56 protein-coding genes (2 of these 56 only partly in view) are annotated in these 54601 nt (G+C 59.3%); 37 read left to right on the top strand and 19 right to left on the bottom strand.

The features are described 5' to 3' along the window. On the bottom strand, positions 1 to 383 hold the 5' end (the start) of the coding sequence (gene purD / locus N6L24_RS07895; RefSeq protein ID WP_271844132.1) for a phosphoribosylamine--glycine ligase. Its footprint begins 880 nt before the window's first position; the window shows 383 of its 1263 coding nt (coding positions 1-383); its start codon is at positions 381 to 383; its stop codon lies beyond the left edge, outside the window. 72 nt (positions 384 to 455) lie between these two features. On the opposite strand from purD, the gene xseA reads away from it, so the two are divergent. Further along, positions 456 to 1967, top strand: a complete 1512-nt coding sequence (gene xseA / locus N6L24_RS07890) for an exodeoxyribonuclease VII large subunit (RefSeq protein WP_271844131.1) — start codon at positions 456 to 458, stop codon at positions 1965 to 1967. Between the two features lie 6 nt (positions 1968 to 1973). Here the strand turns inward: xseA and N6L24_RS07885 are convergent, their stop codons facing one another. Both N6L24_RS07885 and N6L24_RS07880 read right to left on the bottom strand, forming a co-directional pair. Then, on the bottom strand, positions 1974 to 2306 hold the full coding sequence (locus N6L24_RS07885; protein ID WP_271844130.1) for a hypothetical protein: 333 nt from the start codon (positions 2304 to 2306) through the stop codon (positions 1974 to 1976). A gap of 133 nt (positions 2307 to 2439) precedes the next feature. Then, positions 2440 to 3471, bottom strand: coding sequence for an alkane 1-monooxygenase (locus N6L24_RS07880; RefSeq protein ID WP_271844129.1), 1032 nt, complete (start codon positions 3469 to 3471; stop codon positions 2440 to 2442). 129 nt (positions 3472 to 3600) lie between these two features. On the opposite strand from N6L24_RS07880, the gene N6L24_RS07875 reads away from it, so the two are divergent. The 8 genes from N6L24_RS07875 to N6L24_RS07840 all read left to right on the top strand — a co-directional run bounded on the left by N6L24_RS07875 (position 3601) and on the right by N6L24_RS07840 (position 12307). Continuing rightward, positions 3601 to 5286 (top strand): NAD(P)H-dependent oxidoreductase subunit E, encoded by a 1686-nt coding sequence (locus N6L24_RS07875; RefSeq protein WP_271844128.1) that lies wholly within the window; start codon positions 3601 to 3603, stop codon positions 5284 to 5286. A gap of 87 nt (positions 5287 to 5373) precedes the next feature. Further along, positions 5374 to 5877, top strand: a complete 504-nt coding sequence (locus tag N6L24_RS07870) for a hypothetical protein (protein WP_271844127.1) — start codon at positions 5374 to 5376, stop codon at positions 5875 to 5877. 42 nt (positions 5878 to 5919) lie between these two features. Then, entirely contained in the window at positions 5920 to 7101 is a 1182-nt protein-coding gene (ftsY, locus tag N6L24_RS07865; RefSeq protein WP_271844126.1) for a signal recognition particle-docking protein FtsY, read from the top strand. A gap of 78 nt (positions 7102 to 7179) precedes the next feature. Beyond that, positions 7180 to 7788 carry an inner membrane-spanning protein YciB gene (locus N6L24_RS07860; protein WP_271844125.1) on the top strand — a complete coding sequence of 203 codons (609 nt, stop codon included), beginning with the start codon at positions 7180 to 7182 and terminating at the stop codon, positions 7786 to 7788. Between the two features lie 185 nt (positions 7789 to 7973). Next, on the top strand, positions 7974 to 9161 hold the full coding sequence (gene metZ, locus N6L24_RS07855) for an O-succinylhomoserine sulfhydrylase (protein WP_271844124.1): 1188 nt from the start codon (positions 7974 to 7976) through the stop codon (positions 9159 to 9161). Positions 9162 to 9304: 143 nt separating this feature from the next. Then, a complete protein-coding gene (folE2, locus tag N6L24_RS07850) occupies positions 9305 to 10405 on the top strand; it encodes a GTP cyclohydrolase FolE2 (RefSeq protein ID WP_271844123.1) in 1101 nt (366 codons plus the stop codon). 13 nt (positions 10406 to 10418) lie between these two features. Continuing rightward, complete coding sequence (locus N6L24_RS07845) at positions 10419 to 10808, top strand: lysozyme inhibitor LprI family protein (protein WP_271844122.1); 390 nt, start codon at positions 10419 to 10421, stop codon at positions 10806 to 10808. 47 nt (positions 10809 to 10855) lie between these two features. After that, complete coding sequence (locus N6L24_RS07840) at positions 10856 to 12307, top strand: TrkH family potassium uptake protein (RefSeq protein WP_271844121.1); 1452 nt, start codon at positions 10856 to 10858, stop codon at positions 12305 to 12307. A 1-nt stretch (position 12308) separates the two neighbouring features. Here the strand turns inward: N6L24_RS07840 and N6L24_RS07835 are convergent, their stop codons facing one another. The 5 genes from N6L24_RS07835 to N6L24_RS07815 all read right to left on the bottom strand — a co-directional run bounded on the left by N6L24_RS07835 (position 12309) and on the right by N6L24_RS07815 (position 16220). Next, positions 12309 to 13331 (bottom strand): threonine aldolase family protein, encoded by a 1023-nt coding sequence (locus N6L24_RS07835; RefSeq protein WP_271844120.1) that lies wholly within the window; start codon positions 13329 to 13331, stop codon positions 12309 to 12311. Further along, positions 13331 to 13804: a YcgN family cysteine cluster protein gene (locus tag N6L24_RS07830; protein WP_271844119.1), complete on the bottom strand. Its 474-nt coding sequence runs from the start codon at positions 13802 to 13804 to the stop codon at positions 13331 to 13333. The genes N6L24_RS07835 and N6L24_RS07830 overlap by 1 nt, the downstream gene beginning before the upstream one ends. Further along, complete coding sequence (locus tag N6L24_RS07825) at positions 13801 to 14733, bottom strand: bifunctional riboflavin kinase/FAD synthetase (protein ID WP_271844118.1); 933 nt, start codon at positions 14731 to 14733, stop codon at positions 13801 to 13803. The genes N6L24_RS07830 and N6L24_RS07825 overlap by 4 nt, the downstream gene beginning before the upstream one ends. A 67-nt stretch (positions 14734 to 14800) precedes the next feature. Then, a complete protein-coding gene (locus N6L24_RS07820) occupies positions 14801 to 15244 on the bottom strand; it encodes a MaoC family dehydratase (RefSeq protein WP_271844117.1) in 444 nt (147 codons plus the stop codon). 100 nt (positions 15245 to 15344) lie between these two features. Next, complete coding sequence (locus N6L24_RS07815; RefSeq protein ID WP_271844116.1) at positions 15345 to 16220, bottom strand: TIGR01459 family HAD-type hydrolase; 876 nt, start codon at positions 16218 to 16220, stop codon at positions 15345 to 15347. A gap of 98 nt (positions 16221 to 16318) precedes the next feature. Between N6L24_RS07815 and N6L24_RS07810 the strand changes: the two genes are divergently transcribed. Genes N6L24_RS07810 through N6L24_RS07800 form a run of 3 tightly spaced genes read left to right on the top strand, consistent with a single transcriptional unit; the run spans position 16319 to position 17481 of the window. Then, a complete protein-coding gene (locus N6L24_RS07810; RefSeq protein WP_271844115.1) occupies positions 16319 to 16714 on the top strand; it encodes a VOC family protein in 396 nt (131 codons plus the stop codon). A 41-nt stretch (positions 16715 to 16755) separates the two neighbouring features. After that, positions 16756 to 17070, top strand: coding sequence for a muconolactone Delta-isomerase family protein (locus tag N6L24_RS07805; protein ID WP_271844114.1), 315 nt, complete (start codon positions 16756 to 16758; stop codon positions 17068 to 17070). A 15-nt stretch (positions 17071 to 17085) separates the two neighbouring features. Then, complete coding sequence (locus N6L24_RS07800; RefSeq protein WP_271844113.1) at positions 17086 to 17481, top strand: ribbon-helix-helix domain-containing protein; 396 nt, start codon at positions 17086 to 17088, stop codon at positions 17479 to 17481. Positions 17482 to 17516: 35 nt separating this feature from the next. Here the strand turns inward: N6L24_RS07800 and N6L24_RS07795 are convergent, their stop codons facing one another. Beyond that, positions 17517 to 18437 (bottom strand): manganese-dependent inorganic pyrophosphatase, encoded by a 921-nt coding sequence (locus tag N6L24_RS07795; RefSeq protein ID WP_271844112.1) that lies wholly within the window; start codon positions 18435 to 18437, stop codon positions 17517 to 17519. Positions 18438 to 18612: 175 nt separating this feature from the next. Between N6L24_RS07795 and N6L24_RS07790 the strand changes: the two genes are divergently transcribed. Beyond that, positions 18613 to 19263: a DUF2161 domain-containing phosphodiesterase gene (locus tag N6L24_RS07790; protein WP_271844111.1), complete on the top strand. Its 651-nt coding sequence runs from the start codon at positions 18613 to 18615 to the stop codon at positions 19261 to 19263. Here N6L24_RS07790 and N6L24_RS07785 read toward each other — a convergent pair. Beyond that, positions 19260 to 20078 carry an SMP-30/gluconolactonase/LRE family protein gene (locus tag N6L24_RS07785; protein ID WP_271844110.1) on the bottom strand — a complete coding sequence of 273 codons (819 nt, stop codon included), beginning with the start codon at positions 20076 to 20078 and terminating at the stop codon, positions 19260 to 19262. The two genes, N6L24_RS07790 and N6L24_RS07785, sit on opposite strands and share 4 nt — an antisense overlap. Positions 20079 to 20178: 100 nt before the next feature. Here N6L24_RS07785 and N6L24_RS07780 point away from each other — a divergent pair, with 100 nt between their 5' ends. The 5 genes from N6L24_RS07780 to N6L24_RS07760 all read left to right on the top strand — a co-directional run bounded on the left by N6L24_RS07780 (position 20179) and on the right by N6L24_RS07760 (position 24748). Further along, the gene (locus N6L24_RS07780; RefSeq protein WP_271844109.1) at positions 20179 to 20952 is read left to right on the top strand and encodes a helix-turn-helix domain-containing protein; all 774 of its coding nucleotides are present in this window, start codon (positions 20179 to 20181) and stop codon (positions 20950 to 20952) included. A 149-nt stretch (positions 20953 to 21101) separates the two neighbouring features. Further along, positions 21102 to 21389: a co-chaperone GroES gene (locus N6L24_RS07775; protein WP_271844108.1), complete on the top strand. Its 288-nt coding sequence runs from the start codon at positions 21102 to 21104 to the stop codon at positions 21387 to 21389. Positions 21390 to 21440: 51 nt separating this feature from the next. Beyond that, on the top strand, positions 21441 to 23078 hold the full coding sequence (gene groL / locus N6L24_RS07770; RefSeq protein ID WP_271844107.1) for a chaperonin GroEL: 1638 nt from the start codon (positions 21441 to 21443) through the stop codon (positions 23076 to 23078). 73 nt (positions 23079 to 23151) lie between these two features. Further along, positions 23152 to 24072 (top strand): DMT family transporter, encoded by a 921-nt coding sequence (locus N6L24_RS07765; RefSeq protein WP_334312318.1) that lies wholly within the window; start codon positions 23152 to 23154, stop codon positions 24070 to 24072. 43 nt (positions 24073 to 24115) lie between these two features. After that, a complete protein-coding gene (locus N6L24_RS07760; protein WP_271844106.1) occupies positions 24116 to 24748 on the top strand; it encodes a hypothetical protein in 633 nt (210 codons plus the stop codon). 52 nt (positions 24749 to 24800) lie between these two features. Here the strand turns inward: N6L24_RS07760 and carB are convergent, their stop codons facing one another. Then, entirely contained in the window at positions 24801 to 28133 is a 3333-nt protein-coding gene (gene carB, locus N6L24_RS07755) for a carbamoyl-phosphate synthase large subunit (protein WP_271844105.1), read from the bottom strand. 239 nt (positions 28134 to 28372) lie between these two features. On the opposite strand from carB, the gene N6L24_RS07750 reads away from it, so the two are divergent. The 3 genes from N6L24_RS07750 to N6L24_RS07740 are packed head-to-tail and all read left to right on the top strand — an operon-like array spanning position 28373 to position 30771. Continuing rightward, positions 28373 to 29494 carry an aminodeoxychorismate synthase component I gene (locus N6L24_RS07750; protein WP_271844104.1) on the top strand — a complete coding sequence of 374 codons (1122 nt, stop codon included), beginning with the start codon at positions 28373 to 28375 and terminating at the stop codon, positions 29492 to 29494. Continuing rightward, entirely contained in the window at positions 29449 to 30087 is a 639-nt protein-coding gene (locus N6L24_RS07745; RefSeq protein ID WP_271844103.1) for an aminotransferase class IV family protein, read from the top strand. The genes N6L24_RS07750 and N6L24_RS07745 overlap by 46 nt, the downstream gene beginning before the upstream one ends. 27 nt (positions 30088 to 30114) lie before the next feature. After that, positions 30115 to 30771: a CPBP family intramembrane glutamic endopeptidase gene (locus tag N6L24_RS07740; protein WP_271844102.1), complete on the top strand. Its 657-nt coding sequence runs from the start codon at positions 30115 to 30117 to the stop codon at positions 30769 to 30771. Between the two features lies 1 nt (position 30772). On the opposite strand, the gene N6L24_RS07735 is transcribed toward N6L24_RS07740, so the two are convergent. Next, positions 30773 to 31990, bottom strand: coding sequence for an SAM-dependent methyltransferase (locus tag N6L24_RS07735; RefSeq protein ID WP_271844101.1), 1218 nt, complete (start codon positions 31988 to 31990; stop codon positions 30773 to 30775). Positions 31991 to 32233: 243 nt separating this feature from the next. Between N6L24_RS07735 and aspS the strand changes: the two genes are divergently transcribed. The 3 genes from aspS to N6L24_RS07720 all read left to right on the top strand — a co-directional run bounded on the left by aspS (position 32234) and on the right by N6L24_RS07720 (position 37086). Further along, positions 32234 to 34291 (top strand): aspartate--tRNA ligase, encoded by a 2058-nt coding sequence (aspS, locus tag N6L24_RS07730; protein WP_271844100.1) that lies wholly within the window; start codon positions 32234 to 32236, stop codon positions 34289 to 34291. A gap of 162 nt (positions 34292 to 34453) precedes the next feature. Then, positions 34454 to 35845, top strand: coding sequence for a DUF1800 domain-containing protein (locus N6L24_RS07725; protein WP_271844099.1), 1392 nt, complete (start codon positions 34454 to 34456; stop codon positions 35843 to 35845). An 11-nt stretch (positions 35846 to 35856) separates the two neighbouring features. Beyond that, entirely contained in the window at positions 35857 to 37086 is a 1230-nt protein-coding gene (locus N6L24_RS07720) for a DUF1501 domain-containing protein (protein WP_271844098.1), read from the top strand. A gap of 1 nt (position 37087) precedes the next feature. Here N6L24_RS07720 and N6L24_RS07715 read toward each other — a convergent pair whose 3' ends face one another. After that, the gene (locus N6L24_RS07715) at positions 37088 to 37804 is read right to left on the bottom strand and encodes a response regulator (RefSeq protein ID WP_271844097.1); all 717 of its coding nucleotides are present in this window, start codon (positions 37802 to 37804) and stop codon (positions 37088 to 37090) included. Positions 37805 to 37954: 150 nt separating this feature from the next. On the opposite strand from N6L24_RS07715, the gene mce reads away from it, so the two are divergent. Then, entirely contained in the window at positions 37955 to 38359 is a 405-nt protein-coding gene (gene mce, locus N6L24_RS07710) for a methylmalonyl-CoA epimerase (protein WP_271844096.1), read from the top strand. A 75-nt stretch (positions 38360 to 38434) separates the two neighbouring features. Next, positions 38435 to 38722 carry a DUF1467 family protein gene (locus N6L24_RS07705; RefSeq protein WP_271844095.1) on the top strand — a complete coding sequence of 96 codons (288 nt, stop codon included), beginning with the start codon at positions 38435 to 38437 and terminating at the stop codon, positions 38720 to 38722. A 17-nt stretch (positions 38723 to 38739) separates the two neighbouring features. Here N6L24_RS07705 and N6L24_RS07700 read toward each other — a convergent pair whose 3' ends face one another. From N6L24_RS07700 to N6L24_RS07685, 4 genes are all read right to left on the bottom strand, one after another. Further along, complete coding sequence (locus N6L24_RS07700) at positions 38740 to 39447, bottom strand: EI24 domain-containing protein (protein ID WP_271844094.1); 708 nt, start codon at positions 39445 to 39447, stop codon at positions 38740 to 38742. After that, positions 39432 to 40010 carry a nitroreductase family protein gene (locus tag N6L24_RS07695; RefSeq protein WP_271844093.1) on the bottom strand — a complete coding sequence of 193 codons (579 nt, stop codon included), beginning with the start codon at positions 40008 to 40010 and terminating at the stop codon, positions 39432 to 39434. Before N6L24_RS07695 ends, N6L24_RS07700 begins: the two co-directional genes overlap by 16 nt. Positions 40011 to 40067: 57 nt before the next feature. Further along, complete coding sequence (locus N6L24_RS07690; protein WP_271844092.1) at positions 40068 to 41180, bottom strand: class II histone deacetylase; 1113 nt, start codon at positions 41178 to 41180, stop codon at positions 40068 to 40070. A 115-nt stretch (positions 41181 to 41295) separates the two neighbouring features. Continuing rightward, positions 41296 to 41538 (bottom strand): hypothetical protein, encoded by a 243-nt coding sequence (locus tag N6L24_RS07685; RefSeq protein WP_271844091.1) that lies wholly within the window; start codon positions 41536 to 41538, stop codon positions 41296 to 41298. Between the two features lie 155 nt (positions 41539 to 41693). On the opposite strand from N6L24_RS07685, the gene N6L24_RS07680 reads away from it, so the two are divergent. The 7 genes from N6L24_RS07680 (at position 41694) to N6L24_RS07650 (ending at position 47969) form a co-directional block, all read left to right on the top strand. Further along, positions 41694 to 42389, top strand: a complete 696-nt coding sequence (locus N6L24_RS07680; RefSeq protein WP_271844090.1) for a M48 family metallopeptidase — start codon at positions 41694 to 41696, stop codon at positions 42387 to 42389. An 84-nt stretch (positions 42390 to 42473) separates the two neighbouring features. Next, the gene (locus tag N6L24_RS07675; protein WP_334312317.1) at positions 42474 to 43190 is read left to right on the top strand and encodes a M48 family metalloprotease; all 717 of its coding nucleotides are present in this window, start codon (positions 42474 to 42476) and stop codon (positions 43188 to 43190) included. 14 nt (positions 43191 to 43204) lie between these two features. Next, positions 43205 to 43573, top strand: a complete 369-nt coding sequence (locus N6L24_RS07670; protein WP_271844089.1) for a YigZ family protein — start codon at positions 43205 to 43207, stop codon at positions 43571 to 43573. 58 nt (positions 43574 to 43631) lie between these two features. Continuing rightward, positions 43632 to 43877 carry a DUF6455 family protein gene (locus N6L24_RS07665; RefSeq protein WP_271844088.1) on the top strand — a complete coding sequence of 82 codons (246 nt, stop codon included), beginning with the start codon at positions 43632 to 43634 and terminating at the stop codon, positions 43875 to 43877. A 71-nt stretch (positions 43878 to 43948) separates the two neighbouring features. Continuing rightward, positions 43949 to 44320, top strand: a complete 372-nt coding sequence (locus N6L24_RS07660) for a hypothetical protein (protein ID WP_271844087.1) — start codon at positions 43949 to 43951, stop codon at positions 44318 to 44320. 62 nt (positions 44321 to 44382) lie between these two features. Beyond that, a complete protein-coding gene (gene rimO / locus N6L24_RS07655; RefSeq protein WP_271844086.1) occupies positions 44383 to 45783 on the top strand; it encodes a 30S ribosomal protein S12 methylthiotransferase RimO in 1401 nt (466 codons plus the stop codon). 284 nt (positions 45784 to 46067) lie between these two features. Continuing rightward, positions 46068 to 47969 (top strand): AsmA family protein, encoded by a 1902-nt coding sequence (locus N6L24_RS07650; RefSeq protein ID WP_271844085.1) that lies wholly within the window; start codon positions 46068 to 46070, stop codon positions 47967 to 47969. Positions 47970 to 48042: 73 nt separating this feature from the next. On the opposite strand, the gene N6L24_RS07645 is transcribed toward N6L24_RS07650, so the two are convergent. After that, positions 48043 to 48624, bottom strand: coding sequence for a GcrA family cell cycle regulator (locus N6L24_RS07645; protein WP_271844084.1), 582 nt, complete (start codon positions 48622 to 48624; stop codon positions 48043 to 48045). Positions 48625 to 48749: 125 nt separating this feature from the next. Here N6L24_RS07645 and N6L24_RS07640 point away from each other — a divergent pair, with 125 nt between their 5' ends. The 3 genes from N6L24_RS07640 (at position 48750) to argF (ending at position 51923) form a co-directional block, all read left to right on the top strand. After that, positions 48750 to 49550 (top strand): ABC transporter permease, encoded by an 801-nt coding sequence (locus tag N6L24_RS07640; RefSeq protein ID WP_271844083.1) that lies wholly within the window; start codon positions 48750 to 48752, stop codon positions 49548 to 49550. Positions 49551 to 49807: 257 nt separating this feature from the next. After that, positions 49808 to 50986, top strand: coding sequence for an aspartate aminotransferase family protein (locus N6L24_RS07635; protein ID WP_271844082.1), 1179 nt, complete (start codon positions 49808 to 49810; stop codon positions 50984 to 50986). Between the two features lie 10 nt (positions 50987 to 50996). Then, entirely contained in the window at positions 50997 to 51923 is a 927-nt protein-coding gene (argF, locus tag N6L24_RS07630; protein WP_271844081.1) for an ornithine carbamoyltransferase, read from the top strand. 52 nt (positions 51924 to 51975) lie between these two features. On the opposite strand, the gene hrpB is transcribed toward argF, so the two are convergent. After that, entirely contained in the window at positions 51976 to 54411 is a 2436-nt protein-coding gene (gene hrpB / locus N6L24_RS07625; protein WP_271844080.1) for an ATP-dependent helicase HrpB, read from the bottom strand. A 179-nt stretch (positions 54412 to 54590) separates the two neighbouring features. On the opposite strand from hrpB, the gene meaB reads away from it, so the two are divergent. Beyond that, positions 54591 to 54601 carry the start of a methylmalonyl Co-A mutase-associated GTPase MeaB gene (gene meaB / locus N6L24_RS07620; RefSeq protein WP_271844079.1) on the top strand. 976 nt of this gene lie beyond the right edge of the window, so only the first 11 of its 987 coding nucleotides appear in the window; the start codon lies at positions 54591 to 54593; its stop codon lies off the right edge, out of view.

Below are 54601 nucleotides of genomic sequence, written 5' to 3'. Positions count from 1 at the left end.
GCCTCGGCATCGGTGAAATGGCCATAGCCTGCGGTGGGCGCATTGGCGGCAGCGCAGATTTCTTTGGTGAAGGACTTTGACGCTTCCAGCTTTGCGGCCCCTTCGGAGGGGCCAAAAACCAGAATGCCTGCATCGCGCAGCCTGTCGGCCACGCCTTTGGCCAGTGGCGCTTCGGGGCCGATGATGACAAAATCAATTGCGTTCTCTTCGACAAAAGTCACAACGGCCGTGCCGTTTTCGATATCCAGGTCGGCGCAGTCTGCGATCTGGGCAATGCCGGCATTGCCGGGCGCGACGATCAGGCGATCACATTTGGGGTTTTGCATCACCGCCCAGGTCAGCGCATGCTCGCGCCCGCCGCTGCCGAGAATAAGAATGTTCATGATCGCCCTTCCGCTTGGCCTTCTGTTGTGGGCGTTCTAAGCTGCGCGCACGCAGCAATCAAGCGAGGCCGAATGTCAGATCTGCTAGACGACCCAAGAGAGGGCGAAAATGCCCCGGAATTTTCCGTCACCGAGCTGTCTGGAGCCATCAAGAAGGTCATTGAGGGGAATTTCGGCCATGTGCGAATCCGCGCCGAGATTGGCCGCGTGTCTTTCCCGCGCTCCGGCCACGTCTATCTGGACCTCAAGGATGAAAAATCCGTCATCTCTGGTGTGATGTGGAAGGGCGTTGCTTCCAAACTGGCGATGCGCCCCGAAGAGGGGATGGAAGTGGTCGCCATCGGGCGCATCACCACCTTTGGCGGGCAGTCCAAATACCAGATTGTCATCGAAAGCATGAAGCCCGCCGGCGTGGGCGCGTTGATGGCGATGCTGGAAAAACGCAAAGCGCAACTGGCCGCTGAGGGGCTGTTTGACCCGGCGCGCAAGAGATCGATCCCGTTTCTGCCAGAGGTGATTGGCGTTGTCACCTCGCCCTCGGGCGCGGTGATCCGCGATATTCTGCACCGTTTGCGCGATCGATTCCCGCGAAAGGTGCTGATTTGGCCGGTGGCTGTACAGGGTGAAAAATGCGCCCTCGAAGTCGTGCGCGGCATCGCAGGTTTTAACGCGCTGACCCCCGGCGGGGCCTTGCCGCGGCCGGATCTGATCATTGTGGCGCGTGGCGGCGGCAGTCTTGAGGACCTTTGGGGTTTTAACGAAGAAAGCGTGGTGCGCGCGGCTGCCGCATCAGAAATTCCGCTGATTTCGGCGGTCGGGCATGAAACAGATACCACGCTGATTGATTTTGCTGCCGACAAGCGCGCGCCGACGCCGACGGCAGCGGCAGAGCTTGCGGTGCCCGTGCGGCTCGAGCTGCTGAGCTGGGTGGATGATCAGAGCGCGCGGCTGACGCGCGCCCTGACCCATGGGGTCAGCCAGCGCGGTCAGCGGCTGAAGGATCTGGCGCGGGCCTTACCGCGCCCGGAAACATTGCTTGAGGGGCCGACGCAGCGCCTCGACCGCGCGGCAGAGCGGCTGCCAAATGCCCTGCGCCGCAACGTGGATCAACGCCGCCTTGCGCTAAGCGAAACCACCGCAAGCCTGCGGCCTGCCAACCTGCGCCGCGCGGTGGAGGCAAAACGCGAGGCACTTGGAAGGCGTGCCGATCGGCTGTCCTTGCGGCCCATCAGCCGCGAGATCGCCCAGAAACACAAAAATCTTGAGGCGCTGAACGCCCGGTTCGCCGTGGCAGCCAAGGCTCAATTGCGCCAGTGGCAGGATCAGCTGAGTACGCTGGAACGTCTGCGCACGACTCTGGGGTATGAGGCGACGCTTGAACGGGGCTATGCTGTCGTCTGGGACGGGACCAGCGTCGTGACCCGTGCCGCGGCGGCCCAGAAAGCGGCGCAGCTTGAGGTGCAATTTGCAGATGGGCGCGTTGCGATTTCTGGCGCGGAAAACGGCGCATCCCCCGCACCCAAAACCAAGGCGAAACCTGCCTCCAAAGCGCCCGACAAACCCGAACAGGGCAGTTTGTTCTAGCTTTGCCTAGGCCCCGATCTTGGGCCCGAGGCATTCAAGCTTGCTGGTGGTCTGCTCGACTTCATAGAGCAGCGGGCTGCCGCCTTCGCCGGTGAACCGCGCGCTGAGTCCGGTGCTGCCCACGAAAAACTGCCAGCACTGCGGGGTTGGATTGTCTTCATAGACAAAGCAGATGTCCGCATTGTCAGCATACCAGGTGCCCTCTTTGCATTCCCCGTCAATAAAGGACCACAGCACCCGGCGATTGGGCAGATATTGCTCAGCTCCATAGGGGCCACCATTGGTGGCATAGGTCATGGTTTTTCCCTGTGTATAGGCGTCAAATTCCGCAGCGCTCATCGGGGTTTCAGCCCGCGCGGTGGCGCATGTGAACCATAGGGTGATCGTTATCAGACTGGCGCGCAACATGCCCTATGTTGGCAAAGATTGCTGTTGCAATCCAGTCCTTCGGCCAATCCCTGCTTGGGCGCGGTCAGCTGACCGCCGTCACCTCAGCCACGCGCTTGTCCATCATGTAACGCCAGAGCGGCGGGCAAAGCGCCACGATTCCCATCGCCGGCAGAGATTTGGGCAGAATGGGCACGTTCTGATGATCAATCCGCAACTCGGTAAACGGGCGCGTTGGGGTCATGTGGTGATCGGAATGGCGCGGCACATTCAGCATCATGGCGGATGAAAATGTATGCGGCGAATTCCAGGAGTGTTTCGGCCCGACCGGCTCAAGCCGTCCGTTTTGCAGGCGTCGCCGTTCCAGCCCATAGTGCTGGATATAATCGCTCGCCAGATGCTGTAGCGTGGCATAGAGCGACACGGCAATCAGAGATGCGATGCCCATCCAGCCGGCAATCAGGAACGAAATCAACAGCGTTAGCCCCGAGCCAAGCCCATAGGCCCAATAGGGGTGCGTATACCATGGCAGTGGTTTCTGGGCGCGGGTCCGAAACTCATTCTCCGCCTTCAGCCCCTGGATAAAGGAGCCAATCCAGGCGCGGGGCCAAAAGCGATAGACGCTTTCGCCCAGACGGGCGCTATTGGGGTCTTTCCAGCTGGCGGCATAAACGTGGTGCACCTTGGTGTGGGCAGAGGCATGGTGGCCAAACAGCAAGGTGGTGTAGACCGCCACGCCCAGACGACGCATCCAGCGGTTGCCTTTGTGGATCAACTCATGCGCGTTGGCATTTGAGATTTGCCCGAAGAACTGCCCAAAGAGGACAAAGCAGACACCGCGTTCCCACCAGTTGAGGCCGGTCTTTCCCGAGAGGGCTAGCACCGCCACCAACACCAGCAGCAAATGCGCAAAGCCCAAAAACACGATCAGACCTTCGCCTGCCGGAAATTCATTGTCGGTATTTTTGCGTGCGGCGGCACCATGGATCAGCCGGTCCATGGTGAAAACGACGATGGTCATATAGGCCAGCCCGATCACGCTGATCACCCCGCCGAAAAAACCGGACAGGAGCAGCAAGAGCACCGGAACCATGGTTGCCAGATTAAACCAAAGCATTCTATCGCCTCCTTGCCTGCCGTCGCCGCGGTTCCAAGGCTCCTAATACGACCAACTCTGTCGTTTTTGGTGTCATGCCGCAGCGTTTCAGTGAATATACTGCCTGACAGACCGAGTGTAGGGGGAAAAATGACGCGCAGCGATCTCAAAGGTGTTTGGAAGTCCGGCAAGGGCAAGGGGCGGCACACAACTAAGGGGCGTCAGTTGGATGAGGTGGCGCATGCTGAGGTGCAGGCGCTGCTTGGGGCGCGGCCACGCCGGCGCGATCTGTTGATCGAATTCCTGCATCTCATTCAGGATGAATACGGCCACCTTGCCGCACGCCATATCCGCGCGCTGGCCGAAGAGCTGCGGCTGAGCCAAGCCGAAGTGTATGAGGTCGCCAGCTTCTATGCGCATTTTGATGTTGTCCGCGAAGAGGACACGCTCCCCCCGGCGCTGACCATCCGCGTTTGTGACAGCCTGTCCTGCGAATTGGCCGGGGCACAGCAATTGAAGGCGGCGCTGGAAAGCGGCTTGAACCCGCAAGAGGTCCGCGTTTTACGTGCGCCTTGCATGGGCCGTTGCGATACCGCGCCGGTTTTGGAAATCGGCCACAATCATATCGACCACGCCACGATAACAAAGACCAAGGCCGCTATCGCGGCGCAGGATTTTCACGCGCATGTGCCAGAGTATCAAGGCTATGAGGCTTATGTGGCCACGGGCGGCTATGCACGGCTGAAAACGTTGCGCGCGGGCGGTGACTGGGAAGCGGTGCAGCAAGATATGCTGGATGCCGGGCTGCGCGGTTTGGGCGGCGCGGGCTTTCCGTCTGGCAAGAAATGGGGCTTTGTGCGCGCCAATCCGGGCCCGCGGTATCTGGCGGTGAACGGCGATGAGGGCGAACCTGGCACGTTTAAGGACCGCTATTATCTGGAGCGCACGCCGCATCTCTTCTTGGAGGGCATGCTGATCGCCGCCTGGGCGGTCGAGGCCGAGAAAATCTTTATCTACATGCGCGATGAATATCCGGCGGTGCTGGAGATCCTACGCCGGGAAATTGCCGCGCTGGAAAAATCCGGTCTGGTCGCGCCGGGGGTCATTGATCTGCGACGCGGGGCCGGGGCCTATATCTGCGGCGAAGAAAGCGCGATGATCGAATCGATCGAAGGCAAACGCGGGGAGCCGCGCCATCGCCCACCCTTTGTGGCGCAGGTCGGGATTTTTGGCCGCCCGACGCTCGTGCATAACGTCGAAACCCTGCATTGGGTGGCGCGCATTTGCCGTGAAGGCCCGGGCTGCCTGAACGGGACAATCAAAAATGGCCGCAGCGGGCTGCGCAGCTATTCGGTTTCTGGGCGCGTAAAAGAGCCAGGGGTGCATCTGCTTCCTGCCGGCTCCACCATCACTGATATCATTGCGGCGGCAGGGGGCATGCTGGAGGGGCACGCCTTTAAGGCCTATCAGCCGGGCGGGCCATCCTCCGGCCTGTTGCCCGCGCATCTGGATGATGTGCCGCTGGATTTTGACACGCTGCAACCCCATGGCAGCTTTATCGGCTCTGCGGCGGTGGTGATCCTGTCCGATCAGGACAGCGCCAAGGCGGCGGCGCTGAATATGCTGCGCTTCTTTGAGGATGAAAGCTGCGGGCAATGCACACCCTGCCGGGTGGGTTGTGAAAAGGCCGTCAAGCTGATGATGCAGGACCGCTGGGACACTGGGCTGCTCGAAGAATTGTCAGCGGCGATGGTCGATGCCTCGATCTGCGGGCTGGGGCAGGCTGCGCCCAATCCAATTCGTCTGACCATGAAACATTTCCCGGATGAGATCTAACAGCGCGCCGCCCCGCAACCGACGCTTGCCGCGCCCGCGCTTCGCGTTAGGGTAACGCAAGAACGGAGCTATCGAGCAGGGGGCAGAATGACGGTCATGCAGGAAATCGCGCTGCGGCAGTCGCTGATGTATGGCGGGCTGGTGGCTGGGCTTCTTCTGACGCTGCTGTTTGCCGCGCTGCTCAGTTATCGCAATCCAAGCTGGTATAAGACGCTTTTTGCGGCGTTGCCCTATGCGGCCTATCTCGTTGCGGGCGCGGCGAACTTTGGCGTGGCTACCGTCTTGGGCGGGCTCGCGCTGGTGCTGTTGGGCGAAGGGGCGGCGGCCCGTGGCCGGATGCGCGGGGCGCTGATTGCCTATGGGCTAGCCGGGCCATTGTTCCTGGCCCGGTTTCTGGAGTTGGGCGCGGTGCCCCTGCCAGCGATTGTGTTTGGCGCAATATTGGCGATGACGGCGGTGTTGCTGCACGTCCTTGCCCAGCGGCGCGAAACCGGCGTCTGGCTGCAAATCAGCGCAGCACTCTGTCAAGGTGTGGGGCAGGCTGTGCTGCTTTCAACGATGGGCTTTGCCAACCCGCTCTTTTCAATCTGATCAAAGCACATTAGGTGACAAAGAAGCGACCGCGGAGGCAAAATGGCGTTTTTTTCCAAGCTCAAAGATCGTTTGTTCAAATCGTCGTCCCGACTGGAGGAGGGGCTGGACGCCATTGTTGAAGATGGCGGCGAGGATGTGGTGGAAGACACCGTCCCTGCGCAGGCCCCCGAACCCGCCCAAGCTCCAGAACCCACGCAGGCCCCAGAGCCTGCGCAAGCACCTGAACCGACACCAGCGCCACAGCCTATTGCGCCGAAGCCTGCCCCAGCACCCGCTGCGGCACCAGAGCCAGAGCCAGTACCCGCGCCAGAAGCGGCACCCGCGCCTGCCAAGCCAGGACTGCTGGACCGTCTGACTGGGCGCGTGGCACCCAAGACCGTGACCAAACGGGTGCTGGACGATGACATGCTTGAGCAGCTCGAAGAGTTGCTGATCGCATCTGATATGGGCGTGGACACCGCCCTGCGCGTGACGGCAAATATTGCCGAAGGCCGCTTTGGCAAACGGGTCTCGACCGATGAGATCAAGGCAATTTTGGCCGAAGAAATCACCCGTATCATGGAGAATGTGGCCAAGCCGCTGCCGATTTATCCCAAAACCCCGCAGGTGGTGCTTGTGGTGGGGGTCAACGGGTCGGGCAAGACCACAACCATTGGCAAGCTCGCCAGCCAGTTCAAGGCGGCCGGAAAATCGGTTGTGATTGCCGCAGGTGATACCTTCCGTGCGGCGGCAGTTGAGCAGCTGCAGGTCTGGGGCGACCGTGCGGGCGTGCCGGTCTTGACCGCGCCCGAAGGTTCTGACCCCGCCAGCCTTGCCTTTGACGCGATGACCAAAGCGCAAGACATGGGCGCGGATCTCTTGATGATCGACACGGCGGGCCGATTGCAGAACCGCGCGGACCTGATGGAAGAATTGGCGAAGATCGTGCGTGTGATCCGCAAAAAGGATGGCACAGCGCCGCATAACACTCTGTTGGTGCTGGACGCGACAACCGGGCAAAACGCACTCAGCCAGGTCGAAACATTCCAAAAGCTGGCGGATGTCACCGGGCTGGTGATGACCAAGCTGGATGGCACTGCCAAAGGCGGGGTGCTGGTGGCGCTGGCGGACAAGTTTGGTCTGCCGATTCACGCGATTGGCGTGGGGGAAAAGATCGAGGATTTGGATGCCTTTGATCCCGAAGACTTTGCCAATGCGCTAACAGGGATATCAGGGCGCTGATCGCCATTGCTTGACTACTGCGCGTTGACATCAGCGGCATAGCCCCCACATCTTGACCATACCAAAAAGGAGCCAAGAATGGCTGGTAAACCAATCAATCCGATGGTGAAGACCGCTTTAGAGCTGGGCCCGATTGTCCTTTTCTTTATCGGCTATTTGCGCCTGCGCGATCAAAGCTTTGATATCGGCGGCACCAGTTATGATGGGTTCATTTTGGTAACGGCGGCATTCATCCCACTGATTGCCTTGTCGACCTTTGTCCTCTGGCGTCTAACCGGGCATATTTCACGCATGCAGATCGCCACGCTTGTTCTGGTGACGCTGTTTGGCGGCCTTTCGGTCTGGTTCAATGATGACCGCTTTTTCAAGATGAAGCCGACGATGATCTATCTGCTGTTCGGCGGTGCGCTGGGTCTTGGTTTGCTGCGCGGGCAAAGTTACCTGAAATATGTGATGGAAGAGATGCTGCCCCTGAAAGATGAAGGGTGGATGCTGCTGACCAAGCGACTGACGGCGTTTTTCTTGGGGCTTGCGGTGCTGAATGAAATCATCTGGCGCACACAAACGACCGACACTTGGGTTTATTTCAAAACCTTTGGTCTGTCGGCGGCGGTCTTTGTCTTTTTCATGACGCAGGCCGGGGTGTTTTCTCGCTACGCGCTGGACAGCGACAGCTCCGATAGCTGAGCGCTTTGACTTGACCGGCGCATCGCTGCGCAGTACACCGCGTTTTGTGGCGATTTGTTACCGGATTGCGGGCCACGGCGTACGATTCGTACCCAAATACCGCTAAAAGGTCAGGACGAAAGGAGACCCCTTACGCTTGGCCGTATGGGGTTTTTTTATGCGCTGCGCGCGCGAAGGAGATGAAGATGAGCGACTGGAACACCCGCACAAAGCTCGTGCATGGCGGCATTCGCCGTAGCCAGTACAACGAAGTCAGCGAAGCGATTTTTCTGACGCAGGGCTTTGTGTACAACAATGCCGAACAAGCCGAAGCGCGGTTCATCGAAACCGGGCCGGATGAATTTATCTACGCGCGCTATGGCAACCCCACCGTGTCGATGTTTGAGCAGCGTATCGCGATGCTGGAAGGGGCGGAGGATGCCTTTGCCACCGCTTCGGGCATGGCGGCAGTGAATGGTGCGCTGACCTCGCTGGTAAAGGCCGGTGATCACGTGGTGTCGGCCAAGGCGCTTTTCGGTTCCTGTCTGCATATTCTGGAAAACATCCTGTCGCAGTTCGGCGTCGAAGTGACCTTTGTGGATGGCACAAATCTGGACGAATGGCGCGCGGCTGTGCGCCCGGACACCAAAGTGTGCTTCTTTGAATCCATGTCCAACCCAACGCTTGAGGTGATCGACATCGCCGGCGTATCGGAAATTGCACATTCCGTGGGCGCGACCGTGGTCGTGGACAATGTGTTTTCTACCCCGGCCTTTTCCGAAGCCATCGCGCAGGGTGCGGATGTGGTGGTCTATTCGGCCACCAAACATATCGACGGGCAGGGACGCGCGCTTGGCGGTGTGGTCCTTGGCAAAAAGGATTACATTCGCGGTCCGCTGGAAACCTATATGAAGCATACCGGCGGCTCGATGAGCCCCTTTAATGCCTGGGTGATGCTGAAGGGGATGGAAACGCTGGATCTGCGCGTGCGGGCCCAGGCGGACAGCGCCTTGAAAATTGCCGAGGCCGTCGAAGGACACCCAGCATTGCGCCGCGCGATCTATCCCGGGCTGAAGGGGCATGCGCAGAATGATCTGGTGCAGCGTCAGTTGGGCGGCAAGGGCGGCACCGTGCTGTCGCTTGAGGTGAAAGGCGGCAAGGAGGCGGCATTTAAGTTCCTCAATGCCATGACGATTGCGGTGATCTCCAACAACTTGGGGGATGCGAAATCCATCGCGACCCATCCGGCGACCACAACGCACCAACGGCTGAGTGACGCACAGAAGGATGATCTGGGCATTGCGCCGGGTCTCATTCGTTTTTCGGTTGGTCTTGAAGACACGGATGACCTGATTGCAGACATCACAGCCGCGCTAGAGGCCTCACAGGCCTGATTGCGACACCAAAGGCCCGGCGCAACGCGCTGGGTCTTTTTATGTGGCGCGAGTCGTATTCAGGGTTCAATTTGCAAGAAATTAGCGTTTTGCTGGCGGAGCCATTAGGTTAGAAGGCGATACGCCGTGCTGTGGAAACGCCCATGAACATTCAAACATCGAAATCTGATACTCCGCTGACCCGCGAAGAGGCCGAGGCTGCCCTCAGCACATTGCGCAAATGGGCGCGCGGAGCGAGCGCCACAGAGATTGCCGAGCTTGACCCGTCCATCGCGCGGCTTTTGCCCGGTCAGGCCGTGTCCAACTATCCGCCACTCGCGCGCAGTTACCCGGATGATTTCGAAGTTGATGAGGCCTATAAGGCCACGCTTCCAGATCTGCAAAACGGACCTACCAGCCTGATCAAAGGGGCCAAAAAGCAGATCCAGCATGTCGGGATTTCAAATTTCCGCTTGCCGATCAGCTATTTGACCCGCGATGGTGGTGCGCTGTCCTTGGAAACTTCGGTGACGGGCACGGTCAGCCTGGAAGAGGACAAAAAAGGCATCAACATGAGCCGCATCATGCGGTCCTTTTACAAACATGCCGAAAAAACCTTTAGCTTTGAGGTGCTTGAGCACGCGCTCGCGGATTACAAAGCCGATTTGGGCAGCTTTGATGCGCGCATTCAAATGCGCTTTCGCTATCCGATGAAAATCGCCTCGCTGCGCTCTGGGCTTGAGGGGTATCAGTATTATGACATCGCGATGGAAAAGGTTGAGATCGGTGGCAAGCCTCTCAAGATCATGCATCTGGACTATGTCTATTCCTCAACCTGCCCCTGTTCGCTGGAGCTGTCTGAACACGCGCGGCAAGCGCGCGGCCAACTCGCCACGCCCCATTCGCAGCGCTCGGTTGCGCGGATATCGGTTGTGACGCAATCCTTGCAGCGCCTGTGGTTTGAAGACCTCATCGATATGGCCCGCCGCGCCGTGCCCACCGAGACGCAGGTCATGGTCAAACGCGAGGACGAGCAGGCCTTTGCAGAGCTCAACGCCGCCAATCCCATTTTTGTCGAAGATGCGGCGCGGCTCTTTTGCCGCGAATTGCAGAACGATGACCGCATCGGCGATTTTCGTGTGATCGCCAGCCACCAGGAAAGCCTGCATAGCCATGACGCGGTGTCGATCCTGACCGAGGGCGAAACATTTGTATCGGGGTCGATTGATCCCAAACTGTTCACCACTTTGTTCCACGTTGGATAAATAGGATTTTCTAATGGTGCGTTTGACGATTGCTTTGATGTTCGCGGGCGGCGCTGTCGCTGCGCAAGACGTTGATTGTGACAATGCCATTGCCCAGGTTGAAATGAATTACTGCGCGCATTTGGCCTATCAGGCCGCTGATGAAGACCTCAACCATGCCTATAAGCTGGCCATCCAGCAGGCGCGGGCGCAGGATCAGTATTTGGCCGAAGGCGAGATCCCAGCCGAAGAGATGCTGCGCGACGCGCAGCGCGCTTGGATACCGTTTCGCGACAAAGCCTGCGCGTTGGAAAGCACGATGGCCCGCGGTGGCACGATGGCCCCTTTGCTGTTCTCTTCGTGTCTTGAGCGTGAAACCCGCAATCGCACCGAAAGCCTGCGATATTTTGGCGAAGTCAATTGACAACAGTGGCTTGACAGTTTGCTGCTCTGTGACCAACGCTGCACGCGATGATTGATCTTAGACCCGTCGGATATGTGATCGGCCTTTTGGTGGCGATCTTGGGACTGACCATGATCGTTCCAATGCTGGTCGATCTGATTGAGGGCAACGGGCATTGGCCGGTGTTTCTGGAAAGCGCCTTGCTGACGATACTGGCCGGGGGGCTGGTGGCGCTGTCCTGTCAGAGCGGCGGCAATCGGCCGGGTTTGACGTTGCAGGAAACTTTTTTGCTCACGACCAGCGTCTGGGTCGCCCTGCCGCTTTTTGGGGCGCTGCCGTTCATGTTGGGCGCGACAGAAGCGCGGTTTATCGACGCGATCTTTGAGGCCATGTCAGGTCTGACCACAACCGGCTCCACCGTGGTGTCCGGGCTCGATGCCCTACCCAAGGGGCTGTTGTTGTGGCGCGGCATTCTGCAATGGCTTGGCGGGATTGGCATCATTGTGGTCGCCATGGTGTTCCTGCCCGAGCTGCGGGTTGGCGGTATGCAAATCTTCCGCTCCGAAGGTTTTGACACCATGGGCAAGATCCTCCCGCGGGCGACGGCAATTTCGGGGCAGATCTCGGTGATCTATGTCAGCCTGACCTTCATTTGTTTCTTGGCCTATTTGATGATCGGCATGGTGCCTTTTGATGCCGTTGTGCATGCCTTCACCACGGTCGCGACCGGTGGTATGGCCAATTACGATGCTTCTTTTGGGGCCTTCGGACCCGGGGCGGAATATGTCGGCGCGCTTTTCATGGCGCTCGCGGCCTTGCCCTTTGTGCGCTATGTTCAGCTCGTGAACGGCAGCGCGCAGCCTTTGTTCAAAGACCGCCAGATCCTGACGTTTTTCGCAACTCTTGCTGTGGTGATCCTGGTGGTGTCCTTTACCCTGACGATCGGGCAGGGCCGCGATTTTGCGCCCTCCTTCCGGCAGGCGCTGTTCAATGTCACGTCGATTGTCACCGGGACCGGCTATGCCAGCACCGATTACGGTCTCTGGGGCGGCTTTCTGGTGGCGCTGTTTTTCTTTCTTGGTCTGATCGGCGGCTGCGCGGGCTCAACCGCGTGCTCGATCAAGATTTTTCGCTATCAGCTGCTGTTTTCTGCCATCAAAGTGCAGCTGCAAAAGATCCAGTCCCCCAGCGGCATTTTCAATCCGCGCTACAACGGGCGCATCGTGACCGAAGATGTGCTCAATTCGGTCATGGTGTTCTTTGTGTTCTTCATCGTGACGCTGGGCGTGCTGTCGGTGCTTTTGGGCATGACGGGGCTGGATTTCGTGACCTCGCTGTCAGGTGCCGCGACCGCCATTGCCAACGTTGGACCGGGGTTGGGCGAGATCATCGGCCCGTCAGGCAATTTTGCGCCGCTCAACGACACTGCAAAATGGCTGCTGATTGTCGGTATGCTGATCGGGCGGCTTGAGCTCTTGGCGGTCTACGCCATGCTGACCCCGCATTTCTGGCGCGCCTGAGTTAGGCTAACAGATCCAAAAATTGCGCGATTTCACTTTCGGGCTGCGCCCAGTCACAGACCAGTCGCACCAGCGGGAGGTTTGCGTCATCTTTGATCACGCTGACCACGGCACCGCCAGATATCGCCCGCTCAAGCAGCGGGCGCGGCACCCGTGCAAAGATCATGTTGGCCTCGACGGGATAGGCTAGGGTGATCCCGTTGATGCGCGCCAATTGATTGGCAAGATACCTAGCCTTGGCATTTGCCTGTTGGGCCAGCTCCAGCCAAAGCCCCTCGGCCAGATAGGCCTGCATCTGCGCGGCCAAATAGCGGTGCTTGGACAGCAAATGCCCCCCGCGTTTGCGCCGTGCTTCGAATTCGGCTGCGCGGTTTGGGTCAAACAGCACCACCGCTTCGACACCGAGGCAGCCGTTTTTTGTGGCCCCAAAGCTGACCGCATCCACGCCAACGCGCCATGTCATATCGGCGGGGCTGACCCCCAGCGCGGCGCAGGCATGGCCAAAGCGGGCGCCATCCATATGGGTCGGCAGGCCGGCGGTCCGGGCGACATCGGTCAGGGCACGTATTTCATCAAGGCGATAGATCTGCCCAAACTCCGTCACCTGCGACAGCGATAGCGCCCCGGGTTTGACCCCCTGAAATCCGCGCGCCTGACATCGGGCGATCTCCTGTTGCAGCTGGGAGGGATCGATCTTGTCGCCGTCCCCAACAAGCGTCAGCTTTGCGCCAGAATAAAATTCCGGTGCGCCGCATTCATCTTCTTGGATATGAGCCTGCGGGGCACAGAACACAGTGTCAAAAGGCCGGGCCAGACAGGCGAGCGCGAGCGCGTTGGCTGCGGTCCCCGTCGGCACCAAATAAACGGCGGCTTCTGGGGCCTCAAAGAGGGCGCGCAGCTCAGCCGTCACTTGCTGGGTGAGCGCGTCGCGCCCGTAGCCCAGGGCATACCCCACGTTGGCCTGCGTCAGCGCTGTCATCACCTTGGGATGGGCAATTCCGGCGTTGTCGGAGGCAAAGAACATCAGCTGGGTTCCTCGATGATGTAATCTTCCCACTCATCCAGCGGGACTTCGAATTCTGAGACGGTTTTATCCTGTACGGACACGCCGGCATCATGAACGCTTTGGGCAGAGCCAGAGATCAGCGGGTGCCAGTCATACAGCGGTTTTCCCTCCCAGAGCAGCCGATAGGCACAGGTCTGCGGCATCCAATAGGCGTGGGTGTCCAGGTTGTCCGGTGTCAGTACGATGCATTCGGGGATGAATTGGTGGCGAATGTCATACTGGGCGCAGCGGCAGATGCTGTCATCCAAGAGCCGGCAGGCCACACGGGTCAGGGCCACTTCGCCGGTGTCTTCATCTTCCAGCTTGTTCAGGCAGCATTTGCCGCAGCCGTCACAGAGCGCTTCCCATTCCTGCTGGGTCAGTTTGCTGAGCGGTTTCTTCTCCCAAAACCGTTTGCCCAAGCCACTGCGGTCAATTGGATCATCGCTCATAGCGCGGCCAGAATTTTGCGGCAGGTCTCGCAGTCGTCCTGCATCTGCGCGATCAGCGCGTCCAAACCGTCAAATTTCAATTCTGGACGTAAATACTCGACCAGCCCCACGGATAGGTTGGTGCCATAAAGATCGCCGGAAAAGTCGAACAAAAAAGTTTCGATATTGGCGCTGTTGTCGCCGAACATCGGGCGCACGCCGATAGAGCTTGCGCCGTGATAGGTGCCTTTGTGCGGGCCTTCCAGCACATCCACAAGGACGGCATAGACGCCAAACTTTGGCGGGTGCAGCCCGGCAATCGACATATTGGCCGTTGGATAGCCGAGTTCACGCCCGCGCTGCTCGCCGCCAATCACCGGGCCTTCGATCCGGTGCCAATGGCCCAGCATCGCGGCCGCATCGCGCGGGCGGCCTTCGCTCAGCGCGTTGCGGATGTTCGTGGAGGATACCTGCCCATCACCGCCAGAAATCAGGGGGGCGATTGTGACGCCGAACCCAAGTTCCTGGCCAAATTCAACCAGATCATCGGCAGTGCCCACGCGCCCTTTGCCAAAGCAGAAATCGGCCCCAACGACGACATGCGCCAAGCCGAGGCCTTTGACGATCACCTGTTCCGCAAACTGGCGCGGGCTCAGCCCGGCCAGGGCCTTGTTAAATGTCAGCTCGTAAAGCCGTTTGATGCCCAGCTTTTCCAGCCGATGCGCCCGCGCCGCGGCGCTGGTCAGACGAAAGGGTGGGGCATCTGGGGCAAAATACTCACGCGGATGCGGTTCAAATGTCATCACGCCAAGCGGCGCGTCCGGTGCGGCCTGGCGCGCCAATTCGATCACCGACTGATGGCCGATGTGCACACCATCAAAGTTGCCGATGGCAACGCTGGCACCACGATCTTCGGGGCTGACATATTGATAATCTCTGACGATCCGCATGGCGCAGGGTTAGCGCCCCGGCGGAAAGCTTGCAAGCGTCATTGCGGTGCGCTTGGGCGTCTCAGGATCAATCAAACTTGCGCGACGGGGCCAAAACCATCGCTTCGCCGATCAAAACCTTTTTGCCATCGACCTTGCAGCAGCAATCCAGTTTGACGCGGCGCTTGTCGATTTCAATGCCGATCACTTCGACTTGGGCGTGCACCAGATCACCGGGACGCACAGGGGCGAGGAATTTGAGCGATTGGCTCATGTAGATCGTCCCATGGCCGGGCAGCTGTTCGCCAATCACGGCAGAGACCAGTCCCGCGGTCAGCATGCCATGGGCGATGCGTCCTTCAAAGATCGTGTCCTGTGCATAATCGTCATCCAGATGCACCGGATTACAATCGGTCGACACCTCGGAGAATTTCTGGATATCTGAATCGGTGACAACCTTCTGGACATAGCGTGTCATGCCCATTTCGATGTCTTCTATGCAGATCGTTCCGCGTGGCAGATTGTCCAACATGTGATCCTCCGTAAATCGGTCGCGCAACAAAAAAGCTGCCCATCGTCAAGATAAGCAACTTTATTACTTCGCAACTGCAGAAAATCAAGTGTTATATACGTCAGCGTAAGTGACCTATTGTGTAGGTTGGGTTCGATTTTTCGGCACCAAGGTACGATTTGAGCGCTTCGGGCTCTGGCTGGACTGATGTTTTTGTTTCACTGGCTGCAAGGCCGCCCGAAATAAAGAGAGAATCGATATCCTCGCCCATCGCGCCTTTGATATCGGTCAGCACTCCGTCCCCAATCGCCAGAATGCGGCGATCTGGTACATCCGGTCTGATGGCCGACAGGCGGCGGCGCGCCAGATCATAGATCGGTGGATGCGGTTTGCCAAAATAGAGGCTCTGACCGCCCATCTCGGTGTAAAGCTGCGCCAGCGCGCCGGCACACCATTCGCGGACCTCACCCCGGTCGACAACGATGTCGGGGTTGGCGCAGAGCAGCTTCATGCCCTTCTGTTTGGCATAAAGAAAGTCCGGCCGATTTACCGCCGGGTCAGCCATCGGATCATTGGGGCCGCAGCAGACGATCCCCTCCGCCTCGTTCAGGGGCACAATCGTGATGTCGGCCGGGTCCTCAAGCAGAGACAGCGGTTCAAAAAATTCCGCGTCCCGGCCCCATTCCCCCATGAAATAGACCTTTTCCCCGACGGCCCCCAGAAACATGGCCGCACGGGCGCTGTCCCCTGAGGTGGCGATGGTGTCATAAGCATCTTTGGGGACCCCAAACTGTTCCAGCTGCACCGCGACACCTGCGCGCGGTTTCGGGGAATTGGTCACAAGGACAACGGTCCCCCCGCGCGCGCGATAATCCTTCATGGCCTTCACGGCGTCTGGAAAGGCGGTGACACCATTGTGCATGCAACCCCAAAGATCGACAAAAAGCGCGTCATAGCGGTCAGATATTTCAGAGAGATGTTCGATAATTTGGGTCATTTTTCTGGGTCTTCTTGCAGTTTTTGGCGCGTATTAGCCGGCTAATACCACTGTATTTCGGTTTTGTGACACCCTTGCGCCCAACTAAGGAGAAAGCAATGGCAAAACCCATTCATTCGATGGTCCGGGTGCTGAACGAAGAACGCTCACTTGCATTTTACGCCGAGGTTTTTGGCATGTCGGTGGTGGATCGCTTCGATTATCCGGATTTCAGCCTGATCTATCTGGCAACATCGGAATCGACATTTGAACTCGAACTGACGGTCAATCGCAGCCAATCCGAACCTTATGAGGTCGGCAATGGCTATGGCCATCTCGCCTTTGCGGTTGAGGACCTAGAGGCCTCTCATGCTGCGGCAAAAGCTGCAGGCTATGCGCCGCGCGATATTGTGGAGTTCAAACCTGGCGGCGCGTTGCTGGCCAAGTTCTATTTCATCGCCGACCCGGACGGCTATCAGGTGGAGGTGATCCAACAGCACGGCCGGTACAGATAACCCGCCTGCGTTTGCAGGCATCAGCATTAGGGAGGACAAACATGCTGTTTCATTTGGATTTTAACGTCGAATACGACCACACGATGTGCCAGAGCGATCTGCTGACGATCTGGGCAGAGGAGGCCGGTGCCGCGCTGGGGGCCAAGGAGGCCGGCGTTGTCGTCGATCTTTGGAAAGCCGTCGGCTCGCGCCGCGTGATTGCCATCGTCTGTGTGGAAAGCATGGATATGCTGGATCAAATTCTTCTTGATTTGCCAATCATGAAGAAAATGGGGCAGCATGTGCAGGTTCATGTGACCGCCCTGCGCAGCTACGAATCCTTTGCGGCTGATGTAAAGGAGCGTCTGGCGGCCTAAGCTTTGGAGGAGACCATGTGCCAATTGTTTATCGATGCGAACCCCGCATTGTGGGAAAGCCACACGCGATCTTTCCGGATTGAGGGCATGGTCACGTCCGTTCGCCTTGAGGCGCGGTTCTGGTCAACGCTGGAAGATATTGCCGATCGCGACGGGCTGAGCCTGCCGCAACTGTTTCAGCGGCTCTATCGCGAGTCGGTGGATGCAGGGCATGACATCGGCAATTTCGCCAGTTTCCTGCGGGTTTGCTGTCTGCGGTATCTTGCGCTGCAGCTTGACGATCTTGTGCCGCGGGATCGCCGTATCGCGATCCAGGATCTGCCCGCCAGCGACATTTTGCAAGCCGAGCACCAGGCGCATGAGGCACAGCGCAATGCTTGGCAGGACGACAAAGAAAAAGAGGCGCTCTAGAGCGCCTCTTTGCATATTGGCTGTGTGACCCGCGATCAGACCTTCAAGTTCGGAATGATCTGTTTCTTGCGGCTCATGATGCCGGGCAGCACCACAGCGTCGCCCGCAACAGAGGCCCCAAAGGATTTTTCCGCAACGGATTTCACCAGATCGTTTGGCACCAGCAGTGTGGCCTCTTCGTTCAGGATATCCACGACAAACAGCAGAACCTGATCCACGCCATCTTCGGCGGCGACGTTGCTCATGCTGTCCATGATCGAGGCTTTGCGATCCAGCACAACGGCGGGGGCGGTGGTTTCCAGAACGGACACGCGGAATTTGGTGCCGTCGACTTCGTATTCTTTTGAGTCCATGCGCAGCAGTTCAGCATCCGAGAAGGACGAGACATCTGATTTCGCCGCAAACATCTCTGCTGCGTAGTCGACAATGTTGAGCCCCAGATCTGCCGCCAGCTTTTCAGCAACCGCTTTATCGTGCTCGGTGGTGGTCGGCGAACGGAACTCCAGCGTGTCAGACAGGATGCAGGTCAGCGCCGCGCCTTTGGCCCAATCTGGCATTTTGGCAGCGTCATCGCCCATCAGGTCGATCATGATGGTTGCGGTGCAGGCCAGCGGGCGCACGGTGATATCAATTGGGCCTTTGGTTTCCAGACCGCCGACCAGTTTGTGGTGATCGATGATGGCCTGAATGTCGGCATTGTTGATATTGGCAGGCAGCTCTGCCGGGTTGTTGGTGTCAACAATCACAACCGGCGCGTCATCGGCAACATCGTCGATGATCGCGGGCTTTGGCAGGTCCCAATGTTGCAACATAAAGGCGGCTTCGGTGTTCGGCTCGCCCAGCAGAACGGCCTCAGCAGTCTGGCCTTTGATCTCGTTCAGGTACCAGGCCCAAAGAATTGGGGAGCCGGTGGAATCAGTGTCGGGGGATTTATGGCCAAAAACTTGGATGGTCATCTGGATGTCCTCGTGAGTGTGCTTTTGCGCGCGGTATATAAGCGCTTTGTGGGCTTGTCACCCTGCCAATAAGGCGCAGGCGTGCGGATGGGATGGTGATTTAGAGTATTTGTAAAAAGATGAAGCAGGCTGGCGCGCGGCGCGGCGCGCAGCTAAGTTCGCCGCAGGAGGCAAGATGCAGGAAACCGATTTATACGCGCCCGTGAAAACCTGGCTCGAGGGGCAGGGGTTTGAGGTTAAATCAGAGATCGGTGCTGCGGATGTGGTTGCGGTGCGCGGCGCAGATGATCCTGTGGTGGTGGAGCTGAAAACTGGGTTTTCCCTAACGCTGTTGCAGCAGGGCGTGGCGCGGCAGCAGCTGAGCGATTGGGTCTATGTGGCGGTGCCGCGCTGGAAGGGCAAAAGTGGCTGGCGCACGTTTAAAGGCAACGTTGGTCTGTGCAAGCGGTTGGGGTTGGGGGTAATCTCGGTCAATCTGGCTGATCAAAGCGTTCAGGTGCATGCGGATCCGGTGGAATTTCGACCACGCAAATCAAAACCGCGCCGCGGCGCGCTGCTGAAAGAATTTGCCCGTCGTCAGGGCGATCCGAATGCAGGCGGCACCCGCGGCCCGATTGTGACCGGCTATCAGCAAGAGGCAGAGCGTTGCCTCGCCTATCTGATCAAGAATGGCCCCAGCAAAGGTGCAGACGTGGCCAAAGCTGTGGCCGCCCCAACAGCGACCGCAATTATGCGGGCCAACCACTATGGTTGGTTTGAGAATACAGCGCGCGGGATTTATTGTGCCAGCCCCGTAGGGCTGGCGCGGCAACAAGGCCAAGATTAGTCCAAGGCCACCGTCGAAATACGGTTTTCAAACATATGCGGCAGATAAAGCACGCCGTTTCCTGCTGTCAGATCTGCAGTTGACGCAGGCGCGGTAAGCAGCGTCTCCACAGTGCCGCCTGTGACCTTAAAGACCTCGCCGCTGATCCAGTCATTCACAATCCAGCTGTCGCCAGACTTGGTGATACCGTCAAGATTGCCCATTGCTGGCGCGATGACGCTGACGGTCTTATCGGCAAGGGTGATGGACAACAGATCGCCTGGCGCTTTGGTCGAAAAATCGGCCTGCATATCGCTGCCCCAGCTGGCGACAACCAAGTCAGTGCCATCGGTCCAAAGACCATTGGGGTGGGGCAGGGTTGCATCGTGAAAGAAAGGTGTGATGGCAGTGCCATCAAATTCGTAAATAGCGCCGGTGAACATGTCTGAAATCCAGGCGCGGGTGGCAGTGGCGGTCACATCATTTAGAAACTGTGCGCCCGCGACCTCATGGCTGCTGAGAAGCGCGCCGCTGGTGGCATCCACCACGTGGATTTGCGTCAGGTCAGACACAATTAACCGATCGCCCATCAGCGCCATTCCTTTGGGGGCGTTCATTCCGGTGGCCCATTTCAAATCTATCAGCGTGCCGTCTGGCGCGACGCGCGAAATAAAGCCATTGCCATCGGCCTCGGTGGGATTGCCACCGATGTTGGAAACAAAGAGTACGTTCTGTGCGCTGTCCAAAACAATAGATTCAGGGTGCTCAAAACCGTTCAGTTCCCAGGCCTGGGTGGCGCTGGCCGCAAGGCTAAGAATAAATGCGTAGCGGAACATGGGGTATCCTTTCTTGTTGATGATTGGACTTAGCTATATCTTGATCCAAAATTCAATGAATGGCATGCTTGGTATCAAATAACGATACTTTTTGGTGTTTATGGAAAACCGATTACTGGCAGATGCCTTTGCCGTATTAAAACGCACGCTGAAAGCACGCGGCATGACTTATGCGGATGTGGCCGCTGCGCTCGATCTGTCCGAAGTCTCGGTGAAGCGTATGTTTTCACAGCGTGATTGCAAGGTTTCACGGCTATTTGAGCTGTGCGAGCTGCTTGAACTGCCGCCCGAAGATGTGCTGCAAAGCGCCAGACGGGTGCAAACCGCGCCCGCCTTTTTGCCGATTGAGACCGAAGCTGCGCTGGCGGCGGATCCATCGCTGTTTCATTTCTACATTCTTTTGCGCGAAGATTTCTCGGCGCGCGATATTTCTCAAATCTATGGCTTAAATCCGCTGGACGTTCAGGATTATGGCGCGCGGCTTGAAAAATTAGGGCTGGTTGAGGTGCTGCCACAGGGTTTCATGCGCCTGATAGCGCGTGATCCGATGAAGTTCCGCCGCCATGGCCCGCTGCACAGCCTTGTGCGCCAGATCAACCAGACGTTTGTGCTGGATACGATTGACCGGGCGAATGATGATGACCTGGCCTATACCACCCTTGGCCGGCGGATGTTGCCTGCCACCGTGCGCCAGATCATTAAAGAGGCGCAGGAGTATCAAATTCATATCGCCAACCTTGCACGACAAGATCGCATGATGGCGGCTGATAAGGATTTGGTGTCCTTCAAATGGACCGTCGCCATGGGGCAGTTGCACTACCCTGATCTTTTGGAAATCAAATCGATCAAGCGCGCAGCAGTTTTGGTGTCCTAAAGGCGTGTAAAAGGGCGGCAAATTTTTGGACACATGTGTTGACTCCGACCCCAAGCAACCATACCTATTCGCCTGTTAGCACTCGCCGGAAGGGAGTGCTAATCGCTCCGCTCGGAGTGAGGGAGAAACTGAAATAGGGAAACCTAACAATGGCATTTACACCGCTGCATGACCGCGTGCTGGTTCGTCGCACCGAAAGCGAAGAGAAAACCGCAGGCGGCCTTATCATTCCTGATAGCGCAAAAGAAAAACCTGCTGAAGGCGAAGTTGTTTCTGTTGGCGAAGGCGCCCGCAAAGACAGCGGCGAGCTGATCGCACCAGCCGTTTCCGCAGGCGACAAAGTTCTGTTCGGCAAATGGTCCGGCACTGAAGTCACCGTTGATGGTGAAGAGCTGCTGATCATGAAAGAATCCGACATCATGGGCATCCTGTCCTGATATCGCGATCCTGAACACCCAACGAATTTCTAAGATTTAGGAGCTATTACAATGGCTAAGGAAGTCAAATTTGACACCGATGCGCGTAATGCAATGCTGCGCGGCGTCAACGTTCTTGCGGACGCAGTAAAAGTCACTCTGGGCCCAAAAGGCCGTAACGTTGTGCTGGACAAATCCTTTGGCGCACCACGTATCACCAAAGACGGTGTCTCTGTTGCCAAGGAAATCGAACTGGAAGACAAGTTCGAAAACATGGGCGCACAGATGGTGAAAGAAGTAGCCTCTCGCACCAACGACGAAGCAGGCGACGGTACAACAACCGCGACTGTTCTGGCGCAAGCCATCGTCAAAGAAGGTCTGAAGCAGGTTGCTGCTGGCCTGAACCCAATGGATCTGAAGCGCGGCATCGATCTGGCGACAGCAACTGTTGTTCAGGGCATCAAAGACGCAGCGCGCGAAGTGAAAGATTCTGCTGAAGTTGCTCAGGTTGGTACAATCTCCGCAAACGGCGAAGCAGAAATCGGTCAGCAAATCGCAGACGCGATGCAAAAAGTTGGCAACGAAGGCGTGATCACTGTCGAAGAGAACAAAGGTCTGGAAACAGAAACCGATGTTGTTGAAGGCATGCAGTTCGACCGCGGCTTCCTGTCCCCTTACTTTGTCACCAACCCTGACAAAATGGTTGCTGACCTCGAAGACTGCATGATCTTGTTGCACGAGAAGAAACTGTCTTCTTTGCAGCCGATGGTTCCACTGCTGGAGCAAGTGATCCAATCTCAGAAGCCTCTGCTGATCATCGCTGAAGATGTTGAAGGCGAAGCGCTGGCAACTCTGGTTGTGAACAAACTGCGCGGCGGTCTGAAAATCGCAGCAGTGAAAGCACCTGGTTTCGGCGATCGTCGTAAAGCAATGCTGCAAGACATCGCGATCCTGACCGGCGGTCAAGTGATCTCCGAAGATCTGGGCATGAAGCTTGAGTCCGTAACAATGGACATGCTGGGCACTGCGAAGAAAGTGACCATCACCAAAGACGAAACCACTGTTGTGGACGGCGCTGGTAACAAAGCTGAAATCGAAGCGCGCGTCAGCCAGATCCGCACACAGATCGAAGAAACAACTTCCGACTACGACCGTGAAAAACTGCAAGAGCGCGTTGCCAAACTGGCAGGCGGTGTTGCTGTGATCCGCGTTGGCGGCATGACCGAAGTCGAAGTGAAAGAACGCAAAGACCGCGTTGATGATGCTCTGAACGCGACCCGCGCTGCGGTTCAAGAAGGTGTTATCGTTGGTGGTGGTGTTGCGCTGGTTCAGGCTGGCAAAGCGCTGGCATCCCTGAAAGGTGCAAACGCTGACCAAGACGCCGGCATCAAGATCGTTTCCAAAGCCATCGAAGCGCCTCTGCGCCAGATCGCTGAGAACGCGGGTGTTGACGGTGCGGTTGTTGCTGGCAAAGTGCGCGAAAGCGACGACACTGCATTTGGCTTTAACGCGCAGACCGAAGAATATGGCGACATGTTCTCCTTTGGTGTGATCGACCCAGCCAAAGTGACACGGACTGCACTGGAAGATGCGGCATCGATCGCTGGCCTGTTGATCACAACAGAAGCCATGATCGCAGACAAACCATCCAAAGATGGCGGCGGCGCACCCGCAATGCCTGACATGGGCGGCATGGGCGGCATGATGTAATCATCGCCTTCCGTCTGGAAGATTTGGGGTCGCGCCTGGCGCGGCCCCTTTTTTATGCGCAGGTGCCGCTGGCGTGATTGTGAGCGCTGCGCAGGCATCTTGGGCTTGTGCGCCGCAAGGCTCTGGCGCAGGGTCGGGCAAACAAGTGATTGACCCCATGCGCCTTTTCCTGCTCACCTCGCTGACCATGCTCGCTTTTGCGGCCAATTCCGTTCTCAACCGTCTGGCACTGACAGAGGTGGGGATGGATGCGGTGCTGTTTGCGATCATCCGCCTTGTGACCGGCGCGCTGGCACTGGGGGCGCTGCTTTTGTTGCGCGGCAAGCCTGTGGTGTTTGGCGGGCGGCGGCGCTGGGTCGGGAGCCTGGCTCTTCTGCTCTATCTCTTTGGGTTTTCGCTGGCCTATGTGCGGCTTGACGCAGGCGTCGGCGCGCTTTTGCTGTTCGGAACGGTGCAGATCACCATGTTTATTGCGGCTGTTCTGGGCGGCGAGGCACTGCCGCGCGCCCGCTGGGTGGGCGCGAGCGTGGCCTTTGCTGGGCTGCTCTGGCTGCTGTGGCCCACCGAAACCGCGGCGCATTCGCCGGTGCATCTGCTGGCGATGATTGCGGCTGGGGTCGGCTGGGGGCTCTATTCACTGGCGGGCCGGCAGGAGCCGGACGCGACCGGCGGCACGGCGTTGAATTTCCTGTGTGCGGTGCCGCTGGGGCTATTGCTGCTGCCCTTTGCGGCCTTGGGCACGGTGACAGCCTATGGCGCGGCACTGGCGGCGCTTTCGGGTATCGTGACCTCGGGGCTGGGTTATGCGCTGTGGTATGCGGTGCTGCCCGCGCTTGGGGCCAGCCGCGCGGCGGTGATCCAGTTGACCGTGCCGGTGCTGGCGACACTAGGCGGGCTTGTGCTGCTGGCAGAGCCGGTGACTGCGCGATTGATCGTGGCAACGCTCCTTGTCCTGGCCGGGGTGACATATGCGTTGCGTCGCGCCACCCCCTAATGAGTGCTCGCCTGCGGCGCGTTTTCTGCGCTAGGTTTGAGGTATGAAAAGACATTGGATCTGGGCCGTTGCCGGTTATGCCGCTTTGCTGGGCGGCGGATATTTTTTGGGGCAGATCCTTTCGAGTTGGATTGCGGTGCCGGGGCCGGGAGGGGAGATTTACTCGCCCATGGTGCTGAGTGTTGCGGCGCTTTTTGTGTTGACCTCTGCCATGCCTTTTGTGCCGGGGGCGGAGATCGGTTTTGCTTTGATGATGGTCTTTGGCAGCCGCATCGCGTTGCTCGTCTATCTTTGCATGCTGGCCGCCCTGTGGATCGCGTTCTTTGCCGGGTATCTGCTGCCAAGGTCTGCGATCCAGAACCTGTTTCTGGCGCTTGGTCTAAAGCGGGCCGCCGTTCTTGTGCAGCGCACCGAGGATATGGATATCGCGGCGCGCCATGAATTTTTGAGTACGCATGCCAAAGGGCGCATACTGCCGTTGCTTCTGAGAAATCGGTATCTGACGCTGGTGCTGGCTCTGAACGTGCCGGGCAACGCAGTGCTGGGCGGCGGTGGGGGGCTGTCGCTGTTGGCCGGGCTGTCGCGGCTCTATTCGCCGTTGGGCTTTTGCTTGGCCACAGCGGTGGCAGTGGCACCGGTGCCTATCTTGGTGCGGCTGCTCAGCTATGCCCCCTAAACGAAAAAACGCGCCCGAAGGCGCGTTTTTCTAATCTTGGATCTGAGAACGATCAGCCTTGCAGCGCGCGCACTTCCAGCACACCCTCTTTCTGGGCCTTGATCGCCAGCGCGGCAGAATGCGCGCCTGCGGCCGTGGTGAAATAAGGGATCCTGTCATTCAGGGTCACGGCGCGGATGTCGCGGCTGTCTTCGACCGCCTGCGCGCCTTCGGTGGTGTTCATCACCAGCGCGATTTCACCGTTCTTCAGCACATCCACAATGTTTGGACGCCCTTCATAGACCTTGTTGATCTGCTCACAGGTCACACCCTGTTCTTTCAGCCAGCCGGCGGTGCCCGACGTCGCCATGATGGTGAACCCCAGTTCAATCAAAAGATTGGCGGCGTCGAGCATCATTGCGGTCTTGTCCGCATCCTTGATCGACAGGAAAACTTTGCCTTCGTTTGGCAGCTTCATCCCTGCGCCCATCTGCGCCTTGAGGAAGGCGGTGGCAAAATCGCGGTCCCAGCCCATGACTTCGCCGGTTGAGCGCATTTCCGGGCCAAGGATCGTGTCCACACCGGGGAAGCGGTTGAATGGCATCACGGCCTCTTTCACCGAGAACCAAGGCATCATCGGGTCAGCAAGGGTCATCTGGTCCGCAATCGGCTGCGGCGCGCTGATGTCGGCCCCTTCGTCATATGGCGGGCGCTCAGGGAAGTTGCTGAGCGGTTCACCCGCCATCAGGCGAGCGGCGATCGAGGCGATGGCGCTGTCGGTCGCTTTGGCCACGAAAGGCACGGTGCGCGAGGCGCGCGGGTTCACCTCGATCAGGTAAATCTCGCCGTCTTTGACCGCGAACTGAATGTTCATCAGGCCAACCACGTTCAGCGCCAGCGCCAGTGCGTTGGTCTGACTTTTGATTTCGGCAATGATATCCGCAGACAGGCTGTAGGGCGGCAGCGAACAGGCCGAGTCGCCCGAGTGAACGCCCGCTTCTTCGATGTGCTGCATGATACCCGCGATATGCACGTTCTTGCCATCGCAGAGCGCGTCGACATCCAGCTCGGTTGCGCCATCAAGATAATTGTCCAGCAGCACCGGGCTGTCGCCCGACACCACCACAGCTTCTTTGATGTAACGTTCCAGCTGCGCCATATCGCGCACGATTTCCATCGCGCGGCCGCCCAGAACATAGGACGGACGGATCACCAGCGGGAAGCCGATATCTTGCGCAATCTCAAGGGCTTGTGCGTCGGTCGAAGCGATGCCGTTGTGCGGCTGCTTCAGACCCAGCTTGTTGACCAGCGCCTGGAAACGTTCGCGATCTTCGGCCAGGTCAATCGCGTCGGGCGAGGTCCCGAGGATCGGAATGCCCGCCTCTTCCAGCGCGTTGGCCAGTTTCAGCGGTGTCTGGCCGCCAAATTGCACCACAACGCCGTGCAGCGTGCCGGCTTCTTGCTCAACCCGGAGGATTTCCAGCACATGTTCCAGCGTCAGCGGTTCAAAATACAGGCGATCCGAGGTGTCATAATCTGTCGAAACCGTTTCCGGGTTACAGTTGATCATGATGGTTTCATAGCCAGCGTCTGTCAGCGCATAGCAGGCGTGACAGCAGCAATAGTCAAACTCGATCCCCTGACCAATCCGGTTCGGGCCACCGCCAAGAATAACGACCTTCTTGCGGTCTGAGGGGCGCGCCTCGCATTCCACCTCGTCAAAGACGGGCGCTTCGTAGGTGGAATACATGTAGGGCGTTTGCGCCTCAAATTCTGCGGCGCAGGTGTCGATGCGTTTGAAGACGGCTTTCACACCCAAGTTCTGGCGGGCGCGGCGCACATTGGCTTCGTCGCGGCCGGTCAGCTTGGCCAGACGTGCATCGGTAAAGCCCATCATCTTGAGGTGACGCAGGCCTTTTTCTTCCAGCGGCAAGCCGTTCTTGCGAACGTCTTCTTCGGCGTCGATGATTTCGCGGATGCGATCCAGGAACCAAGGGTCAAACATGGTGACGTTATGGATTTCATCGTTGGTCAGCCCAAGGCGCATGGCCTGTGCAATCACACGGATACGGTCCGGGGTCTGTTGCGAGAGGGCTTTGATGATGGCGGTTTTCTCTGGCGCGCCTTCGATCTCAATCTCGTCAAAGCCGGTCAGGCCGCTTTCCATCGAGGCCAACGCTTTTTGCATGGACTCATGGATCGTGCGGCCAATCGCCATCGCTTCGCCGACTGATTTCATCGCCGTGGTCAGATAGGGTTCTGAGCCGGGGAATTTTTCAAAGGCAAATTTCGGGATTTTGGTGACGACATAGTCAATGGTTGGCTCAAAGGACGCGGGGGTCACTTTGGTGATGTCGTTGTCCAGCTCATCCAGCGTGAAGCCCACGGCCAGTTTCGCCGCGATCTTGGCAATCGGGAAGCCGGTCGCTTTGGAGGCCAGCGCAGAAGAACGGCTGACGCGCGGGTTCATCTCGATCACAACCATGCGGCCATCGGCTGGGTTCACCGCCCATTGCACGTTGGAGCCGCCGGTTTCCACGCCGATTTCGCGCAGGACCGCGATCGAGTGGTTGCGCATGATCTGATATTCTTTGTCAGTCAGGGTCAGCGCCGGTGCTACGGTGATCGAATCCCCGGTGTGCACGCCCATCGGGTCCACGTTTTCAATCGAGCAGACGATAATGGCATTGTCCGCTTTGTCGCGCACAACTTCCATTTCGTATTCTTTCCAGCCCAGCAGGCTTTCATCGACCAAGATCTGGTTCACGGGCGATGCATCCATGCCGGTGCGGCAGAAGTGGATGTAATCTTCGCGGTTATAGGCCACGCCGCCGCCGGTGCCGCCCATGGTAAAGGCCGGGCGAATGATGGCGGGCAGGCCGATGTCTTCCAGCTCTTCCAGCGCGAGGCGGATGCCTTCGTCCAGATCCGCGTCGCCATTGTCTTTCTTGGGCGCGGTCACAATCGAGGCGCGCGGGTTTTCGATGCCCAGACGATCCATCGCTTCGCGGAAGAGTTTGCGATCTTCGGCCATTTCAATCGCGTCGCGGGTCGCGCCGATCATTTCAACGCCGAATTGTTCCAGCACGCCCATTTCCTCAAGCGCAAGCGAGGTGTTGAGGCCGGTCTGGCCCCCCATGGTCGGCAGCAGCGCGTCGGGGCGTTCTTTTTCGATGATCTTTGCAACCACCTCTGGGGTGATTGGTTCAATATAGGTGGCGTCCGCGAGGCCCGGGTCGGTCATGATCGTGGCCGGGTTGCTGTTGACCAGAATGACGCGATACCCTTCTTCGCGCAGCGCCTTACAGGCCTGTGCGCCAGAGTAGTCAAATTCACAGGCTTGGCCGATAACGATGGGGCCGGCGCCGATGATCATGATGGATTGGATGTCGGTTCTTTTTGGCATGGCAGACCTCGGATAGGGGCGGAGCAGACTCGCCGCGTGCGCAAATTGTCGTGGGTTATAGACATCAGAAGGCAAGGTGCAAGGGGGCGCGTGGTTTTTCTCGGCCCCCGGAGGGAGCGAGCCGGATTTTGCCTTTGATTTCGGTAAAATTCTCCAAAGCCGGACAATTTAAGATTTCCGGGCTGCGCCGCTGTGCAACCCGGCGTATATCAGAGCCTTGAAGAAACAGGGAATAGAACGTGCAGATTCGCTTTGATCAGGGCCCAATGGGCGCAGGAACGTGGTTTGATAACCCCGATCAGCTGATCATGGCCCGCACGACCGATGAGGTGCCGCAGGCGCTGGCCGCCCTGGACGAAGCGCGCGCGCGCGGTACATGGCTTGCGGGTTATGCAAGTTATGAGCTTGGCTACGCCCTTGAGGACCGGCTTGCGCCGCTGATGCCCCAGGATCGTCGTCTGCCGCTGTTGTGTTTTGGCGTCTATTCTGCACCGCAGTTGCGGGCATTGCAGCATGGCACTGCCAGCCTGTCAGATCCGGTGCCACAATGGAATGAGGCGCGCTATCGCACGGCCTTTGAAGAGGTGAATGCCTATATCGGCGCCGGGGATATCTATCAGGCCAATCTGACCTTTCCGATGCAAGCGGAGTATACTGGCAGCTCTGAGGCGCTTTATGCTGCCCTCAGCACCCGGCAGCCCGTCGGGCAGGGGGCGTTGGTTCTGCAAGACGGTTTGCCCGATCTGCTTAGCCGTTCGCCCGAGTTGTTCTTTCGCACCAGCAGCGCGGGGGTGATTGAAACGCGCCCCATGAAAGGCACCCAGCCACGCAGTGACGATCAGGCAGAGGATGACCGCCGCAAGACCTGGCTGCAAGGTGACGAGAAAAACCGCGCCGAAAACCTGATGATCGTGGATCTGCTGCGCAATGACATCAGCCGCGTCGCCGAGCTCGGCAGCGTGAACGTACCAGAACTCTTTAAGATCGAAAGCTATGCCACGGTGCACCAAATGGTTTCGCTCGTGCAGGCACAGCTGCGCCCGGACAGTGGCATTTCCGATATCTTTCGGGCGCTGTTTCCCTGCGGGTCGATCACCGGCGCGCCCAAGCTGAGGGCGATGCAGATTCTGCGTGCGCTGGAGCCGTGGCCGCGCGACATTTATTGCGGCAGCATCGGGTGGGCCGCCCCGGATGGGCGCAGCAATTTTAACGTGGCGATCCGCACGATCATGGCCGAAGATGGCAAGGCCACGCTGAACGTGGGCGGCGGCGTTGTCTGGGATAGCACGGCCGCGTCCGAATATGAGGAAGCCCTATGGAAAGCGCGCTACGCGGCCAAGTTCCAAGTGACACGCAGCTGATCGAAACCTTTGGCTGGGATCCCACCCGTGGGTTTCGCAATTTGGATCTGCATCTGGCGCGGATGGCGCACTCTGCTAAGGCACTGGACTTTGCCTATGATGAGGCGCGCGCGCTATATGAAATAGATGTGTCCGGCGATGCGCCGCTGCGTTGCCGCCTGACCCTTGGCGATGAAGGCTTTGGCTTTACCAGCGCGCCGCTTACGGCGGTCACCGGCCCATGGCACATCGCGATCGCTGACATGCGGCTGGCGTCTGCGGACCCTTGGCTGGCCCATAAATCCACACAGCGGGCGCTTTACGATGCGGCGCGCAGCGCGCTGCCCAAGGGTGTGGACGAGCTGCTGTTTCTCAATGAACGTGATGAGCTGTGCGAGGGGACAATTACCAATCTCTTCCTCACACGCGCCGACGGGCAAATGGTGACGCCGCCCCTCAGCTCTGGACTGTTGCCGGGCGTGCTGCGCCAGCGGCTGATCCATGAAGGGCGGGTGCAAGAACAGGTGCTGGGCCGAGAGGATTTGCACAGCGCGCGTGAAATCCATGTTGGCAATTCGCTGCGTGGGCTGATTAAATCAACCTTGCACCCCTGACGAGGCCTTCATCAAGCGGACATGTCCATGGTTGATCTGCGCCGGCCCAGCAAACTTCAGCTGCGCTTGGAATTTCTGCTTCTCTATCTTGCAACGCCCGCCTTTATTGCCGTGGTGTTGCCGCCGACCGTGATGTTTCCGGCGTTGTTTTTGCTGACGGCGCTGGGGCTGTTTTTGCTGCACCACAGCCGGGGGTTTCGCTGGAAATGGTTGTTTCGGGGCCTGAGCCGCGTGCGCCCGTATGAGGTGTTGGGGTTTACGGCTTTTGTGCTGACCTCAAGCCTGCTGACCATATACCTTTTTGCGCCACATGCCGCGTTTGAACCCCTGGCCAGCAACCCCGGTTTGATGCTGATGATCGCGCTGCTTTATCCGCCGCTTTCGGCGCTGCCGCAGGAGCTGATTTTTCGGCCGCTGTTCTTTGGCCGCTACAATCCCATTCTGCCGGATGGGCGCGGCATGTTGGTGTTCAATGCCGCCGTCTTTGCGTTTGCCCATCTGATGTATTGGAGCGTGATTGTCACCATCATGACCTTTGTCGGTGGCTTTGTGTTTGCCTGGGCTTATCAGGTGCGGCGCAGCTTTCTGATGGCGGTTATCCTGCATTCCATCGCCGGAATTATCCTGTTTGGCGTGGGGCTGGGCGTGTTCTTTTATTCCGGCAATGTTGTGCGGCCGTTCTGAGCTATTGCGCCGCTTGCTGCTGGGGATCTGCGCTGTCGCGATAAAGATAGTCGCGGGTCAGCGGCACGCCGTCCTGTTGCCGCGCGAGTTGAAACTGAAAGACGCATTGCCGGTGCAGACGAAAAGTCAATTCGCTTGCGACCAGATAAAACCGCCACATCCGGCAAAACCGCGCATCATAAAGCGCCTCGGCCTCGTCAATATGCGCGACGAACCGATCATGCCAATGTTTCAGCGTTTCCGCATAATGCAGCCGCCAGACCTCCACGTCCGTGACCCAAAGTCTTTCTTTTTCGATGGCCTTCAGGCATTCGCTCATTGCGGGCACGTAGCCACCGGGAAAGATATATTTGTTGATCCAGGGGCTGGTGCGTGACGGCGGCGCCGCGCGGCCAATCGTGTGGATCAGCGCGACACCATCGGCGCCCAGCATCGTGCGCACGTGATCGAAATATTCACGGTAGTGCGGCACGCCGACATGTTCGAACATGCCAACCGAAACAATGCGATCAAAGCGGGTGTTCAGCGTGCGATAATCTTTGAGTTCTATGGAAACGCGCCCCTCAAGCCCTGCGTCGCGCACGCGCGCGCTCGCAACCGCATGTTGTTCCTCTGACAATGTGACCCCGGTGACACGCACGCCGAAATCCTGCGCCAGGGTCAACGCCATTCCGCCCCAGCCACAGCCGATGTCCAGCACATGCATGTCAGGCTCAAGGCGGAGTTTTCGGGCGATATGCGCTTTTTTCGCGGCCTGGGCCTCTTCCAGCGTCATGTCCGGGCGGGGGAAATAGGCGCAGGAATATTGCTTGTCGGCATCCAGAAACAGATCGTAAAGCGCCCCGGACAGATCATAGTGATGGGCAACATTGTCCTTCGCGCGGCCCATGGGGTTGAATTGTTGAAACCGCTTGAGCAGGGGCGCAATATACCGTTCTGCGCCATGGCCCTCGCCCAGAGAAAAATTGCGGATGCCCAGCGTCAAGAAACCATAAAGATCGTCATTTTCAATTGTCAGCGTGCCGTCAGTATACCCTTCTCCCACGGCCAATTCCGGGTTCAGAACGATACGCCTTGGCAGGCTCGGATCATGCAAAGTGACCGCCACATGCTGGCGGCCATTGCCAAAAGAATGCACCTGCCCATCAGGCATGGTGAGTGTCAGCGCCCCTCGTTTGATCATGCGCTGCATCATGCGTAGGAACAGACCCGTCCACATACGTCCCCTCCATTGTCGCCATCAGCCTGCGACGGCCCCTCAAGACAAGTCTGCCGGAGAGACCCCCTTTTTGTAAAGTTTTTCGATGCTTGGAGGTTTCTGAGCGTTGCAAAGCGGCCATGGCCCCCGAATCGGACCGCAGACACCGCTTGACTTTGGCGGCGACAAAAGGTGTATCACCCCAGACTGATTTCGCGCGCTTTCGGCGCGCCTTGCGACATGCCCGATGAAAGGCCCTGATACATGGCAGACCAGACGCACGCTTACCGCAGCCACACCTGTGCAGAGCTGAACAAATCCAACGTCGGCGACACGGTGCGCCTTTCCGGTTGGGTACACCGTATTCGTGACCACGGGGGCCTTTTGTTCATCGACCTGCGCGACCACTATGGCGTGACGCAGGTGATGGCCGACCCGGACAGCCCGGTGTTTGCCGAGCTGGAAAAAGTACGCTCTGAGTGGTGTATTCGTATCGACGGCAACGTGCTGGCACGTGATGAAAGCCTGGTGAATGCGAATATCCCAACCGGCGAAGTCGAAGTCTTTATTCGTGACCTTGAAGTCTTGGGCAAAGCCGATGAGCTGCCGCTGATGGTGTTTGGTGATCAGGAATACCCTGAAGAAACCCGCCTCAAGTACCGCTTCCTTGATCTGCGCCGTGAGCAGATGCAGAAAAACATGAAGCTGCGCTCTGACGTTGTGATGTCGATGCGCAAACGCATGTGGGATCTGGACTTCCGCGAATATCAGACGCCGATCATCACCGCGTCCTCCCCCGAAGGCGCGCGCGATTTTCTGGTCCCCTCGCGGCTGCATCCGGGCAAATTCTACGCGCTGCCACAGGCCCCGCAGCAGTTCAAACAGCTGATGATGGTCGCGGGCTTTGACAAGTATTTCCAGATTGCGCCGTGTTTCCGCGACGAAGACCCGCGCGCGGACCGCTCGCCCACCGATTTCTACCAGCTCGACATGGAAATGAGCTTTGTTGAGCAGCAGGACGTCTTTGACACCATCGCGCCGGTTCTGGCGGGCGTGTTCGAAGAATTCGGCGGTGGCCGCAAGGTGGATGCGCCCGGCGATTGGCCGCAGATTTCCTATAAGGACGCGGCGCTGAAATACGGCTCTGACAAGCCGGACCTGCGCAACCCGATCGAAATGCAGATCGTGTCCGAACATTTCGCCGGTTCCGGCTTTGCGATCTTCGCCAAGCTGCTGGAACAAGAGGGCACCGAAATTCGCGCCATCCCAGCGCCCACCGGCGGCTCGCGCAAATTCTGCGACCGCATGAACAAATTCGCGCAAGCCGAAGGTCTGCCGGGAATGGGGTATATTTTCTGGCGCGATCGAAACGATGCAGTTGGTGGTTTTGCCGAACGAGTAAAAGCTGGCACGGTGTCAAATATCGAAGGAATAGCAGCTTTAGCCGGAGCGGCTGTAGCGATGTTCTCTGGTCCAGAAGGTCGAAAAGCTCTTGCTGATGTTGTCGAGGAATTTGGCGAAAGAATGAATGGCCAGCTTTCTGCTGAACAACGGGCCGAAGTTGAAAGCCGAATTGCGGAGCACATAGCTAACGGTCAAGAAAGCGAAGCTGAGTTCTTGATTTCCGCATATTTTGGTCCCCATGAAGCCGCTGGCCCGCTTGCGAAAAACATTGGCCCTGAGCGCACCGAAGCAATTCGCCAGCAACTGGGTCTGGGCGTGGGCGATGCAGCCTTTTTCCTGGGCGGCAAGCCAAAATCATTCGAAGCCGTCGCAGGCCGCGCCCGCAATGTGATCGGCGAAGAACTTGGCCTCACGGACAAGGACCGCTTTGCCTTTGCCTGGATCGTTGATTTCCCGATCTATGAGCAAGACGAAGAAACCGGCAAGATCGACTTTGAACACAACCCGTTCTCGATGCCGCAAGGCGGGATGGAGGCGCTGCTGGGCGATCCTCTGGCAGTCAAAGGCTATCAGTATGACCTGGCCTGTAACGGCTATGAGCTGGTCTCTGGCGCGATCCGAAACCACAAGCTGGATATCATGTACAAGGCCTTTGAACTTGCGGGCTATGGCAAGGATGAAGTCGAAAAGCGCTTTGGGGCGCTTGTGAACGCCTTCCAATACGGCGCGCCGCCGCACGGTGGCTGCGCGGCGGGTGTGGACCGCATCGTGATGCTGCTGGCCGATCAGCAGAACATTCGCGAGGTCATGCTGTTCCCCATGAACCAGCGCGCCGAAGACCTGATGATGAATGCACCAAGCGATCCACTAAGCGATCAGCTCATGGAGCTGGGCCTGCGCGTGATCCCGCAGGACTAAGCACTGCTATATGATCAAAAGGGGCCCCATTTCAGGGGCCTCTTTCTTTTTGTCGCGGCTTTAAGAAAATTTTCGCCGACCCAACGACGGAAAAGCCGCGCCTTTGCGTATCATCCCCTATAGTGACACCAGCACAGGGCTGGCCGCAGGGAGAGGGCGCGCATGTTTGATCCGGAAATTGCAGAGATTCGATTTGGCACGGGCCTGTCACCCGCGCTCGCGGCCCCGCGTTCCGTGCAGGACATGCTGGCCGGATTGACCGCGCCCGATGATATGGCGCAGCGTTTTCCGATTGAACCTTATGACCGCTTCCGCAAACGCATCACCGATTTCAACGCCGCCCGGCGTGGCATCCGGCGCAACCGCGGCACCGAGGCCGAGGCAGAGTTTCAAGCGCAGCGCAAAACCATCAGCCGCAGCGCACGCGCGGCCTATGGTGATTTTTTTCGCAACAGCCTTTTGCGGCGCATTGAAAGCACCACCGGCTTGCGCGAACGACTGGCTTTTTTCTGGGAAGATCATTTTACCGCCCACGGCAAGGTGATGATCGCGCGCTATGCGACCTCGCCCTATACCGAAGAGGCGATCCGCCCGCATATCGCAGGGCGGTTCGAAGATATGTTGATCGCTGCCGTCACCCATCCTTTGATGTTGCACTACCTTGATCAGATGCAATCGGTCGGGCCGGGCAGCACGCTTGCGCAGAAAGCGGCGCGCAAAGGCAATACACGGGGGCTGAATGAAAACCTCGCGCGCGAGGTGCTGGAACTGCATACTTTGGGCGTCTCTGGGCAGTATCAGCAGGCCGATGTCACCCAATTGGCAGAGCTGTTCACCGGCATGACGCTCGACAGATCATTGGCGTTTGAGTTTGAGAACAGCCGCGCTGAACCGGGGGCCGAGACGGTTTTGGGCCGCAGCTATGGGGGCAAGGCGGCGGATCTGGCGGATATCACCGCCGCGCTGCGTGACTTGGCGCGCCATCCCGCGACCGCCGAACATATCGCGCAGAAACTGGCCCGGCACTTCGTCGCGGACAGTCCGGATGCGGAACTGGTTGATGCCATGCGGCGCGCCTATCTGGCAAATGACGGCGCGCTCATGCCGGTCTATGAGGCGATGCTGACCCATCCCGCAAGCTGGCAGCCCGACGCGCAAAATGTGAAGCTGCCGGTCGATTTTGTCGCCAGCGGGCTGCGGGCGCTGGGGATCGGGGAAAAGACGCTGGCACGCACGCGGGAAAAGACTCTGCGCGATGTGCTGTATCTGCCGCTGCAGATCATGGGGCAGCCTTGGCAAAAGCCGATCGGCCCGGACGGTTGGCCCGAAAACAACAGCCATTGGATCACCCCGCAGTTTCTGGCGGCGCGGCTGCAATGGGCGCTGCTGGCCCCGCAAACCCTGCGGCGCGATTTGCCCGACCCGCGCGATTTTGCGCAGGCCGCGCTGGGGCGTCGCTTGCCGCCAGAGGTCGCTTTTGCTGCCAAAGCAGCTGAAAACCGGTGGGAAGGCGTGGCGCTTGTGCTGACCGCTCCGGCCTTTCAGCGTCAATAGGAGGGCGTGACATGACAGATTTCTCACGACGTGGATTTTTGGGACGCGCTGCGGTGCTGGGCTGTTCCGCCGCCGCCAGCCCGCTACTGACGCCGATCAGCATGGCAGCTGTCCCGGGGGACCGGCGGTTGGTGGTGATCATCTTGCGCGGCGCAATGGATGGGCTCGATGTGTTGCGCCCTTGGGGGGATGCTGATTTTTCTGCGCTGCGTCCGGGGCTGGCGGCCAAGCGCGACACGGGTCTGGCGCTCAGCGATTATTACGGGCTGCATCCATCATTGGCGGCGCTTTTGCCGCTTTGGGAGCGGGGCGAACTCGGCTTTGTGCAAGCCACCTCGACGCCCTATCGCGACAAGCGCAGCCATTTTGATGGGCAGGATATTCTGGAGGCGGGCACCGTTGATCTTGCCCCGGCGGGGCGGCGGAGCGGCTGGCTGAACCGCTTGATGCCCCATTTGCCGGGGGCCGAGCCACGCACAGCCTTTGCATTGGGGCGCGAAGAGATGCTGCTTTTGTCAGGGGACGCCCCGGTGTCGAACTGGTCGCCTGATGTGGATGTCACTTTGACAGAGCAGGGGCTGCGGCTGCTCGAACTGACGATGCAGAACGACGCGCAGTTTGGCGGGGCCATGGCCGAGGCGATCGCGCTCGCGGGATCGGACGGTGATGGCGTGACCTTTACGCCGGGCGATGGCGACATGATGTCTGAAATGATGGGCGACGTGAAAGCCGCCAGCCGTGGCAAGGCGCATTTGAAGATCGCTGATTTTGCAGCAGAACAGCTGCGGGCTGACACGCGCATTGTGTCTTTTTCGCTCAGCGGGTGGGACACGCATAACAATCAGGCACGCACATTGAAGGCACCGCTCAGCGCGCTGGGGGAAACGATATTGCATCTGAAGTCCGCCTTGGGTGCGCCTGTGTGGCAGAACACTACCGTGCTCTGCATGACCGAATTCGGCCGCACCGTGCGCGAAAACGGCACCGGCGGCACCGACCATGGCACTGGCGGCACAATGGTTTTGGCCGGTGGTGCCCTCAAAGGGGGGCGGGTGCTGGGCCGTTGGCCGGGGCTTGGGATGAGCGATCTTTATCAAGAGCGTGATCTGATGCCCACCAGCGATGTGCGCGCTTGGGCGGCCTGGGCCATGCGCGACAGCTTTGGCGTGCCGCGCACCGTGCTGGAGCGGGACGTGTTCGGCGGGTTGGACATGGGCACATCGCCGGGCTTGTTGCTTTAGCTTAGAATTGTGGCTGCGCCTGCAGGCGCTGCTGCAACAAGGCGGACAGCCGCGTGAGACCGGGCGATATCGGTTTGCCCGCACGGCGCTGCGCCATCAGGTCCTCGGCTTCTGACTTCAGCGCGCCGTCACCTGCGGATTGCGCAAGGCTGGACAGGAATTGCGCGGCATATCGAAGGTTGGCGTCATTCTGCGATTTCTGAAGAACTTTGGCAGCGTGGCATAAATCATCGGCGAATGTCATGGGGTCCGGTGTGACCTTTGTATCTGAAATGCTGCGCAGAGGCGGGGGGCGGCGCTCCGCCGGCAAATGGCACAGGATCGCGGCTTGAAAGGCGGGCAGAGAGACGACGGGTTTGGCGAGGAACCCATTGGCACCTGCCGCAAGCGCCGGTTTTTCTGCGGTCTCTTCTCCGGAAAATGCCAGAACGGTCATGCCCGCGCTTGAAGGCTGTGTGAGGTCGCGGATCAAGTCGAGCCCTGAGCCATCCGGCAGCCCCAGGTCAATAATGGCGACCGAGGGGCGGTAGGCACGCAGGTGGCGCCGCGCGGCCCGCAGGCTGTCCGCCCGCCGAATGCGCGCGCCGCTTTTCAGGCACATCAGGCGCAAGGCGTCGCTGGCATAACGGCTGTCCTCGACCACCAATACCGTCAGGCCGAGCAATGGGCGGGCAGCAGTGGGGGCGGTCGCCGGGTGCGGACGGCAAAAATCATCCATGACTGGCATTCCTTTGCGGCATTTTCGTAAATTTGAACGTAACGTTATCGGGGCAAATGCTAATCGTTTCTTAAGTTAGCGCCCGCAGCCGCTTGCCTGCCTGCACGGGCATCTTCATAAAAAATCCAACTGGAGAATGGAGGATTTCCCATGATTGGCCGACTGAATCACGTTGCCATTGCCGTGCCTGACCTTGAGGCCGCCGCAGCGCAATATCGCACGGCGCTTGGGGCCAACGTCGGCGCGCCGCAGGATGAACCGGATCATGGCGTTACGGTTGTCTTTATCGAATTGCCCAACACCAAGATCGAACTGCTCTATCCGCTGGGTGAAAACAGCCCCATCAACGGCTTTTTGGAAAAGAACCCAGCAGGGGGCATTCACCATATCTGCTATGAGGTTGAGGATATTCTGGCCGCGCGTGACCAGCTAACCGCGACAGGCGCGCGCGTGCTTGGCAGTGGGGAGCCGAAGATCGGTGCCCATGGCAAGCCGGTGCTGTTTCTGCATCCCAAGGACTTCAACGGCTGCCTGGTCGAGCTTGAACAGGTCTAACCGCCGCAGGCGCGCCGCGCGCTCTTGTCGGGGCCGCCGCATGGCACTAACTAGGGCGCATCAATAGGAGCGCCCATGTCCATAACCTCTGCCCTGGTTTTATATGCTGTGATTTGGTTCATGAGTTTTCTCATCGCCATTCCTATTCGCCTGAAAACGCAGGGTGATGTCGGCCAAATTGTGCCCGGCACCCATGCAGGCGCACCGGAGCATCACGCGCTGAAGAAAAAAGCCCTTTGGACCACGCTTGCTAGTGCGGTGATCTGGGCCATCCTCTTCTGGATTATCACCTCTGGCTTCATCGAAGTGCGCGATTTTGACTGGATGAACCGCCTCCCGCCCGTCGCGGACACAGCGCAATAAGGCCGGGCAGGGCGCGTTTAGCGCCCGTTGCCCTCCAGCATGTGGTAAATCTGCGTGAATGTCGCCGCGCCGAGGATCGGAATCATCAGGTTGATCAGCGGGATGGACAGCGGCATCGCCATCAGAACGCCCGCCGCCCACAAAGTCGGCATGTGACGTTTCCACAGCGCCTTTGCCTCTGTGCGGCCCACCCGGCGCATGGCCGCCAGGGTGAAATACTCGCGCCCCAGCAGAAAGCCGTTGAGCCCCCAGAAAATCAGCGGCGCAAAGGGCGGCAGCAGAACATAAAGTACCAGCGCCAAAAGGTTTGCCGCGATCAGCAGCCCCAGAAAGCTCAGCGTATCGCGCAACGCCTCTGCAAAGGGGACACGTGGGGCGTCGGGCAGATGCGGATAGTGTTTGTCTTCCACCGCCTGCGCCACCTCATCCAGAAACATTGAGGTGATGGCGCTGGCCACAGGCACCATCAGAAAGACAGATAGCACAACCACGAAAATCAACGACGTCACATTGATGAGGCCCCCGACCCAAGTGGCATCCCCGATCAGATTGGCCAGCAGCTCATGCGCGCCCAGCCATTGCAGCAGTGTCAGCAACGCCGCATAGGCCGCAATCAGCAGCGCAAGCGTGAGTCCGATGCCGAGCAAAAAGACCTTGCGAAAGCGCCGGTCGCCCATTTGCGACAGCGCCTTGGAAAACGCAGCAAAGATTATGCCGATTGCCATGTGACTTTCTCCGCAAGATTGGGACGCGGGCGCTCGGGCGGGGCCATGCGTTCGGTGCCGATATGGATAATGCCCGCAATTTTTTCATCCGCCGTAAGCTCCAGCCCCTCGGCACAGAATGTGCGGTCATGCGAGACCCAGCCACTCAGCCAATTGGCCCCCCAGCCTGCGGCCAGGGCTGCGTTCAACAGCGACAGGCAGACCGCGCCCGCCGAATAGCTTTGCTCAATCGCTGGGACTTTTTCTGATGGCACCGGGCTTTCTATCACCGCGACCGCAAGCGCGCCGGTGAGAAACGGCAGGGCAGCTTTTTCAGCCTGCGCCGCGTCCTGCCCGAGCGCGTCAGCGCGGGATAAGGCCAATGCGCCAAGGCGCTTCAGGGCCGGTTCCTCAAGCACGATCAACCGCCATGGCTCAAGCTTGCCGTGATCAGGGCTGCGCAGCCCAGCAGTCAGCAGCTCGGTCAGCGCGGCGCGATCTGGCACGGGGGTGGTCAGGGTCTTGGCGGGGCGGGAGCGGCGGCTCAGCAGGAAATCGAGCGCCGCCTGATTGCGTTCTGGCATAAAGTCCTCCGGGGTCTGTGACCCATGTCAGGTGAATTGCCCCGGATTTCAACTGCTTTAGGGTGCGTTTTTGAACATCGCCGCCATTTCATCAATCTGCGCGCTGACAAATTCTTGAAAGCGCAGATCTGGTTGCCGTATGTGCAGGGTTTCGGCCATCGGGTCGGGCGCAATAATGCTGCTGCCCGAAAGCTGCTCCATCACCGCGTGACCGCAAAATGGCACATAGGCTTCTGAATATCCGCCCTCGTGCACCAGCACGAGCCGACCATCACAAAGATCATCTGCCGCTTCCATCGTCAGCGCGGTCAGCTGCTTGAACGTCTCGGCCGTCGCCATCATGCGCGACAAAGGATCAAGTGCGGCCGCGTCAAATCCGCAGGCCACGATGATCATGTCCGGGCGGTAATCGTCGAGTGCGGGCAGAACGATTTTCTCCATCGCTTCCAGATAGCTGGCGTGGCCTGCACCCGGCGGCAGGGGGATGTTGATATTGCTGCCCAGCCCATCTTCTGACCCACGATCGGCGGCATCGCCCGTATCCAGCGGGTAGTTGTTGGCCTGATGCAGTGAAATGGTCAGCGTGTCTTCGCGGTCATAGTAAATCGCCTCTGTGCCGTTGCCATGATGCACATCCCAGTCCAGCACCGCCACACGCTCCACCAGCCCCTGATCGCGCGCGGCCTCAATTGCGATGGCGATATTGGCCAGCAGGCAAAAGCCGTTCGGCAAATCGGGCAGACAATGATGACCCGGTGGGCGCGATAGGGCGTAGGCGTTCTTGAGCCGCCCTTTGGCAACCTGAAACACCGCCGCTTTGGCCAGCCCGGCAGAGGTGGTTGCCGCCTCAAACCCGCCTGCGCCAAAAGGCGCGCGCAACCCCAACTCCCCGCCCGTTCCATCAGACAGCGCTTTGAATTCTGTCAAATAAGACGCCGGGTGGATGCGCAGCAGGTCGTCCATATCGGCCGGCTCGGCGCTTTGCATCGCCAGATCATGCGCCAGCCCGGTGATATCCAGAAGGTTGCGAAAGCGGCGTTTGCTCTCGGGGCTTTCCGGCAGCCCCCCGCTGACCATGGGCTGCACCAGCCCGCCCACCGGCAGGGTCAGCGCATAGTCGCCGCCATAGTGCCAAAAGCACCGCTCATCCCAGAAGAACCCTGTTTTCATGCACCGCTCCTGCCACATGTGCTGCATTGTTTCGCAAACTATCGGGGAGCAAGCGGCAAAAGTAAATTCTTGCTCGCAGCGCGGCGCAGGATGGCGGCCACATGGGCGGCGCGATTTACGCCGGCTTTTCCTTTTTCAGCATATAAACCCCCTCGGGCAGGTCCAAGGCCGCCGCCAGATCATCGGCCTGCGCTATCGACAGGGTGATCTTGGACATGGAATCCGTGCGCGGGTCATATTGTTCCACTGTGATACAATCCTCAAAAAGATTGATCACGACATCCTCTTGCAGATGGGCACCGCCATCATCCACAAGCGTTACGACTGTAGAGTCAAATTCGTGCTCGATACTGAACATGAAATCAGCCTAACGTCGGGAGGCAAAAGCGCAAGAGGGCGCGCGCGGTCACAGCGCCCCGGATCGGCGATATATTTCGCATTTGCGGCATCACAATGCGCTGGACTTTTCTCTCCTGCGCCACCAGCTAAAGTCATAGAAAAGAGGAGCGCCGCATGGGCCCGCTGCGCATGGTTGTCACAGCTTTGATCATAACGGCACTCGCTGGGTGTGACGTGACGCCTGTTGCCGCGCCTGCGCCTGCCAGTGCCCCGCCAAGCCGCAATGACATCAGCGCCATCGTTGCCCGGCTCGCGCCGGTGGTGCAGGACAGCTGCGAAACAGCCGCGATTGTCGATAACTGTCGTATCCGGCTCTATGTGGCCGAGACCCGCGATGGCGACGCCAACGCCTTTCAATCCTTTGATCGTTTCGGGCGCCCTTTTGTTCTGGTGACGCCGCAGCTGCTGGAAAAGGCCCAAAGCGCCGATGAAATCGCACTGGTGTTGGCGCATGAGGCCGCGCACCACATTCTGGGCCATCTGGCGCGCCAGAAAGAAGATGCACAGTTTGGGGCCACGCTTTTGGCTGAGGCCGCGGCAGAGCAGGGGGCCAGCCCGCGCGAGATCCGCGAAGCCCGCAAAATCGGGGCCTTTGTTGGCGCGCGATCCTTTTCGCAAGACTATGAGCTTGAGGCTGATGCACTTGGCGCTTTGATTGCCCGCGAAGCCGGGTTTGACCCCATCAGAGGTGTGGCATTTTTCCTGCGCATTCCCGACCCCGGCGAAGATGCGCTGAGCACCCATCCATCCAACGCGCAGCGCATGGCGGTGGTGCGGCAGGCGCTCCGGACTGGCCAAGGGCTGAATTGATGCTATCTCTTTTGACAATCGCCGCTGCTGCAGAGGGTGCAGCGCTGGCCAAAACCAGACCCTATTGACGATAAGAGTTTGCTTATGACCATGATATTCAGAACAACTGCAGCCTGTGCCGCGCTTCTGGCCTTGACCGCTTGCGTCGTGCCTGAGGGCACCGGCACCAGCACCGCTGCGCCAAGCGCGACCACAACAGTGGCCGGGACCAGCGGCACAGTGCAGCGTTTCAATCGGGTTGTGGCCCGCACAGAGCGGGTGGCCGAACAGGTCTGCCGCGACCGGGTGCGCTCTGGTACAAATTGCGATTTCCGCATTGTCTACGTCTCAGATCCGCGCCAACCTGCCAATGCCTACCAATCCGAGGACGCAAGCGGGCGGCCCGTGCTGACCTTCACAGCCGCATTGGTTGAAGACACGCGCAATGACGATGAACTTGCATTTGTGCTGGGCCATGAGGCTGCGCACCATATTCGCGGCCATCTGACACAAACCCGCCAGACCGCCACCATCGGGGCGCTGGCAGGGGGCACGCTGGCGGTTCTACTGGGCGGAGGCCAAAGCGCGGTAGATGCTGGCGTCAATCTGGGCGGCACCGTTGGGGCCCGCGCCTATTCCAAGGACCACGAGCTGGAGGCCGATGCGCTCGGCGCGCGTATTGCGCATAATGCCGGATATGACCCGGTCAAAGGGGCGGCCTTCTTCCAGCGTATCCCGGATCCGGGCGATCGGTTCCTTGGCAGCCATCCCCCCAATGCGCAACGCATTGAAACCGTGCGCCGCACGGCCGCAAGCTTCTGAGTCTGCTGAGATTCATGCATCAACTCTTGAATGTGGTGACGGACCGGGGCAGCAAATATGCTGTCTCGGGCCAGCCCGTGGCCAGCCGCGCCGAGATTGACGCGGCGCTCAAATCCCTCAAGCGGGACAAGAAATTTGCCAAAGCCACCCATAACACATGGGCGGTGGTCTTTGCCGATGGCACGCCATTGAAAGGCGATGATGGCGAAAGCGGCGCAGGTCTCGTGATTCTGCGCATGCTGGAACGGGCGGGCCTCACGGATCATTTGATCATCGTCACCCGCTGGTATGGGGGCAAACATCTGGGGGGCGATCGGTTTCGCCGTGTGCAGGACTGTGTGGCGGCCTATCTGGAGGACAGGGGCCTGCCGCTCTCCGGTTGACCTAGATCAATGTCCGGCCGGATCTTGCGTGACATGCTGCTCCTCATAGGAGGACGCCATGACAGATCGCGCAACCGTAAAGAAACACGCCTATCTCTTTGACACGATGGCCCAGAAACTGGGCCACGACATGCAGCAACATGCGCTGGATGGGGATATTGGCATGGATGAACTGGCCGATGCCGTCATCCGCTGCACCGGATGCAGCCACCCGGAAGATTGCGCCCAGCGTCTCGCGGCGGCAAAGCAGCTGACACAGACGCCAAATTACTGTCGCAACCAGCATCTGTTCAAAGACCTTTAAGCGCATAGAATGTCACAGGACATGACGCTGGGCCGCGCGCATGCTATCCTGATGCGTACGGAGGGGTCTTTATGCGTGTCATCCTGTTTTCTATCGGCGCTTTGGCCTTAGCGGCCTGCGCGACGCCGCGCCAGCAATGTGAAACTGCGGCCATGCGCAATGTCTTGGCGCTTGAAGAGGCCGTGGAAACGGCCATGGCGAACATCGAACGCGGCTACGCACTGGAGCAGGACGTCAGCCCGCGCTTTCGCTACGGGCTTTGCGCCGGAGACAATGGCTTGACCACCTGTATCCGCAACGAAGACACGATCCGCACCCGTCCCGTCGCCATTGATCTGGCCGCCGAGCGGCGCAAGCTCGCCTCGGCCCAAGCGCGCCTGACCGAAGAGCGCGCCCGAGCCAACGCCCAGCTCGCGCAATGCGCAGCGCAATATCCGGCGTGATCCGGCGCGCCTAGGCAAATCGCCCCATTTCCAAAGCCTATGACATGGGCTAAACCGCGCACATGTCGACGAACCCGCCAAACCTCCGCCCCGATCTTGCCAATGCGCAAGTGCGTTCTGATGATCCGCGTCCCGGCCAGCCGAATATCGGTATGGTCTCGCTTGGCTGTCCCAAGGCTTTGGTGGACAGCGAACGCATTTTGACCCGGCTGCGCGCCGAGGGCTATGGTATTTCACCCGAATATCAGGGCGCGGACGCGGTGATCGTGAACACCTGCGGTTTTCTGGATTCTGCCAAGGCGGAATCGCTGGATGCAATTGGCGAGGCCTTGAAGGAAAACGGCAAGGTGATTGTTACCGGCTGCCTGGGGGCAGAGCCCGACTATATCCGCGAACATCATCCCAACATTCTGGCCGTGACCGGCCCGCATCAATATGAACAGGTGCTGGACGCCGTGCATGCGGCGGTGCCGCCCGCGCCAAACCCCTATGTTGATCTGCTGCCCGCCTCTGGCGTCAAGCTGACGCCGCGGCATTTCAGCTATCTGAAAATTTCCGAAGGCTGCAACCACAAGTGCAAATTCTGCATCATCCCGGATATGCGCGGCAAGCTGGCCAGCCGTCCGGCACATGCGATCCTGCGCGAAGCGGAAAAACTGGCAGAAGCTGGCGTCAAAGAGCTGCTGGTGATCAGTCAGGACACCTCGGCCTATGGGCTCGATCGCAAATACTCCACCCATCCGTGGAAAGACCGTGAGGTGCGCAGCCACATCACTGATCTGGCGCGCGAATTGGGGCAGATTGACCCGGATCTTTGGGTGCGGCTGCATTACGTTTACCCATACCCGCATGTGCGTGATCTGATCCCGCTGATGGCCGATGGGTTGATCCTGCCCTATCTGGATATCCCATTTCAGCACAGCCACCCGGATGTTCTCAAACGCATGGCGCGCCCGGCGCATACGGCCAAAACGCTGGATGAGATCACCGCCTGGCGCGCGGCCTGCCCAGACATCACCCTGCGCTCGACCTTTATCGTGGGATACCCCGGCGAGACTGAGGCAGAGTTTCAGCATCTCTTGGATTGGATGGACGAAGCGCAGCTCGACCGGGTCGGGTGTTTTCAGTACGAAAACGTCGATGGCGCGCGCTCAAACGCGCTGCCTGATCATGTCGCGCCAGAGGTCAAGCAAGAGCGTTGGGAGCGCTTCATGGAAAAGGCGCAGGCCATTTCCGAGGCCAAGCTGGCAACCAAAGTCGGCAGCCGTCAGCAGGTGATTGTCGATGACATTGACGAAGACGGGATTGCCACCTGCCGCACCAAGGCCGACGCGCCTGAGATCGACGGCAACCTCTTTATTGATGAGGGCACCGAAGCGCTGAATGTCGGCGATCTGGTGGATGTGATTGTCGATGAGGCCGGTGAATATGACCTTTGGGGGCAATTGGCACCCCGGAACTGATCTGGCGGATCAATTCAGCAAATTGCGGGCAAAGCTCAAAGCATTGAGGGCAACGCCTAACCATGGGGGGGCGTAAAGCGCCCTCCCTTTTCCGTAGGTAAACTTACAATTTGACGGGAGGGTCGGGCGCTGCCCGGCTTTGCCGGACATGTGCATTCTCATCGCCAATGCACTGTTCATGTTCCACACTCTCCTGGAACCACAGCGGAATCCCCATCCGGCAGTTGAATTGTGCCCAATCTCCGCTTACCCATTAAGGAAAATAACCCCCGGAGGGTGAGCAGATGCGGCTTATTCGAATTCTTCTAACGGTATGCGTGGTGATTGTGCTGGGTCTGGTGGGGCTTGTGTTTGCCTTGCCCGGCGAGAAAATCGCCAAGATCGCCGCGGATCAGGTGCGCGCGCAGACAGGGCGCGACCTGCAGTTTGACGGTGATGTCTCATTCAGCTTTTTCCCAAATCTCGGCGTGGCCACCGGCCCCGTGACCCTTAGCAATGCGGACTGGTCCAGCAACGGGCCGATGTTTACCGCGCAGGCGGCGACGATTGGTGTTGATCTGATGGCGCTTGTTTCTGGCGCGGTTGAGGTGCGCGAGCTTACTCTGGAGGCCCCCACAATCCTGCTGGAACGCAACTCAGCCGGTCAGGCCAATTGGGATTTGCTACCCGCCGCCGCGCCAGAGGTGACATCTGACACCGCCGCGCAAGGGGTAGAGCGACGCTTTACCCTTGACCGCCTGAAGGTGACGGATGCCAACCTGCGCTATATTGATCCCGCGGGGGGCGGTCTGCAGGCCCAGAACCTGACCGCCGAACTGCTTTGGGGCGGCGGTGAGGCAGAGCTGACCCTGTCGATGACACCGGCAGAAGATGAGGTCTCGGTGACAGCGCGCATTTCCGACCTGGATGCGCTGGCAAACGGCGAGATCACGGCCTTGACCGCCCAGATTGCGGCTGCGGGCAACCGGGTTGAGCTGGATGGCCGCGCATCCGTCGCACCGGAATTTGCCGGCTCGCTGACGGCTGACATGCCAAATGCGGCACGGTTTATGGCGGCGCTGGGCCTGCCTGCCGGTGAGACACCGCCGCTTGTGTTTGGTGGCGATGTGACCTTTACAAAGCAGCAGCTGCTGAGCCTGCGCAACGGGGATGTGACGATGCTTGGCAACCGGCTGTCGGCGGAGGCGGATATTGACCTGACAGCCAAGCCGCAAGTGACGGCCAACATTCAGGCCGGCGCGCTGGACCTGTCGTCTTTCATGGGGGCAGACAGCAGTGGGGCAGAGGCCGCCGGCGGCCCAGGCGGCTGGCCCAAGGACAAGATTGACGCCTCGTTCCTGTCATTGTTTGACGGCACGATAGCGCTTGCCGCAGACTCGCTGGATACAGGGCGGCTGAAATTTGGCGTGTCGCGCTTGAAAATCGATGTCGACAACGCGCGCGCGGTCGCCACCCTGCAGAACCTTGCGGGCTATGAGGGGGGCGTGAGTGGGCAATTCGTCATGAACAACCGCAGCGGGCTGTCGGTGGGCGGGCAGTTGTCGCTGGCGGGATTGGCGCTGAACCCGCTGTTGACGGACCTCTTGGACATTGACCGATTTACGGGTCTTGCGGATGCGCAGATCGCCTTTCTTGGGTCCGGGGCGTCTATCGATGCCATCATCAAATCCCTGCGCGGCGACGGCAGTCTGAGCGTCGGGCAGGGTACGATTTCGGGCATTGATTTGGACAAGCTGTTCCGCGGCACCCCGGCAGGGGGCACAACCGTGTTTGACAGTATGCAGGCCAGTTGGACTATCTCTGAGGGATCTTTGCAGAACGAAGATCTTCTGATGGATCTGCCGCGGGTGCAGGCCAAAGGGCGCGGCCGCATTGGGCTGGGGGCGCAGGATATTGACTATACCTTCGCCCCGCAGATCAAAAACGCTTCGGACTCAGGGATTGCCGTGCCGGTGCGCATCCGCGGCCCCTGGGCAGAGCCAAAAATCTGGCCGGATCTGGATGCGGTGGTGAATCAGAATTTTTCTGAAGAGAAAAAGCAACTGCAAGAAAAGGCCAAGGCCAAAGTGGCTGAGAAATTGGGTGTGGTTCCGGTGGAAGGGGAAAGCCTGGAAAAGACCCTTGAGAAGAAGCTTGAAGAAGAAGTGGGCAAAGGCCTGCTGAAACTTCTGGGTGGCGGCAACTGACGCAGCTGCCGCAAGCGCAGGTAAAAGAAAACCCGGCCAATGGCCGGGTTTTTGCATTCAACTTAGCGCACGATCAGCGGCGGCGGTCGCGGCGCGAGGACATCGGTTGGAAGGCCACGCCGACATGCGCTTCGCAATATGGTTTGCCGGATTGGGTCGGCAGGCCGCAGAACCAGAAATGTTCGGTCGCCGGATCGCCGACAGGCCATTTGCAGGTCCGCTCGGTCAGTTCCATCAAAGTCAGCTTCTTGGCTTTCTTTTCAACCTCATTCACCTTGGCCAGCGCTTCCGGGCTGATCTCATTGGCAGAAGGTTGCGGCGGCAGCGGCTGCCCGGCCGGGATAATCGCCTTGCGCGCGGACACTGTACCTGGGGTGCGTGGTGGCACAGCAGGTTCAGTCTTCATCTCAGGCACCGGCTTGGCCTTTGGCTCAGCCTTGGGTTTTGGCGCTGGCTTTGGTTTGGGCTCTGCCTTAGCTTTGGTTTCGGTCTTGGCCCCACCAGAGGTCGCGCGGTTGGACAGGCCCAGGCGATGCACCTTGCCAATCACGGCATTGCGGGTCACGCCGCCGAGTTCCTTTGCGATCTGGCTGGCAGATTGGCCTTCGCCCCACATTTTCTTCAGCAGCTCAACGCGCTCGTCGGTCCAGGACATCAATATTTCCTTGGCAAAAGAAGCGGCCCGTGGGTCCGCTTCTGCATTTCTTGATCAGTCCCCTATTTTAAACACCCCAACGTGAGTTACAAGGCGCAGAATCACATCAGTGGGGGCCGTGCGCGATGAATTCTCGGGAATTGGGTGTCAGACGCTTTGGTTTGATCAACGGTTTGGGGCTTTTGACCCTGATTGAGCGCGAAGTCGGCCGGTTTATGGCGGTCTGGATGCAGACCCTGCTTGCCCCGCTGGTGACGGCAGGGCTGTTTCTGGCGATCTTCAATATCGCGATTGGGCCGACGCGGGGCGATGTGATGGGCATGCCATTCATCGAATTTCTCGCGCCGGGCATTCTGACGATGACCGTCATTCAGAACGCTTTTGCCAATACCTCCTCCTCGATGCTCGTGTCCAAGGTACAGGGCAATATCGTTGATACGTTGATGCCGCCGCTGTCGCCGATGGAAACCGTGGTGGGGTTTGTCATTGGGGGCGTCGCGCGCGGTGTTTTGGTCGCCGCAGGTATTGCCTTGGGGCTCTATGTGTTTTTGGGGATGGGCATGGCGCACCCGTTTCTGGTGTTGGCTTTTGTGGTGCTGGGCAGTGCGCTTTTGGGCGGCATCGGTCTGATTGCCGGGATATTTTCCAATAAATTTGATCAGATGGCGGCCATCACCAATTTCATTGTCACGCCGCTCGCCTTTCTGTCAGGGACGTTTTATTCGGTCACGGCCCTGCCGCCAATGTTGCAGAGCCTGTCCGCGCTCAACCCGTTTTTCTATCTGATTGATGGCGCGCGCTTTGGGTATCTGGGGCAATCAGATGGCAACCCGGCGCTGGGGCTCCTCGTCGTGACGGCCTGCGTTGCGCTGACCATGGGCATCGCCTGGGCCATGCTGCGCAGTGGCTATCGGTTGAAACCCTGAGTGTCAGCGCAGAAATCACTTTCTTTTCCGCGCGCAAGCCACTATGCCCTCGCTCATGAAATGCACATTGCACCTGAGCCGAGTCCGACGACTCCGACGCTGACGCGCTGCCTGCCCTTGCAGGCCGACACCTTTGTTGCGCCATAGCATAGCAAAATTTGCCAAAAATTGTGCGGCGCATCTGCATTTCGACTTTCCGTTATTGACACGTCTGCCCCCGTATTGCACGCCAAGGGCTTAACTATAAGGACCGGACTATGATTTCCTCAGTTCTCCCAACCTACAATCGCGCACCGCTTGCCTTTGAAAAGGGCGAAGGCAGCTGGATGATTGAGAAGGACGGCCGACGTTTTCTGGATCTGGGGGCCGGGATTGCGGTGAATGTGCTGGGTCATGCCCACCCTGCGCTGGTCACTGCGCTGACAGATCAGGCGCAAAACCTTTGGCATGTCTCAAACCTCTATGAAATTCCGCAGCAGCAAAAGTTGGCAGACAAACTGGTCAGCGAAACCTTTGCCGACACGGTGTTTTTCACCAACTCCGGGACAGAATGCTGTGAGTTGGCCGTGAAAATGGCGCGGAAATACTGGTTTGAAAAAGGCGAGCCTGCCAAAACCGAGATCATCGGATTTGAAGGCGCGTTTCATGGCCGTTCCACCGCGGGCATCGCGGCGGCAGGCAATGAAAAAATGACCCACGGGTTTGGTCCGCTGATGCCGGGATTCAAACATGTGCCGTGGGGCGATTTGGCTGCGCTACAAGCGGCCATCACCGAGACCACTGGCGCTGTTATTCTTGAGCCGGTGCAGGGCGAAGGCGGCATTCGCCCGATGGCTGATGCCGATCTGAAGGCGGTGCGCGAGATTTGCGATGCCGCCGGTATTCTCTTGATCTTGGATGAGGTCCAATGTGGTGTGGGACGCACCGGCAAGCTTTTCGCGCATGAGTGGGCCGGGATCCGCCCGGATATCATGATGGTTGCCAAGGGCATTGGCGGCGGCTTCCCTCTGGGCGCTGTGCTGGCCACGGAAGAGGCGGCCAGCGGCATGACCGCCGGGACCCACGGCTCGACCTATGGCGGCAACCCCTTGGCCTGCGCCGTGGGCGGCGCTGTGCTGGACATTGTTGCTGCGCCCGAGTTTCTGGCCGAGGTGAACCGCAAGGCGGGGCTCTTGCGGCAAAAACTTGAGGGTCTGGTTGCCGGATATCCTGACGTGTTTGAAAGCGTGCGTGGCACCGGCCTGATGCTGGGGCTGAAATGCACTGCCGCCAATACCGACGTTTTGCAGGCCGCCTATGATCAGCTTCTGATCACCGTGCCAGCGGCAGACAATGTGATCCGCCTCTTGCCCCCGCTCAACATCAGTGACGATGATATCAACGAAGCCATCGCGCGGCTCAGCGCTGCGGCTGACGCAGTGCAAAGCCAGACATAAGGACGGCGCAATGACCCATTTTCTCGACATTCACAAAACCGATCCGGCAGAGCTGCGCAACATCATCGACACCGCCAAATCGATGAAGGCCGCGCGTGCGGGCAAACTGCGCGGTGCGCTGGATGACGATCAGCCGCTGAAAAACCACATGGTGGCGCTGATCTTTGAAAAACCCTCGACCCGCACGCGGGTGTCCTTTGATGTCGGCGTCCGTCAAATGGGCGGGCAGACCATGGTGCTGTCAGGTAAAGAGATGCAGCTGGGCCATGGCGAAACCATCGCGGATACGGCGCGGGTGCTTAGCCGCTATGTCGATCTGATCATGATCCGCACCTTCGAGGAACAGACGCTGCTAGAACTGGCCGAATACGCCGATGTGCCGGTGATCAACGGGCTGACCGACCGCACGCACCCCTGCCAGATCATGGCCGATATCCAAACCTTTGAAGAGCACCGTGGCCCGATCGCGGGCAAAAAAGTTGTCTGGTCCGGCGATGGCAATAACGTTTTTGCCAGCTTTGCCCATGCGGCGGGGCAGTTCGGCTTTGACTTGACGTTCACCGGCCCGGCGCAGCTGGACCCGGAACAAGAATTCGTTGATCTGGCGCGCAGCAAAGGCAGCAATGTGCTGATCGAGCGGGACCCGGTCAAAGCGGTGCAGGGGGCAGATTTGGTGGTGACGGACACTTGGGTGTCGATGCATGATCCGCAATCCGCGCGCGAACGCCGGCACAATCAGCTGCGCCCTTATCAGGTGAATGATGACTTGATGGCCCATGCCAAACCGGATGCGCTGTTTATGCATTGCCTGCCCGCGCACCGCGACGAAGAGGCCACCAGCGCTGTGATGGATGGCAAGCATTCGGTGATTTTTGACGAGGCCGAAAACCGCCTGCACGCCCAGAAAGCGGTCATGCGCTGGTGCTTGGGCGTTTAAGCGCGCTGACGCAGTTTTGACGAAAGGGGGCGCGCCTCGACGGGCGCGGCCTTCATGATCTGCGTTTGGTCCTGAGCGTCGGGTCGGCCTCGGTCGGGTCTTCGGGCCAGGGGTGTTTGGGGTAGCGACCACGCATGTCCTTGCGCACATCTGCATAGCTGCTGGCCCAAAAGCCGGGAATGTCCATGGTGGTCTGCACCGGGCGCTGCGCAGGCGAGAGAAGCGTGACCTTAAGGGGCGTCTTGCCAATCATTGGGTGGGTTTTCTGACCGAACATTTCCTGCAGACGCAGGGTGATTTCCGGGGCTTCGCCGGCGTAATCCACCGGGATCTGCCGGCCCAGGGGCGTCGTGAAATGCGCCGGGGCAATCTTGTCCAGCAGCTGCGTTTGCGGCCAGTCCAGCATGGCGCGCAAGGCATCATGGATATCAAATTTGCGCCAGGCCTCTGCGGTTTTGACGCCAGCAAGATGCGGCAAAAGCCAGCTTTCCAGCGTCTCCATAAGGGCAGCATCCGACATATCTGGCAGATCATGTCCGGCGTCGCGCGCGAGCGCCACGCGAGCGCGCAGCCGGTTGGCGGCGGCGCTTGGCAACAGGCCAATCTCGCGCACGCCATCGAGCATGGCTGTGGCGATGGCCTCATGCGGGGCGTCTTTCCAGATGCGATCTTCCAGCACCAGCGCTCCAAACACCTCCTGACGGCGGGTCAAAACGCGCCCCTCGCGTTTGGACCAGTGACAATTCTGCTGCCAGTGGATCTGATCGGCGAACAGCCCACGCAATTCCGCATCACTGAGCGCTATGGCCTGACGCACGCGCGCCTCGCGCGGGTTGCCATCCAGATCGGTGGCCACGATGAGGCGACTGCTGCCCAAAGGGTCGCCCTCGGGCAACACAGCCCCCTTGCCACCGGACAGAACAAAGCGCGGCGCATCGCCTTTGCGGTGCAGGCCAATCCGGTCCGGGTAGGCCAGTGCCGCCATTTCCGCGAGGCTCAGGGCGGGCCGGTCTGGCACCATCCGCGCGAGGCGCTTGGCCTCTTCGCGCAAAGTGGCCAGCGCGCCGCGATTGGGCGCATAGGGGCGGCTCTCGGCAAAGCGTTTGGGGTCGCGCAGCGCCTCAATCCGCAAGGTGAGATCAAGAGGCGCGCTGCGCGGCAGCGGGTCGCGTCCCGCCAGCAGCGCCGCCAGCGGCGCGCCGGCCTTGCCTGCGAGGGTCAGCATATGCGCCAGCCGCGGGTGCAGCGGATGGCGGGCAATTGCGCGCCCATGGGCGGTGATGATGCCGCTGTCATCCAGCGCCCCCAACATGCCGAGCAAGGCGCGCGCCTCGGCCCATGTGCCGGACGGCGGCGGCGTGAGCAACGGCAGATCCTGCGCCTGTGCGCCCCAGAGCGCCAGTTCTAGCGCGAGCCCGGCGAGGTCGGCGGCTTCGATCTCGGCAGGCGGAAAGGCGGCAAGTGCGCCTTCTTCGCCGCGTGTCCAGAGCCGATAGCAGACGCCAGGGGCCACGCGCCCGGCGCGCCCTTGCCGTTGGGTGGCTTCGGCACGCGTTACTTTTTCGGTCACAAGCCGCGACATGCCAGAGCCGGGATCAAACCGCGCCCGCCGCGCGCGCCCGGCATCAACCACGACCCGCACGTCCTGAATGGTCAGCGAGGTTTCGGCAATCGAGGTTGCGAGCACCAGTTTGCGCCCGGATTGCGCGGGCTGGATCGCCGCGCGCTGCGCCTTGAAATCCATGGCCCCATATAGGGTGTGGAGTGTCACATCGGCCGGCAGGGTCACTTGCGCAGCGGTGCGGCGAATTTCGCCTTCGCCGGGCAGGAACACCAATATGCCGCCTTCGGTTTCGCCGATGGCTTGCTCAATCAGCGCGGCGCAGGCGGTTTCAAGTCGCTGGTCTTTCGGCGTGGGCTTATCGAGCCACTTCACCTCAACCGGATAGCTACGCCCCTCTGAGGTGACAACCGGCACATCGCCCATCAGCGCGGCCACTGGCGCGGCATCCAAGGTGGCGGACATGGCCACCAAGATCAGATCATCACGCAGGGCATCGGCAATCTCAAGGCACAGCGCAAGGCCGAGATCTGCATTGAGCGAGCGTTCGTGGAATTCGTCAAACAGCACCGCGCCAATGCCGGTCAGTTCGGGGTCGGACTGGATCATGCGGGTCAAGATGCCCTCGGTCACGACCTCAATACGGGTGGCCGCGCTGGTCTTGCTGTCGCCCCGAATGCGGTAGCCAACGCTCTGGCCCACCGTTTCGCCCAAAGTGCTGGCCATACGCTCTGCCGCAGCGCGCGCGGCAAGGCGGCGTGGCTCCAGCATGAGAATCTTGCCGGTGGTCACGCCTGCCTCAAGCATTGCGAGCGGCACGACGGTGGTCTTGCCCGCGCCTGGTGGCGCTTGCAGAACGGCGCGGCCGTGGCTTTGCAGCGCGGCAATAAATTCGGGGAGGGCGGAGTGGATTGGCAGGGCGCTCATAGGCGGTTTATCGGCCATGCAGGGGGGCGGGACAAGCGCCATTCGACGGCAGGCAACCGCGCGTCACGACAGGTATATGCCCGCGCAGAGCCAGCGGTTGCTCTGGACAAACCGGGGCAACGCGGGGCAAGAAACGAAACACGTTGGGGCCATTGCGGCCAAATGCCGGAAGGAACGCTATGGATATCGC

Origin of the sequence: Cognatishimia sp. SS12, from assembly GCF_028369055.1 — a bacterium.
Lineage (GTDB): Bacteria > Pseudomonadota > Alphaproteobacteria > Rhodobacterales > Rhodobacteraceae > Cognatishimia.
This window is presented reverse-complemented; position numbering and strand designations above follow the sequence as displayed.

What these genes read in the sequence shown, in the direction of transcription:
- hrpB (WP_271844080.1), bottom strand. Translation starts at nt 54,411, where the DNA reads ATGAGCGCCCTGCCAATCCACTCCGCCCTCCCCGAATTTATTGCCGCG.
- N6L24_RS07825 (WP_271844118.1), bottom strand. Translation starts at nt 14,733, where the DNA reads ATGCGGATCGTCAGAGATTATCAATATGTCAGCCCCGAAGATCGTGGT.
- N6L24_RS07805 (WP_271844114.1), top strand. Translation starts at nt 16,756, where the DNA reads ATGCTGTTTCATTTGGATTTTAACGTCGAATACGACCACACGATGTGC.
- N6L24_RS07685 (WP_271844091.1), bottom strand. Translation starts at nt 41,538, where the DNA reads ATGTTCAGTATCGAGCACGAATTTGACTCTACAGTCGTAACGCTTGTG.
- N6L24_RS07690 (WP_271844092.1), bottom strand. Translation starts at nt 41,180, where the DNA reads ATGAAAACAGGGTTCTTCTGGGATGAGCGGTGCTTTTGGCACTATGGC.
- N6L24_RS07815 (WP_271844116.1), bottom strand. Translation starts at nt 16,220, where the DNA reads ATGACCCAAATTATCGAACATCTCTCTGAAATATCTGACCGCTATGAC.
- N6L24_RS07790 (WP_271844111.1), top strand. Translation starts at nt 18,613, where the DNA reads ATGCAGGAAACCGATTTATACGCGCCCGTGAAAACCTGGCTCGAGGGG.
- aspS (WP_271844100.1), top strand. Translation starts at nt 32,234, where the DNA reads ATGGCAGACCAGACGCACGCTTACCGCAGCCACACCTGTGCAGAGCTG.
- N6L24_RS07880 (WP_271844129.1), bottom strand. Translation starts at nt 3,471, where the DNA reads ATGCTTTGGTTTAATCTGGCAACCATGGTTCCGGTGCTCTTGCTGCTC.
- N6L24_RS07660 (WP_271844087.1), top strand. Translation starts at nt 43,949, where the DNA reads ATGCGTGTCATCCTGTTTTCTATCGGCGCTTTGGCCTTAGCGGCCTGC.
- N6L24_RS07775 (WP_271844108.1), top strand. Translation starts at nt 21,102, where the DNA reads ATGGCATTTACACCGCTGCATGACCGCGTGCTGGTTCGTCGCACCGAA.
- folE2 (WP_271844123.1), top strand. Translation starts at nt 9,305, where the DNA reads ATGAACATTCAAACATCGAAATCTGATACTCCGCTGACCCGCGAAGAG.
- argF (WP_271844081.1), top strand. Translation starts at nt 50,997, where the DNA reads ATGACCCATTTTCTCGACATTCACAAAACCGATCCGGCAGAGCTGCGC.
- N6L24_RS07670 (WP_271844089.1), top strand. Translation starts at nt 43,205, where the DNA reads ATGCATCAACTCTTGAATGTGGTGACGGACCGGGGCAGCAAATATGCT.
- metZ (WP_271844124.1), top strand. Translation starts at nt 7,974, where the DNA reads ATGAGCGACTGGAACACCCGCACAAAGCTCGTGCATGGCGGCATTCGC.
- N6L24_RS07835 (WP_271844120.1), bottom strand. Translation starts at nt 13,331, where the DNA reads ATGTTCTTTGCCTCCGACAACGCCGGAATTGCCCATCCCAAGGTGATG.
- N6L24_RS07840 (WP_271844121.1), top strand. Translation starts at nt 10,856, where the DNA reads ATGATTGATCTTAGACCCGTCGGATATGTGATCGGCCTTTTGGTGGCG.
- N6L24_RS07780 (WP_271844109.1), top strand. Translation starts at nt 20,179, where the DNA reads ATGGAAAACCGATTACTGGCAGATGCCTTTGCCGTATTAAAACGCACG.
- N6L24_RS07830 (WP_271844119.1), bottom strand. Translation starts at nt 13,804, where the DNA reads ATGAGCGATGATCCAATTGACCGCAGTGGCTTGGGCAAACGGTTTTGG.
- N6L24_RS07665 (WP_271844088.1), top strand. Translation starts at nt 43,632, where the DNA reads ATGACAGATCGCGCAACCGTAAAGAAACACGCCTATCTCTTTGACACG.
- carB (WP_271844105.1), bottom strand. Translation starts at nt 28,133, where the DNA reads ATGCCAAAAAGAACCGACATCCAATCCATCATGATCATCGGCGCCGGC.
- N6L24_RS07885 (WP_271844130.1), bottom strand. Translation starts at nt 2,306, where the DNA reads ATGAGCGCTGCGGAATTTGACGCCTATACACAGGGAAAAACCATGACC.
- N6L24_RS07635 (WP_271844082.1), top strand. Translation starts at nt 49,808, where the DNA reads ATGATTTCCTCAGTTCTCCCAACCTACAATCGCGCACCGCTTGCCTTT.
- N6L24_RS07860 (WP_271844125.1), top strand. Translation starts at nt 7,180, where the DNA reads ATGGCTGGTAAACCAATCAATCCGATGGTGAAGACCGCTTTAGAGCTG.
- N6L24_RS07740 (WP_271844102.1), top strand. Translation starts at nt 30,115, where the DNA reads ATGGTTGATCTGCGCCGGCCCAGCAAACTTCAGCTGCGCTTGGAATTT.
- N6L24_RS07745 (WP_271844103.1), top strand. Translation starts at nt 29,449, where the DNA reads ATGGAAAGCGCGCTACGCGGCCAAGTTCCAAGTGACACGCAGCTGATC.
- N6L24_RS07650 (WP_271844085.1), top strand. Translation starts at nt 46,068, where the DNA reads ATGCGGCTTATTCGAATTCTTCTAACGGTATGCGTGGTGATTGTGCTG.
- N6L24_RS07785 (WP_271844110.1), bottom strand. Translation starts at nt 20,078, where the DNA reads ATGTTCCGCTACGCATTTATTCTTAGCCTTGCGGCCAGCGCCACCCAG.
- rimO (WP_271844086.1), top strand. Translation starts at nt 44,383, where the DNA reads ATGTCGACGAACCCGCCAAACCTCCGCCCCGATCTTGCCAATGCGCAA.
- N6L24_RS07695 (WP_271844093.1), bottom strand. Translation starts at nt 40,010, where the DNA reads ATGCCAGAACGCAATCAGGCGGCGCTCGATTTCCTGCTGAGCCGCCGC.
- xseA (WP_271844131.1), top strand. Translation starts at nt 456, where the DNA reads ATGTCAGATCTGCTAGACGACCCAAGAGAGGGCGAAAATGCCCCGGAA.
- N6L24_RS07795 (WP_271844112.1), bottom strand. Translation starts at nt 18,437, where the DNA reads ATGACCATCCAAGTTTTTGGCCATAAATCCCCCGACACTGATTCCACC.
- N6L24_RS07820 (WP_271844117.1), bottom strand. Translation starts at nt 15,244, where the DNA reads ATGTTGGACAATCTGCCACGCGGAACGATCTGCATAGAAGACATCGAA.
- N6L24_RS07680 (WP_271844090.1), top strand. Translation starts at nt 41,694, where the DNA reads ATGGGCCCGCTGCGCATGGTTGTCACAGCTTTGATCATAACGGCACTC.
- N6L24_RS07725 (WP_271844099.1), top strand. Translation starts at nt 34,454, where the DNA reads ATGTTTGATCCGGAAATTGCAGAGATTCGATTTGGCACGGGCCTGTCA.
- N6L24_RS07800 (WP_271844113.1), top strand. Translation starts at nt 17,086, where the DNA reads ATGTGCCAATTGTTTATCGATGCGAACCCCGCATTGTGGGAAAGCCAC.
- groL (WP_271844107.1), top strand. Translation starts at nt 21,441, where the DNA reads ATGGCTAAGGAAGTCAAATTTGACACCGATGCGCGTAATGCAATGCTG.
- N6L24_RS07705 (WP_271844095.1), top strand. Translation starts at nt 38,435, where the DNA reads ATGTCCATAACCTCTGCCCTGGTTTTATATGCTGTGATTTGGTTCATG.
- N6L24_RS07810 (WP_271844115.1), top strand. Translation starts at nt 16,319, where the DNA reads ATGGCAAAACCCATTCATTCGATGGTCCGGGTGCTGAACGAAGAACGC.
- N6L24_RS07735 (WP_271844101.1), bottom strand. Translation starts at nt 31,990, where the DNA reads ATGTGGACGGGTCTGTTCCTACGCATGATGCAGCGCATGATCAAACGA.
- N6L24_RS07715 (WP_271844097.1), bottom strand. Translation starts at nt 37,804, where the DNA reads ATGGATGATTTTTGCCGTCCGCACCCGGCGACCGCCCCCACTGCTGCC.
- N6L24_RS07645 (WP_271844084.1), bottom strand. Translation starts at nt 48,624, where the DNA reads ATGTCCTGGACCGACGAGCGCGTTGAGCTGCTGAAGAAAATGTGGGGC.
- N6L24_RS07845 (WP_271844122.1), top strand. Translation starts at nt 10,419, where the DNA reads ATGGTGCGTTTGACGATTGCTTTGATGTTCGCGGGCGGCGCTGTCGCT.
- N6L24_RS07760 (WP_271844106.1), top strand. Translation starts at nt 24,116, where the DNA reads ATGAAAAGACATTGGATCTGGGCCGTTGCCGGTTATGCCGCTTTGCTG.
- N6L24_RS07875 (WP_271844128.1), top strand. Translation starts at nt 3,601, where the DNA reads ATGACGCGCAGCGATCTCAAAGGTGTTTGGAAGTCCGGCAAGGGCAAG.
- N6L24_RS07675 (WP_334312317.1), top strand. Translation starts at nt 42,474, where the DNA reads ATGACCATGATATTCAGAACAACTGCAGCCTGTGCCGCGCTTCTGGCC.
- ftsY (WP_271844126.1), top strand. Translation starts at nt 5,920, where the DNA reads ATGGCGTTTTTTTCCAAGCTCAAAGATCGTTTGTTCAAATCGTCGTCC.
- mce (WP_271844096.1), top strand. Translation starts at nt 37,955, where the DNA reads ATGATTGGCCGACTGAATCACGTTGCCATTGCCGTGCCTGACCTTGAG.
- N6L24_RS07720 (WP_271844098.1), top strand. Translation starts at nt 35,857, where the DNA reads ATGACAGATTTCTCACGACGTGGATTTTTGGGACGCGCTGCGGTGCTG.
- N6L24_RS07640 (WP_271844083.1), top strand. Translation starts at nt 48,750, where the DNA reads ATGAATTCTCGGGAATTGGGTGTCAGACGCTTTGGTTTGATCAACGGT.
- N6L24_RS07870 (WP_271844127.1), top strand. Translation starts at nt 5,374, where the DNA reads ATGACGGTCATGCAGGAAATCGCGCTGCGGCAGTCGCTGATGTATGGC.
- N6L24_RS07700 (WP_271844094.1), bottom strand. Translation starts at nt 39,447, where the DNA reads ATGGCAATCGGCATAATCTTTGCTGCGTTTTCCAAGGCGCTGTCGCAA.